Source organism: Streptomyces sp. NPDC044719, from assembly GCF_056433405.1.
Genome location: NZ_JBWKHE010000016.1, coordinates 1 through 56798 on the forward strand (window position 1 = coordinate 1; position 56798 = coordinate 56798).

The window sequence follows — 56798 nt, forward strand, 5'->3', positions numbered from 1 at the left end:
AAGAGCCGGGCCAGTTCCGGCTGCTGATCGCTCAGTCCGCTCAGGTCCACTTCCCGCCAGGGCAGGGCGACCTCCCGCGGAATCACCTGCACCGGCCGCCCTCCGGAGCGCTGCCGGAAGGCCGCCCGCAGGTTCGCGTGCCGGTGGAGCAGGCCATCGGCAGCCGCGCGCAGAGCACGGGTATCAAGTGGACCTTCGAGATCGAAGGTCACCTGAACCGCGTAGGCATCAGGGGTGCGGCCATCGTAGAGCGCGTGGAAGAGCAGTCCCTCCTGGAGCGGCGAGAGCGGAAGGACGTCCTGCAGTGCCGGCTTCCTCATTCCTGATCCCCCCACTCCGCTTCCAGCGCGTCGATCTCTGCTTGGTCCAGCGCGACCAGTGGTAGGTCCGAGGGCGTCCAACCGCCTGCTCCGGGCCGGCCGGCGTGAGTGACGAACGCGTCCAGTGCCTGGGCCCACAGCTCGGTGAGCTCGTACACGTCCTTCTCGGACAGCTCCTGCTCGTTCCACGTCCAGGACGCCACCAGCTCGGGTCCCTCTGCGCCTTCCCGGGCCAGGGCGTTGACTCCGAGTTGATGCGCGGGTGGCAGCGTGGCGTCGGCCGGGTCGAAGAGGGCGTCGGCTTCTTCTGCGATGGCCCATTGTCCGGTGTCTGCTGGGGTGAGTCGTCCCAGGTAGTTGAAGCCGATTTGGGGAGCGGTCAGGTTCGACAGTCGTGTGCGGGTCTGGGGGTTGAGGTAGCGGAGGAGTCCGTATCCGAGTCCGTGGTCCGGGACTGCGCGGAGTTGTTCCTTGACTGTCTTGAGCGCTTGTCCGGTGGCGGTTTCTCCGGTGAGTACGTGGTCGAGGTCGATGTCGTGGAGGTCGAGGCGTACGGGGAACAGGCTGGTGAACCAGCCCACCGTGCGTGACACGTCGACACCGGCGGCGAACTCGTCCCGGCCATGCCCCTCCACATCGACCAGCAACGCCGCCCCGGTCTCGCCACGACGCTGCCGCCGACCCAGCACAGAGACCGCCAGCGCCGTCAGCAGGACGTCGTTGACGTTCGCATGAAACGCGGCCGGTACGTCGGTGAGGAGCGAGGCCGCGCGTTCCGCGGGGATCGTCACCACCAAGGACCGCGTCTTGCGACTCTCCTGGGACGGTCGGTCGGCCAGCATCACGCTCGGGTTGTCGAGAACGTGCTCCCACCATGCTGTTTCGGCGATGCGCTTCGGTCCCTGCGCCTGCTCAACCAGCAGTTCGGCCCACCGGCGGAACGAGGTGTGCACGGGGGCCAGGTCCACTGCACGGTCGGCTGCGACGGCTGCCGCCGCGGAGGCCAGATCCGGCAGCAGGATCCGCCAGGACACCCCGTCCACCACGAGATGGTGCAGCACCAGCAACAACCGGCCCGGCCGGGCGGGCCCGGCATCGAACCACACCGCCTGCACCATGACCCCGTCACCGGGCCGCAGCCGCCCACGTGCCTGGCGGGCCTCACCCGCGAGCAGCGGGCCCGGTATGTGCCCGTCCCCACGGCTGACGTCGATCCGCCGGATCAGGTCGGCCGCGAGCACGCACCCCCGAGGGCTGCTGTGCAGCGACCATTCACCACCGGACGACCGCTCCAAGCGAGTCCGCAGGGCATCATGGTGATCCATGACGGCCTGCAAGGCGTCAGTCAACTGCTGCCCGGTCACCCCTGCGGGCACCTGGAGCAGCACCGTCTGGCTGAACCGATCGAGACTGAGCTCCCCCTCCTGCTCCTGTTCCCTTAGCCAGTGCATGATCGGAGTGGCCGGTATCCGGCCGATGCCCAGGTCCGAGGCATCTCCATGCGCTTCGCTCACGGTGACGACGCCGGCGAGCCCGGCGGGGGTCTGGTGCTGGAAGACGTCCTTGGCGCTCATGGCCAGCCCCGCGGCGCGAGCCTTCGACACGAGCTGGATGGACATGATGCTGTCGCCGCCCAGTTCGAAGAAGGTGTCCTCGGCGCCGACCTCAGGGACGCCCAGTACCTGGGCGAAGAGGCCACAGAGAAGTTCTTCCCGCGGTGTGCGAGGAGCGCGGCTCCTCGACATCCCGGCGAGGTCGGGTGCGGGCAACGCTGCCCGATCCAGTTTTCCGTTCGGGAGCAGCGGCAGTTCGTCCAGGACCACGAACACCGCCGGAACCATGTAGTCCGGCAGTGTGCGCCGAACGAATTCCCGCAAGCCCGCGGCATCCACGGTCGACCCGGCTGTCGCCACAACGTAAGCCACGAGGCGTTTCCCGGAAGGCTCGTGCTCGTGGGCGACAACCACTGCCTGCTGAAGATCGGGATGGCGGGAGAGTGCGGCTTCGATCTCTCCCAGTTCGATCCGGTAACCCCGCACCTTGACCTGATCGTCGGCCCGGCCCACGAAGGCCAGCTCCCCGTCAGACGTCCAGCGGACCAGGTCACCGGTGCGGTACATGCGGGTACCGGCCGGGCCGAAGGGGTCCGCCACGAATCGCTCGGCCGTCAGGCCGGGGCGGTTCACATACCCCCTCGCCAGTCCCGCTCCTGCAAGGTACAGCTCGCCCACCACACCCGGCGGCACCAGCCGCAGACCGGGCTCCAGTACGTACGCCCGCACCTGGGAGATCGGAGCACCGATCAGCGGTACGGCGTCCGGGTCGTCACCCGCGTGCCAGGCCGTTGCGTAGACGGTGGCCTCGGTGGGGCCGTAGATGTTCGCGACACGGCAGCCCGGCAGCGTTGTGCGGACGTCGCGAACGGTGCGGGCCGAGAGGGCTTCGCCCGCCAGGACCACCGTGTCGGCCGTGACCTTGACGTCGTTGGAGAGCAGTTGCGACAGGGCCGACGGCACGGTGCTGATCAGGCTGCCGGTCCACCCGAGGTCCTCGGGCCGCTCGGTCAGGGCGAGCACGTCGCGCACGACCTCGATGGTCCCGCCGGACGCCAGCGGGCCGAACATCTCGAAGACGGAGACGTCGAAGCTCAACGACGTCGATGCCAGCACCCGGGACAGCTGCCCGGAGCCGAACTCGGTGACGGCCCAGCGGACCAGGTTGGCGGCGCTGCGGTGGGAGATCACCGTGCCCTTCGGCTGGCCCGTGGAGCCCGAGGTGTAGATGACGTAGGCCGGATGGTCCGCCACGGCCCGTCGGCCTTCCCCCGCCTCCAGGTCACCTGTGGCCCGGCGGTCGATGTCCTGGCTCGTCCCTGCCCGGTCGAGCACGATCAGCGGTGTGTCCGTTCGGGGCAGGCCGTCGGCGACCGCGCGCGTCGTCAGCCACATCACCGGGCGGGCGTCCGACAGCATGAACGTGATCCGGTCGGCCGGGTACCCCGGGTCAATGGGCAGGTAGGCCGCTCCGGTCTTGAGCACCGCGACCAGGGCCACCATCATCTCGGCCGAGCGGGGCACAGCGAGGCCGATCAGGTGTTCTGGTGCGGCCCCTCGGCCGATCAGATACCGAGCCAGCTGGTTGGCCCTCGCGTTGAGCTCCGCATAGGACAGTTCGATGTTCTGGAACACCACGGCCGTCGCGTGCGGTGTGCGGGACGCCTGCGCTTCGAACAGCTCGGACAGCGTGGCGGCGGGAACTTCCCGGCAGGGATCGTTCCACTCCCGCAGCATCCGGCGTCGCTCTTCGGCGGTCAGCACGTCGACCTGGTCCAAACGCTGCCCCGGATCCGTGGCCATCGCCTCCAGCAGCAGGCGCAGCCGCGCCACCATCGGCTCCACGGAACGCCGGTCGAACAGGTCGGTGCTGTAGTCGATGCTGCATTCCAGGCCGTCCGGACTGTTGTCGTCCGCCCGGGTTTCCCGGACCTCGACGGTCAGGTCCAGCTTGGCGACGCCGACCTCGACCGGTTGGGGCGTGGAGTCGAGGCCGGGGAGTTCCGGCCAGGCCTCCGGAGCGTTCTGGAAGGCCAGCATCACCTGGAACAGCGGGTGCCGGGCGAGCGACCTGTCCGGATTGAGCGATTCCACCAGCCGTTCGAACGGCACGTCCTGGTGGGCGTAGGCCGTCAGGTCGGTCTCGCGAACCCGTCCGAGCAACTCACGGAAGCTGGGGTTGCCGGACGTGTCCATGCGCAGCACCAGCGTGTTGACGAAGAACCCGACCAGTTCGTCCAGCGCTTCGTCGGTGCGGCCGGCGATCGGGCTGCCGATGGGGATGTCCGTTCCCGCGCCCAGGCGCGTCAGCAGGGCGGCAACCGCGGCTTGCAGCACCATGAACAGGCTGACCTGGTGGTCATGGGCGAGCGAGATGAGGGCGCGGTGCAGTTCCGGATCGATCCGGAAGGCGACCGAGTCCCCGCGATGGCTGGCAACGGCGGGCCGGGGCCGATCGGTCGGCAGGTCGAGCTGGTCCGGCAGTCCGTCCAGGGCACTGCGCCAGTAGGCCAGCTGCTGCGAGATGACGCTGTCCGGATCTTTCTCGGTGCCGAGTACGTCGTGCTGCCAGCGTGCGTAGTCGGCGTACTGCACCGGCAGAGGCGGCCACGACGGTGCCTGGTCCCGGCACCGCGCGGCGTAGGCCAGGCCGAGGTCACGCGCCAGCGGAGCCAGCGACCAGCCGTCGGCCGCGATGTGATGTACGACGAGCGCCAGCACGTGGGCCTGAGCCCCCACGGCGAAGAGCCAGGCCCGGACGGGTAGTTCGGCAGCGAGGTCGAAGGGGTGGCGGGCTGCCGCGTTCAGCACCGCCGCGAGGTCGTTCTCGCTGGTTTGCACGACTTCGAGTACGGCCCGCCGCAGGGCGTCGACGGTGTCGACGACGTGCTGGCGCGGCAGGCCCTGCGCCTCCGGGAACACCGTCCGCAGGCTCTCGTGGCGGCTGAGGACGTCACCCAGAGCTGTCTCCAGGGCGACCACGTTCACGTCGCCGGACAGCCGCACGCACAGCGGGAGGTTGTATGTCGGGCTCGGTCCTTCCAACTGGTTGAGGAACCACAGCCGACGCTGTGCGAAGGACAGGGGGACTTCGTCCGGCCGTGCCGTCGCGCGCAACGGCACGCGTGCCCGCGTATACCCGTAGAGCCGCTCGGCGAGGCCCGCGGCGGTAGGGGCGTCGAAAAGCGTGCGGACGGAGAGCTCGACGCCCAGTGCCGATCGGATCCTGCTGGTCAGCCGGGTGGCGAGGAGCGAGTGCCCGCCCAGTTCGAAGAAGTTGTCCTCGGCGCCCACCTCGGGGAGACCGAGTACGTGGGCGAAGAGGTTGCAGAGGAGTTCTTCGTGGGGTGTGCGCGGGGCGCGTGTTGTGGGTGTTGTGCCGGCGGCGGGTGTGGGCAGTCCTGACCGGTTGAGCTTTCCGTTGGCCAGCAGGGGCAGTTCGTCCAGGACCACGAACACCGCCGGAACCATGTAGTCGGGCAGTGTGTTCCGGATGAAGTCGCGTAGTCGTGTGGTGTCGATGGTTGTTCCGGTGGTGGGTACGACGTAGGCCACGAGGCGTTTTCCGGGGTTGTGCTCCTGGGCGACTACGGCGGCCTGGGAGAGTGCGGGGTGGCGGGAGAGGACGGTTTCGATTTCGCTGGGTTCGATGCGGTAGCCGCGGATCTTGACCTGGTCGTCGGCGCGGCCCGCGAAGGTCAGTTGCCCGTCGGGTGTCCAGCGGGCCAGGTCGCCGGTGCGGTACATGCGGGTGCCGGCCGGGCCGAAGGGGTCGGGCACGAATCGCTCGGCTGTCAGGCCGGGGCGGTTGACATAGCCCCTGGCCACTCCTGCCCCTGCCACGTACAGCTCGCCGACCACACCCGGAGGCGCCAACCGCAGCCCATCGTCCAGCACATACACCCTGGTATTGGCGATCGGAGCGCCGATGGGTGCCGCCGATGACCATCCCGAGGCCTGCTCCGGCAGGTGGTGCGCGGTCACGACGTGCGTTTCGGTGGGCCCGTAGTGGTTGTGCAGCCGCCGCGTCTCCTCGTCGAAGAACTGGCGCACCGTGTCCGTGAGGGTCAGTGCCTCACCGGCCTGTGCGATGTGCCGCAGCGCCGGGAGCCGCCGCCCCTGTTCGACGGCCGCCGCGCACACCGCGTCCACGACCAGGTTCGGGGCGAACAGCTCACTGATCTCGTGCCGCTCCAACCAGCGGACGAGCCCGTCGGCATCGCGGCGGACATCGTCGGGGGTGACCACCAGAGAGCGACCGGAGGTCAGCGCACCGAGGACTTCCTGTACGGACACGTCGAAGCTGATCGTCGTGAACTGCGCCGTATGACCGCTCTCGCCCTCGCTGATCGGCATGGCTGTGGCCTGCCACGCCAGTAGGTTCGCCAGCCCACCGCAGGACATGGCGACGCCCTTGGGCTTTCCCGTGGAACCCGAGGTGTGGATCACGTACGCCAGGTGGTGCGGCGAGAGAGGGCAGACACGGTCGGCGTCGGACAGGTCGGTGCCCGGCCGGCTGCTGACGAGGGCCCTGGTGTTCTCGTGGTCGAGCACCACGCGTGGCACAGCGGCGGGAGCCTTGGACTGGACCGTGGATGTGGTCAGCAACAGCCCCGCCCCCGCGTCCTCGAGGAGGAAGGCGATGCGCTCGGCCGGGTGTTCCGGATCCAGCGGCAGGTAGGCCGCCCCCGCCTTGAGCACCGCGAGCAGCGCCACCAGCAGTTCGCCGGGGTCGGGCAGCAGAAGGGCCACGATTCTCTCGGGGCCGACACCTCGCCGGACCAGCTCCCTCGCCAGCCGGTTGGCCCGCGCGTTGAGCTCCGCATAAGACACCACCGTGTCGGGACTGTCCGCCGGGGACGACCGTGCGGTAGGCAAGACCAACGCCGTCTTCCGCGGAGTGCGGGCGGCCTGCTCCTGCAGCAGCTCCGGCAGGCTCACCGACGGCACCGGCCGGGCCGTGTCGTTCCACTCGACCAGGAGCCGGTGTCGCTCCCCGGCGGTCAGCACGTCGCTCTGCCCGAGGAGACGTCCGGGATCGGCAGCCACAGCTTCGAACAACTGGTTGAGCCGTGCCGCGATTTCCTCGGCTGCGTCCGGCGTGAACAAGTCCGGCCGGTAGCCGATCGTGAAGCGCAGCCTGTCGCCCGGGAACGCGATGAGGGTGAGCGGGTAGTGCGTCGCGTCATGGGCGGTCAGGCCGGTCACTGCCACGTCCGCCAGGGCCGCCTGAACCGCCTCGGTGTCGAGGGGATAGTTCTCGAACACCGTGGTGGTGTCGAACAGTTCGCGTATCCCCGCCATGTGCTGGATCTCGGCCAGCCCGAGGTGCTGATGCCGCAGCAGCTCGGACTGTTCGTCCTGCAACCGCGCCAGCATGTCCGACCACGACTCGGATTCGTCCCAGCGCACGCGTACGGGCAAGGTGTTGATGAACAGACCCACCATGGCCTCGACGCCGGAGATCTCCGGAGTACGACCGGAGACGGTGGCTCCGAAGACCACGTCGTGCCGGTTCAGCGTACGCCCGAGCAGGACTCCCCAGACGCCCTGGACCACGGTGTTGAGCGTCAGCCCGTGACCGCGCGCCACCTTCGCAAGCGCCGAGGTCAGCGTCTCTGACAGTTCCCACCCGATCTCTTCGGGCGGTGTCACCGTGCCGCCGGAGCCTGCCGGGGCCAGCAGCGTCCCCTCCTCCACTCCCGCCAGCGCCTCCCGCCAGGCTTCCTCGGCCGCGCCCCGGTCCTGACGCGCCAGCCAGGCCAGGTAGTTCCGGTACGGCACGACACCTGGCAGCCCACTGTCGTCCCCGCGCCGGGAGTACAGAGTGAACAGTTCCTGGACGAGGTTGGGCAGCGACCACCCGTCGATCAGGAGGTGGTGGCTCAGGAACACCAGGCGGTACTGCTCGGAGGCGACCCGGATCAGAGTGAAGCGCAGCAAGGGCGGGCGAGCCGGATCGAACCGCCTGGCCCGGTCCTCGTCCACCAGCCGGGGCAGCTCCTGCTCGGGTGCCTGCTCCTGGCCGTCATCGCCGGTCAGATCCACCTCGTGCCACGGCAACTCCACCTCGCGCGGGATCACCTGCACCAGCTGGTCCGCGCCCTGCTGCCAGAATCCCGCCCGCAGATTCGGGTGCCGGCGCAGCAGCGTCGCCACCGCGGCCCGCAACGCCGCGGAGTCGACACGTCCATTGAGCTCGAAGACCAGCTGGACGGTGTAGACGTCCGGCGTCTGCCGGTCGAAGAGCGTGTGAAAGAGCAGCCCCTCCTGCAGCGGCGAGGCCGGCAGAACCTCCTGCAGATCCGACGGCTCACCCCACACCTCCGACAGCCTTTCGCGCTGGCTCTGCGTCAGTGTGATCAGCGGTAGGTCGGTGGGTGTTTGGCTTCCCTCGGGGACGGTCGCGGCCGCGGCCAGCGCCGCCACTGTCTGGTGCAGGAACACGTCGCGAGGGGTGATCGCCAAACCTGCTTGGCGGGCCCGGGATACCAGCTGAATGGACACGATGCTGTCGCCGCCGAGAGCGAAGAAATTGTCGTCGGCGCCGACCTCCGTCACGCCCAGCAGCTCGGCGAAGAGATCGCCCAGGAGCCTTTCCCGCGGTGTACGCGTCGGACGTCCCCCGGGCGTGCCGGTGACCTCGGGGGCGGGAAGTGCCGCGCGGTCCAGTTTGCCGCTGGGCAGCAGGGGCAGCTCGTTCAGCAGCACGAACGCGGCCGGGACCATGTAGTCCGGCAACAGACCCTGTGCGTACTGGCGTAGCTTCGCGGCATCCAGGATGGAACCGGCTTCCGGTACCGCGTACGCCACGAGCCGCTGCCCGGACGGCCCGTCCTTCCGCAGGGTCACCACGGTCCGGGCCACGCCGGGATGCTGTGCCAGCACTCCCTCGATCTCCGCGGGCTCGATGCGGAAACCCCGGACCTTCACTTGGTCGTCCGTCCGGCCCAGGAACTCCAGCGTTCCGTCCGCACGGCGGCGTGCCAGGTCACCCGTGCGGTACATGCGCGAGCCCGCCGGACCGAAGGGATCGGGAACGAACCGCAGCGCCGTCGTTCCGGGCCGGTTCACGTACCCGCGGGCCAGTCCGCGTCCCGACAGGTACAGCTCGCCCACCACGCCCTGCGGAACCAGCTGCAGGGCATCGTCCAGCACATGGACCCGGATGTTCGAGATCGGCGTGCCGATGGAGACTGTTCCGGCGAAGTCGGGAGGGCAGGCCCAGGCAGTGACGTCGACGGCGGCCTCGGTGGGCCCGTAGAGGTTGTACAGCGGCGCGGCCAGCGTGTGCTGGAACCGTGTGATCAGTTCCGGCGGCAGTGCCTCACCACTGCAGAACACCCTGCGCAGCGTCCGGCACTCCTTCGCGGCCGGCGTTTCCAGAAAGGCCCGCAGCATCGACGGAACGAAGTGGACAGTGGTCACCCGTTCCGTACGGATCACGTCGGCGAGACCGGCGGGGTCCTTGTGGCCCTCGGGCGGCGCCACCACCAGGGTCGCCCCTTCGAACAGAGGCCAGAAGAACTCCCAGACCGAGACGTCGAAAGCGAAGGGGGTCTTCTGCAGGACGCGGTCGGTCGCGTCGAGTCGGTACTCGGTCTGCATCCAGTGGAGCCGGTTCACGATCGCGGTGTGCGGGACCGCGACACCCTTGGGCTTGCCGGTGGAGCCTGAGGTGTAGATGACATACGCCGGGTGGAGAGCCGCGGGCCCGCCGGTTCGGACGGGATCGGTTGTCGGGCAACCGTCCAGGGCGCCTGTCGCGTCGAGCTCGTCCAGTACCGCGCGAAGCGCGTGCGGCGGCAGAACGGGCCCGCCCTCGCCGGCGGTCAGGACGGCCACCGGCCGGGTGTCCTCGAGCATGAACGCGGTCCGCGCGGCAGGCTGGGCCGGGTCGACGGGCAGGTAGGCGGCGCCGGTCTTGAGCACCGCCAGCAGCGCCACGACCAGTTCTGCCGAACGCGGCAGGGCGACGGCCACGACGCGTTCGGGGCCGGCACCTCGTGCGATCAGGAAATGCGCGAGCCTGTTCGCCCGGGCATTGAGTTCCGTGTAGGTCAGCTCGCTGCCCTCGAAGACCAGAGCAAGGGCGTGCGGACTGCGCGCGGCCCGCGTCTCGAACAGGGTCGGCAGGTCGGACTCCGGCACCGGACGTGCGGTGTCGTTCCACTTCACCAGCAGATGCTCGAGCTCCTCCTGGCTGTGGATCTCGATCCGGCTGATCGGCTGGTCGGGGTCGGCGACAACGGCTTCCAGGAGCCGTTGGTACCTGCTGATGAGGGTCTGTACGGAGACAGCGTCGAACAGGTCGGTGCTGTACTCGACGAGGCCGTCGATGCCGGGGGTGGCGCTGCTTCCGGTGCCGTTCCCTGTGGCGTTTCCGGCTCGGCGCTCGGTGAGCTCGATGGTCAGGTCGAACTTGGTCGTGCCGGTTCGTACACCCTCGGCCTCGGCCCGCAGACCCGGGAGCTCCAGATCGGGCTCGGCGGTGTTGTGGAAGGCCAGGGTGACCTGGAACAGCGGGTGGTACGAGAGCGATCGTGCGGGCCGCAGGTCTTCCACCAGGCGTTCGAAGGGCAGGTCCTGGTGGGCGTAGGCGGACAGGTCGGTCTCCCGGACCCGCTCCAGCAGCTTCCGGAAGCTCGGGTCCCCGGAGGTGTCGGTGCGCAGCACCAAGGTGTTGACGAAGAACCCGATGAGATCGTCCAGGCTCTCGTCCGTGCGCCCGGCGATCGGGGAGCCGATCGGGATGTCCGTGCCCGCCCCCAGCCGGGTCAGCAGGGCGGCCAAGGCCGCTTGCGCCACCATGAAGACGCTTGCCTGGTTCTCCTTCGCGAGGTCGACGAGCCCTCTGTGGAGTTCCGCGCTGAGCGTGAAGGTGTGGTCGGCGCCTCGGTGGCTGGCGACCGCCGGGCGCGGGCGGTCGCTGGGCAACTCCAGGTGGTCGGGGAGCCCGGCCAGGGCAGCACGCCAGTACGAGAGCTGCCGCGACGCCAGGCTGACGGCGTCACCTTCCCCCGCTTGCCCCTCGGCGTTCCTGTCGGCTCCTTCGTCACCGAGGAGTTCGCGTTGCCAAAGCGTGTAGTCCGCGTACTGCACCGGCAGCGGCGACCACGCGGGCGCGGTGCCGGTGACCCGGGCGCGGTAGGCGGTGCTCAGATCCCTGGCCAGGGGCGCGAGCGACCACCCGTCGCCTGCGATGTGGTGAAGTACGAGAACCAGCAGGTGTTCCCGCGGCCCGAGCGTGAGCAGCGTGGCACGCAGCAACTGCTCGGAGGCCAGGTCGAACTCGTATCGGACTGCTTCGGCGACCCTCTCCGCCAGCTTCGCCTCGTCGGCGGCTTCCACCTCGGTGACCTGTAGCACCGGAAGCGCCGCGGCCGCGTCGAGGACCAGCTGGTACGGCCGCCCCGAGTTCTCGGGGAACGTGGTGCGCAGACTCTCGTGCCGGGTTACCACGTCCGCCAGTGCCGCGGTGAGGGCAGCTCGGTCCACAGCGCCCGACAGCCGCACGGCCAGGGGAATGTTGTACGTCGCGCCGGGGCCTTCCAGCCGGTGCAGGAACCACAGCCGGCGCTGGGCGAAGGAGAGGGGCAGCTCTTCGGGCCGGGCCACCGGGCGCAGCGCGGGCCGTGCCGGTCGTGCCGTGGGCAGCCGCTCGGCGAGGCCGGCGACGGTCGGTGTCTCGAAGAGCCGGCGGACCGAGAGCTCGATGCCCAGCTCCGACCTGACCCTGCTGGTCAGGCGGGTGGCCAGCAGGGAGTGCCCACCGAGGTCGAAGAAGTTGTCGTCGATGCCCACCGCGGACAGACCGAGGACGTCGGCGAACAGCCCGCACAGGAGCTCTTCCTGAGCGGTGCGCGGGGTCCGCCCGGTCGCCGCCGCTCCGAAGTCCGGAGCGGGCAGGGCCGCCCGGTCGAGCTTGCCGTTGACGGTCAACGGCAGGCGGTCGAGCACGACGACGGCGGCCGGCTGCATGTAGTCCGGCAGCCGGCCGCGTAGGTACGAGCGCAGGCCGGCCACGAGCGCGCCGGTCCGTCGGCCGGCGTCGGGGTCGTTGGTGTAGGCCGAGAGCTCCCTGTGCCCAGCGGCGGGATGCGGATGGGTGTCCACGGGCGTGGTGGACGCGATCTGCGCGGAGTCGGCGAAGACGACATCGAGGCTGCCCGGGTCTCCGGTACTCGACCAGGTCACGGCCACCCAGTAGCCGAGTTCCGAGCCGAGTTCGTGGAACGCTTCGGGGTCGGGGTCTTCGACTCCCTCGGTGCCGCCGAGTTCGCTCGGGAGCTGGTCGGTCTCGAAGCCCTGGTGGATGGCGCTGCCGGCGTCCAGCTCGCGCATCGTGGCGAGCTCGCCGGACAGGCGGGCGTTGGGAACCCCCACGAGCCGCAGGGGCCCCGGGCGCCGGGCGGACAACTGCTCGCGCAGCTCCTGCAACCCGCCGACATCGTTTCCCCAGTGCAGGCGTTGCGTCTCGCTCAGCGCGAGGGGCGCCTCGGGTTGTTTGTGGAGGACCACGTCATAGCGATGCCGGGTGAGCTCATTGTGGTACTGACCGCGTTTGACGCGTAGATCGACATGCAGATCGACATCCTCGGCAGCGATGCTGCGTGGCAGCGCCGTGAAGAACTCCGGGTCGATCAGCAGTTCCTTGTCCCGGGCCATGTTCTGCTCGACGGCGCGACGGATGTGGGCCGCGTCCTTGGAGAGGGTGCGGGAGCGCACCTCCACGGCGGTGTGGAAGCACCGCTGGAGGCGAAGGTTGCGGATGTCTCCGACGAAGACGGCCCCGCCGGGAACCACAGCTTCCACTGCCTTGCGCAGCACTTCGACCAGATAGCGGGCGTTGGGGAAGTACTGCACCACCGAATTGATGATCACGGTGTCGAAGAACCCGGCCGGTATGCCGTCGAAGTCGTGTGCCGGCTGGTGCCGCAGCGTCACTCGGCCGGCCAGCTCGGGGGCGCGGCCGACCTGTTCCCGCAGAGCATCGACGGCCGATGCGGAGAAGTCGGTCGCCCAGTACTCCTCGCACCGCGGGGCGACCGGCCCCAGAAGCAACCCGGTGCCGACGCCGATCTCCAGCACGCGTCGCGGCCGCAGCGAGAGGATCCGCTCGACCGTGGCAGCACGCCACTCCTGCATTTCCGGCAGAGGGATGGGCTGCCCGTCATAGCTGCTGTTCCACCCGGTGAAGTTCGACCCGGCGGGCCGATCGGCGGCGTCTTCGTAGAGCGAGTCGTAGATCGACTGCCATTCCCCGACCTGCTGCGCTTCGGCGAGCGCCGGGGCAAGCGTCCCCGCCTGCGTCTCTTCCTGCGCCTCGATGTCTCCCTCGGCAGGCGTCTGCGTCTGCGCTGGTTCGTTGTCCGCCGCCACGGCCGCTGCCACCGGCACCGCGTAGGCGACGAGACGCTGGTCTCCCGGCCGGTGCTCATGGGCGACGACAGCGGCCTGGGCGAGGCCGGGGTGCTGGGACAGTACGGCCTCGATCTCACCCGGCTCGATCCGGAAGCCCCGAATCTTAGCCTGGTCGTCGGCCCGGCCCACGAAATCAAGGACCCCGTCGGAACGCCTCCGGACCAGATCACCCGTGCGGTACATACGGGAACCCGCCGGGCCGAAGGGGTCGGCGACGAATCGTTCGGCGGTGAGGGCCGGCCGACCGAAGTAGCCGCGTGCCAGACCTGCTCCCGCGATGCAGAGCTCGCCCACCACACCGACCGGAAGCGGCTGTAGGCCGCTGTCGAGCACGTACAGCCGCATGCCGTCCATGGCACGGCCGATGGGCACGCTGTGAGACACGCGGTCCGGCGCCCGTGTGGTGTGGTGCGCGGCGAAGGTGGTGGTCTCGGTAGGGCCGTAGCCGTTGACGACCGCGGTGTCCGGGCAGTGATCCAGCACCCGTTGGACCGCTCCGGCCGGGACGACATCGCCTCCCGTCCACACCGCCCGGACGCCGGCGAAGCTGCCGGGGGACTCTTCTGCCATCACCTGGAAAAGGCCCGCGGTCAGCCACAGGCCCGTGATGCTCCCGCCGGCGACGAGGCGCGAGAGAATCCGGGTGTCCAGCTCACCGGGCGGTGCCACGACGACCTGACCGCCGTTGAGCAGAGGAACCCACATCTCGTACGTCGACGCGTCGAACGCGTGCGGAGAGTGCAGCAGCACCCGCTCGTGGTCACCGCCGCGCCAGCACCGGTCGGAAGCCAGGCTCAGCACGTCCTGGTGGGTAACGGCCACGCCCTTCGGCACACCCAGCGACCCGGACGTGTACATGATGTACGCCAGCTGCTCCGGGTGACCGTCCACGGCGGGAGCGCTGTCGTCCTCGCCGGCGAGGAGCCGATCTTCGTCAACGACGACGACCTGGGCATCATGCGGGAGCGCGCCGCTCTCTCCGGTCCGGGCAACCCGGGTGGCCCGGTCCGTGAGCAAAACCCTGGCCTCGCTCTCGGCCATGATGGCTTGCATGCGCGCGGCAGGGTTGCTGTGGTGCAGCGGCACATAGACGCCGCCCGCCTTGAGGACGGCCAGGATGGACACCACCAGGTCCGCCGAGCGCCGGAGCAGAAAAGCCACCCGGTGTTCGGGGCCAACCCCCATGCCGATCAGCCGGTGTGCGAGGCGGTTGGCCCGGGCGTCCAGTTCCCGGTAGGTGAGCTCCTCGTCGTGCGACCGGACGGCGAGTGCGTCCGGGGTGCGGACTGCTTGCTCGGCGAACCTGTGCTGGACGGTGCCGGCGTCGGCCCCGGCACCGTCGGCCGCGGGCTGACTGTTCGCCGTACCGTTCCATGCCGCGAGCTGGTGGTGCTCCCGCGGTGAAAGCATCTCCATAGCGCCGACCCGCTGGCCGGCGTCGGCCTTCAGTATCCGCAGGAAACGCTGGTGGTGAGCCGCGAGCTCAGCATCTCCGTACAGCGCGGGGTTGGCGTCGAAGTCGATCCGCGGCCCCTGTTCCTTCGCCCGTTGATAAACGGTGATCGACAGGTCTTCCACCTGGCCTGCCGAAAGAGTGTGGGATGTCGCTGGCGAGTCACCGAAACGAAGGTTGTAATCGAAGGGCATGATATTGACGACCGGTCCGAACAGTTTACGGTCGTAGCGGAGGAGATCCAGATCCCGGCGCAGGTCCTCATATCGGTAGCGCTGGTGCCGGAGCACGGAGAAGATTTCCTGCGACGCCTGCTGAATGAGGTCGGAGAAGACCGTGTCCGGCCGCACTGTCAGGCGCAATGGCAGCACATTCGACACCATTCCCGGAATCTTGCGGGAAGGCGCTGTGTCGCGGCCCGTGACGCCGAGTCCGACCGTGACGTCGCGTGCGCCGGTCATGCGGTGCAGATAGGCCGCCGTGGAGGCGACGACGACCGAGGGCCAGGTCGTCCGGGCGCTACGGGCCAGTGCCCGCAACCCGTCCATGCCCGACGAGGGAAGCTGGGCTGTCGCCCGCCGCACGCTGTGGGACGTGGGGGAGAACCTGCCGGCGAGGACCGCCGGTTCCGGCAGATCGGCGAACTGCCCAGTCCAGTACTCATGGTCCTGAGCGAACTGTTCGGACGCCCGGTACCTGCGTTCCTCCTCCAGCAGAAGACGCAAGGGGCCGAAGGCCTCGTCATCGACCGGCCGGCCGCCTGACAGCGAGTCGTAGATGTCACAGAGCCGTCGGATGACGAGCGCTGCGCCGAAGCCGTCCATGACGATGTGGTGGACACGCTGGTACCAGAAGAACCTGTCGGGTGCCGCTGTGAACAGGGCGCAGGTGTAGAGCGGGGCCGACGCCAGATCGAGCGGTCGGGTCAGGTCGGTCTCCATCCAGGCCAGGGCGGCTCGGCGTGGATCCGGCTCCGTACTGACGTCGATGAGCGGCACGGTCAGGTCGGCCGGCGGGGTGACGATCTGCCAGGGCCCGGTGCTGTCGGTGACGAAGCGGACATGGAGGGCTTCCGCTTCCGCGATGGCGCGCCGTGCTGATTCTTCCAGCAACGCGGTGTTCACCGGACCGTGAATTTCCAGGTATTCCCCGAGAATATAGGTCGGGTTGTCCGGGGCCAGCTGCTGGGCGTACCAGATGCCGGTTTGAGCAGCCGATAATGGAAGGCGGGCGTCCCGAGAATTGAACATGCTCTCCCCGTGGGGTCCGGTGACCGATGCAGTGATTCGGTGGGCCTGATGAGCGCGAATCACCAGAGGTGACGAGGCGGGGTGAGAAGCCTGCGGGGTGTCGCGCTGAGGGAATGGTCATTTCCGGCCCAGGCCGATCTGCCGATTGTTGAGTGTGGGACGGGAGGGTGTCAACGGGCCAACATCGGCCAACTCCCTTGGCGTCAAACCCCCTTGAGGTGACCGTCAACGGCCGTGGAAGCGACCGGTTTCGTGCCCGGTGCACAGTCAGTCGGGCCGGCCCGACACATCCGTCTGCGCCGCCCCCGCGGAAGGAAGCCCCGCGCCCAGGGCTCCCGCGGCCACGCATGCAGTCCGGGCCCTCGGCTCACAGACCTCACCGTCGCTGCCTCCCTTCAGTCCTCGTGGCACAGCTGCTCCAGAGGACCACAGCCGCAGGACGGTCCGCTCCTGACATCTATCAGGGGTGCGTCGGTGTCTGGGACGCGGTCAGGTTCGCGGGCTTGGTGAGCACGGGTCAGGTTTTTGAGCAGGTGGCTGCTCTATCGATCTGTTCCGTCACAATCCGTCGCGGGTGATTGTGGTGAGTGGCGAGCCGGGTGATGTGGCGCGTGCTGATCGGGTCCTGGGGTGGCCGGGGAATTCGAGCAGGTGACAGCTGCGGCCATACCTGCCGGAAGGTCAGGGCGATGGGTGATGTGCCCTCGCACCGGATTGTGGACACCCGCTTGAACGACGCGCTGGTGACGCGGGCGACCGTCTCCAACGGCAACCTGATGCTGGCGGGCACCGACAAGCCGTCGCAGCGCTGATGGCAGGCCTGGGAGCGTTACCTGCAGGTGGGGCGACCTGGTCAAGTCGGACGCCGGCCAGTGGCAGGCCAATGACCACACCGGCCGTACCGTCGTCTTCGACCTCGACGGAGCTGGCAACAACCGCATCGCCTCCATGCAGCGCGCCCGCGAGCTGACCGGTAAGAACGGCTCCAACACGAAACTGTCGGCACCGACAACTCCGAGCGCACCAAGCTGGGTTCGACCTGGTTCCACCACACCGCGCTCGGCCTGGCGTCCACAACCACAACGGCAAGGACACGGATTCATCCACGAACCGGTGGCCCGTTGGGCCGTACCAGTACGGCCGCCCACCCGGACCAGGGCTGGGCGGGGGCCACGTCTATGGCTGCCTAGCCCAGGGCGGAGCTGCCCGCCCGGTGTGAAGCTCAGCAACAGGTGGCGCTCGACGTGCGGCCGACGCAGCAGGGAACCCCGTCCGGCAGGCCCAGGCCCAGGCCCAGGCCCAGGCCCAGGCCCAGGCCCACGCCCGGGTCCTGCACCACTGCCGAAGATGCGGCCGCCATGGCGACCACTGCACAGCGCATGGTGAGGTCGACGGTCTAGACCCCGCCCGGCCGGGTCCCGGTCCCGGCGGCCGCCGGGACCGGGACCAGAGTGCTGGCCTCCGCACCGCTGCACGGTGGCGAGTTACACAGCATGCATCGAAGTCAGATCATGAGCAGCAGCCGTGTATGGGGCACGAGCTTCCGATTGACGCTGGTGCTCTGCACGAAGATGGTGAAGTGGTCGTTGTGGTCCGGCTTGACGCGAACTTCCGTGTCGGGCAGGCCGAGTAGAGCCCGGGCTTCGGGTCCCGTGTACACGCGGTCCGTCTTCTTCTCCAAGACCGCGATCTGCTTCCGCGCCTGGATCTTCTCCGATTTGCTCAGCTGGTAGAAGGCCCCACCGGTCCGGTAGGCGTGTCCGCATTCGATGACCCATTCCCTGATGGCCGCGTCGCGAGAGACCGGGATCAATTGATACTTCGACGGATCGACCGGACTGAGGCCGGCTGCCTTGATGGTGTTCTCATTGACCGCGTCCGCGCCGGTGGAGAACACCGCGCGCGATCCCCGAATGCCCTGGGCGCGGCCCATCATGAAGTTCTCCGTGGCCTGCTGGATGACCTGCCCGGCCTCCTCAAGGCCCTGTGTGCTGGTGGCGTCCCATATGGCGATGTTGTCCTTGGGGAAACCGCACTGCATGGCCTCGCGCTTGCCCATCTGGTCGGGCACCAGGACGGCCAGCGTCCAGTTGTCCTGCTGCGTCGCGATCATCTCGGCCACGGCCTGGACCAGTTGGCGTGGATCCTGCGCGGAGAAATCCCGGCACCGGTGGCTCGCGTTCTCCTGGCCGTCGGTGAGCACGAATGTCAAAAAGCTGTGGTCGCCGTACAGTTGCGCGGTCTGCGCCAGCTCCCGCTGCGACTTCAGTGCGGCCGCCAGGAGCGCCGTCATTCCACCGGTACGGTACAGCTGCTTCAGCGACGGCATGCGCAGCACGTCCTTGTCGTAGATGACGCAATCCACCTTGTCGGCGAAGACGTACACCGTGACGCGAGTTTCCTGGTCCAATTCCCTCGAACGGCGGGCGAGATAGGCGATCTGCTGGTCGGCGACCTCGACAACCTTTCGGCTCAGGTGCGACATGGACGAGCTGGCATCCAGTACTAGAGCAACGTGGTTGATGTAATTCTGGGTTCCGGTCATCACAGCTCCCCCTTTGTTCCGACTCGATGCTCCGATCCTCTCACCCACCACTGACAATCGATCTTGGTCCGGCGGCCTCATGACAGCAACATGCGCGTCCAGGCCACGGCCAGCAGCGTGCAGGCGAGGGTGAACAAGCTCTGCACGACGGCGGTGACGGGCATCCGTAGACGGGCGTGCACGACGGCGCTGGTCGCCGCCACGGCCGGAACGCCCCAGACGACGAGCCACGTCAGTACGGGGACGTCCCGGGAGCGCGCGGGCTGCACCGAGTGCGGCGGCTGCGCGCTCCCCATGCCGACGATGAAGAACAGCAGCCCGGCGGCGACGACGATGACCACGTCCGCGACCAGGAAGAGCAGGGCGACGGCGATGTCGATCAGCCGAGAAGGGCGTTCGCTTCTGGGAGGCGCATCGGAGTACGGGTCGTCCGTGGACGGTGAGGCCATGGCCCGACTGCACCACGGAATGACGGGTTCGGCACCACCCGAGGTCGTGAAGGAGCCCTACTGTGACCATCGGTGTCCTCAGCGAGCGGCCGGCGGCGGACGCCGTACCCCTCCCTCACCGAAGGCCGCCGACCGCCGAGGGGATCCCGCGCGCCCCGGCTGTCGTCGGGACGGCGCTCTCACTCCCGTCCATCCGACGCGGCAGCCGGCCACACGCCCGGCGACAAGGCGGTAACGGTCCAGGTCACTGTGCTCAACGGCTTCACGGAACGGCTGAACCTCGAGCCCCAGTGTCGAGGCCCGCGATGCTGAAGGCCGCGCAGCCGACAGCATCTTCGACGTCGAAGTGATGCCGGACTTCGACTACGCCCCGGCGATAGGGGAGCGGCCCTACCTCTTGATCAACGCGGCGCTGCGTTCCTCAGGCTTGCCCTCGGCCGGATCGAATGATCGTCCTGCTGTTGGCACGGGTGGGTCTGCGGTGCGCTTGGCCCGGCGGTCTGCCGCTCACCAGGAACCTCCCCAGCTTCACCTCGTTCCCGTTCTCGATCCGCCCACATGGGCCCTGAGGACCTCTCAGCTCCACTCTGGTGACCAGGCTGCCAGGCGGCTGCGGTGTGGCGCTCTGCGCCATCACGGGCTGAGAGCGAGACCCACATGCTGGGGCGGACCGTGGGCTGGTCGCGTTCGCTGATGTGGTTGGCCTGGACGGGGGCGTCGTTAGGCTGGTCCAGGAGCTTGTTACGGGGCAAGGCTGCCGTCGTGATGCCCGCCCGGCTCAAGGCCCGGCCGTCACCGCAGTGTGACGCGAGCGCGGCAAGGCCTTCGGCCGCCCGGTGCCGCTGCACAACTTATGTCTGTAGTGCTCCAACGTCCCTGACCGGCGCCGCACTTGTCCCGGCTGCCCGCGGCACAGGACCGGGCCCTGACGGTGCTGGACCTGCCCAAGAAGGGGGCCGTCCCTTTCTTGTGTGCCGCTGGTGGTAGGTCTCTACGGCGAGCTCAAGGCTTGGGGGACGTCGGCCGATAGACGGGGGTATGCCAGACTCGTACGCACGACGCCGCACGGTGCTCACCGGCGCGGCCCTGCTGACCGCCGGCGGAGCATCTCTCCTGGGGACAGCACCTGCCAAGGCCACGGGCCGGGTCCTCGCGGAGCGGCGCTTGGCCGAGCGGCTGATCGAGCTGACCATCGACTCCCCGGCTCTGGGCGGTCCCGGCCGTGTGGCCCTGCTCGTCCCCCGTGGCTGGGACCGTCGCGGACCCGGTGACCGCTGGCCCACCCTCTACCTGCTGGCGGGCGGCGACGGCGACCACACCACATGGACGACGATGTTCCGAGTGCATGAGCTCGCCGAACTGCGCGACGTCCTGGTCGTCATGCCGGGCATGCCGCTGTTCGGCTTCTGGACCGACTGGTGGAACCACGGCAAGCAAGGCCCGCCCAGGGTACGCACGTACTTCCTGCGCGAGGTCGTGCCCCTGGTGGAACGAGAGTACGGTGCCGGGACGCGCAGAGCGGTGGCCGGCGAGTCGCAAGGGGGCTTCGGGGCCCTGGGGATGGCTGCCCGGCTCCCCGGCATGTTCAGCGCAGTCGCCGCGTTCGGGTCACCCGTGCACCCGGTCCGGCACCCTGAGATGTGGCTGTCCGGCGCGAAATTCGTGGGAGTGGACGGCTACGCGATCTTCGGGGATCCGTGGGAGCAGTGGCAGGTATGGCTGGACTGGGACCCTTTCCGCCACGCCGAGGGCCTGCGTCACACGCCCGTCTACCTCGCCTCGGGCGACGGAACCCCAGGACCCCTCGACGGGGAAGACCCCGATCCGCACATCCCGGGCACCGAGAAGTGGGTCGCGCTGGCGGACAAGGACGTCGTCTCCATCACCGAAGCCGTCTGTGCGGAAGAGGCCCGAATGCTGAGCAACCGCCTCAAAGCACTGAGAGCGCCGGTGACCACGCATTTCTACTCCGGGACCCACACCGGAACCTACGGGTACCGCGAACTGCGGCACGCACTGCCGATGCTGCTGGACGCCCTGCACGGCCGCCGGCGCCGGTAACCCGGGCCCGGCTGACTGCACGCACCCGCGCACCGCGCTGGGCCCGTACCGGCTGCGGGCGCGTGGACCGGGAGCTGCTGGGCTGGGCCGATTTTGAACCCCTGCCCGTGTTCCTGCAGTTCATCGTTCGTCGTGGGCGGGTGCCGGGCAGGCCAGCAGGCCTGGATGAGGTACCGCTCGGTGGCCTCGTGGGGGGCAAGGCGACGGCGGTGTCCTGTCCGCGAGCGTGGAGGCGCAGCCGATAGTCGCCGAGGCCGTGGAACGGCACAACGGAGAGGCCTTCGTCCAGGTCGTCCATGATGCCGCGAACCAGATGAGTTCCGGTGGGGGAGTGGGCCGAGATTTCGACGATCTCCAGCCAGGCACCGCTGTTGGGTGCGGGCTGGGCGTGGTGAAGGGTGACGGTGACGTCGGCGTCACCGGTGTGGGTGCCGGGCATGCCTGCGAGGGCGCGGTCGGCGAGGCGCGCGAGCCCGTTGCGCCCGTGCGCCAAATCGTCAGCACCGCCATGCTGGACTGCACCCGGCGGAGCCGGAGGCCCGCGCAGACCGCGCTGACGAGTCCGAACGCCGTGATCAGAACGGCGGCCTGCGTCATCAGCCCGGTCACGGGGCGGTTTCCGGGGTCGCCGGACCGGCCTGAGGGGAGAGTCGCTCGAGCTCCCGGCGCTCCTGTTCGATCTCCCGGCCGAGAACGTAGTTCAGGCCGGTCCGGATCGCGGCGATCGCGGCCAGCTGGCCGATCTCGGTGAAGGAAGGGGCGATGGCGGTCCGCAGGATGTCTCCGGCGAGTGGAACTCAAGACCGAAGGCCAGGAACCGGCCGAGGGCCAGCCGGATCCGGCTGTGCTCGCCGCCAAGCTCGTCAACGAACTCGTCGAGCCGCGGACGAACGTCAGCTGACCAAGACCATCGCCCGCTACGGCCGCGTCGACCTCCTCGCGATCGACGAACTGGGCTACATGGAACTCGACCGACGCGGCGCCGAACTGCTGTTCCAGGTGTTAACCGAGAGGGAGGAAAAGGCGTCCGTGGCCATCGCTTCCAACGAATCGTTCGGCGGCTGGACAAAGACCTTCACCGACCCGAGACTCTTCGCTGCCATCGTGGACCGGCTCACCTTCGGCGGCAACATCATCGAGACCAGCACCGACTCCTACCGCCTTGCACACACCAAGACCCATCGAGCAGAAGACCGATCGCCGCCGCAGCGTCCACAACCGTTTCATCCGCCCGCACCTTGCCGCCTGGCCAAGGACGTTGTCCGCCGACCCACACCGTCCGCAATCCAGCCGCCCGGCCGCCCGCGATGTCGTGGTCGGGATTGTCACCGATCATCCATCCGCCGTCGGCCAAGTCCCGACCACACCGTTCAGCGGCCAGTTGGAAGATCCGGACAGCCGGTTTGCGGATACCGACGTCGCCAGAGACACAGCAGGCGTCGACCCGCTCGCTCAGCCCTGTCCGCTCGATCTTCCTGAGCTGGTTGTCGGCCATGCCGTTGCTGACGATGCCCACCCGCCAGCCCGACGACCGCAACTGAGATAGACCTTCAAGCGCCTGCGGGTCGCACCGGACAAGGTCCGGCATCCGGGCGCGGCTCCTCAGCCGCCTGCGTCAGGGCGAAGTGTTCCCGCACGTCGCGAAAGAACTGATCCCGGGGCCCGGCTCCCAGCCCGTCCGCGGCGATCAGCCAATGCGGCGCCTCGTCTCCGAGGTCGTTCTCGTCAGCGAACTCCGAGGCCCACACAGAAAATGCGAGCTGCCGGTCGACCAGGGTGTCATCCAGATCAAACAGTGCCAACCGCTGCACAGACACCCGCCTCCCACAGCCTGCCCGATCCGACCCCGTCCGCTCGCCAAGGTGGGGCCAATTCCCGTTGTCAGATCATGGCACGCAGATCGCCAAGTGGGGCCAAATCACGCTGTCATCCGGGGCTGTCGAAAAGTGTCGATGCCAAGCACCCTCTCGCCCTGTGCACGCAGGCCGACCGAAACCCCGACCGCCCTCCCGCGGGAGTTCCGCCATGGACCGCGACCTGACCGAGCTCACCACCGATCTGCCCGTCTGGGCCGCCCCCCCATGGCGGGCGGCGCCAGCACCCCCGCTCTCGTCACCGCCACCGCCCGCGCCGGTGGCCTCGGCTTCCTCGCCGGTGGTTACAAGCTCTCCAGCCGGAGGCAGGCCGCTACCAACTCACCCTGCCGGCCGACACCGTTACCGAAGACGACGACGCCTGGGAGGACAAACTCGACCTGCTCCTGGAGAACCCGGTCCCGATCGTCTCCTTCACCTTCGCCCTGCCCCACCCGGAGGCCGTCCGGGCGCTGCAGGACGCAGGCAGCCTCATCGCCCAGACCGTCACCACCCCGGCCGAGGCCCTCACCGCGGCCGAGACCGGCGCGGACCTGCTGATCGTCAGGCCCCCGCAGCTGGCGGCCACGCCGCCACCCTCACCCCCACCCGCACGCTCGTCTCGATCCCGCTGCCCGACCTGGTCAGCGACGTACGGCACACCGTCCCGCTGCCCGTGATCGCCGCCGGCGGCATGCCACCCCCGCCGACACCGCCCGCCCGGCGCGCCGGCGCCCACGCCGCCATGGTCGGCACGGTCCTGCTGCGTACCCATGAGAGCGGTGCCTCCGCACCGCACAAGGCCGCCCTGAGCGACCCGGCCTTCACGGACACCATGCTGACCCGGGCCTTCACCGGCCGCCCCGCCCGGGCCCTGCGCAACCGCTTCACCGACACCTACGAACCCCTCGCCCCGCTCGGCTACCCGGCCCTCCATCACCTCGCCGCCCCGCTGCGTAGGGCCCGCCACCACCGCGGGCGACACCGACCTGATCCATCTGTGGGCCGGCACCGGCCACCGCCAGGCCCGCGCCGAACCCGCCACTCAGACCCTCACCCGCCTCGCCGCGGAAGGATGACACGGCCGCTACTCACGCGAACGGTCGTCGTTGGGATGGACAGAGACGCTGAGGATCTGGAGATCCCCCCAGGGGAAGGCCGCACGGGGCACGCGCGTCAGCAGTCGCGTGGGGCTACCAGGCCGGATTCGTAGGCGAGGACCACGAGGTGGGCTCGGTCACGGGCGTGGACCTTGACCATGGCCCGATTGATGTGGGTCTTTGCGGTCAGCGGGCTGATCACCATGCGGTCGGCGACTTGGTCGTTGGACAGGCCATGGGCGACCAGGACCACGGCTTCGCGTTCGCGGTTGGTCAGCTCCTCCAGCCCCGCGTCGGCACCCGGGTGGGGCGGCTGGCTGATGTAACGGTTGATCAGCTTGCGGGTGATCGACGGTGCCAGGAGGGCGTCACCGCGTGCGGCGACGCGGACGGCGTGGAGGAGGTCCTGCGGCAGGATGTCCTTCACCAGGAAACCGGCGGCGCCGACGCGCAGCGCGTTGAACACGTACTCGTCCATGCCGTAGTTGGTCAGGATGACGACGTGCACCCGGTTCAGGGTCGGGTCCGCGGCGATGCGCCGGGTTGCCTCGATGCCGTCGACGACCGGCATCTGGATGTCGAGGAGCACGACGTCGGGCAGGTGCTGCCTGACCAGAGCCAGGCCTTCCTTGCCGTCGGCGGCCTCAGCCACCACCTCGATGTCATCCTCGAGGTCGAGGAGTGCGCGGAACCCGCTGCGAATGAGGGGCTGGTCGTCGACCAGCAGGACACGGATCATGGCGTTCGCGCGACGGGGAGCTCGGCTTGGACGGTGAAGCCGCCCCCGTCGCGAGGCTCGGCGCGCAGGTGGCCGCCGAGGGCGGTGACGCGTTCGTGCATCCCGAGCAAGCCGATGCCGGGCAGCGGGGGGCTGTCCGCCCTGGCCCTGCCGTCGTCGTCGACGCGTATGGCGAGGACGTCCGGGCGGTAGTCGATCCGGACCGAGGCCATGGTGGCGGCCGCATGCCGGGCGACGTTGGTGAGGGACTCCTGAACGATGCGGTAGGCGGTCCGCTCCACCGCAGCCGGCACGTCGCATCGCTGTCCTTCGATCGTCAGCGTCGTCTCCAGTCCGTTGGTGCCCGCCTGTTTCACCAGCTCCGGTACGTGGCCGAGACCGTGCGGCGGGGTGGTGTCGTCGTCGCGGAGCGCCTCCAGGGTCGCGCGTAGCTCCCGGGACGCCTCCCGGCCGGCCTCCTGGATGGCCAACAGGGCTTCTGGTACCTGCTCGCCGTGCTTGCGGGCCACGTGGACGGCGACTTCGGCCTGCAGTTTGACCACCGAGATCTGGTGCGTGAGCGAGTCGTGCAGCTCCCGCGCGATGTGCAGCCGTTCCTCGTCGGCCCGGCGCCGCGCGGTCTCCTCCCGGGTGCGCTCGGCCTCGTCCGCCCGCCGTTCCGCCTGCCGCAGTGCTTCACCCGCGGCACCGGCCGCGATCAGCCAAGCGATCTCGAGGGCGCCCCGGGCCCGGGCGAACGCCTCGCCCATGTTCTGCAGGGAGACCAGGGCCCCGAGCGGGAGAGCGGCCAGCATGATGACACTCGCCACCACCGTGAGGGTGCGGTGTCCCTCCCGTACCGCGGCGTACACCGCGAAGAGGTACGCGACGGCCGGCACGTCGAGTCCGGCCGCCTGGTGGCCAACTGTGCACAGTCCGGTGACGGCCAAGACGGGAATCGGGGCCCGGCGGCGTGCGGCCAGCGCCAGGCCGCCGGCCACCAGCAGTGCGTACCCCAGAAGGTCGAGACTCGTCGCGGAGCGCTGCTCGGACAGCCCGGTCACCAGGGTCGCCGCCGCCACACCGACGGCGATCCCCCAGTCCCTGGTACCGGCCCCGACAGCAAACCGCTGGTTGCTCATGCGTGCACCCTAATCGGGTGCCGCCGCAGGGGAGTCCGGCCTGCGGATGATCAGGCGGCTACCGCACACGCAGTACTTCCGCGCCTCCTGCGGCGTCCGCAGTAGCAGGCTGCGGCATAGGCGGCAGCGCGAAATGTCTGCACCTGCTGGACGACCGGCGGTGGGCCCGGCGGACAAGCTCGCAAGGCACCCATTCGCAGGAGGAGAAGGAGAACCTTCATGTCAGTCCGATCTGCGGTTGTCGTACCGGCAGTCGCGTACGTCTCGGCCCAGGCGGCCGACGTCGATGCCTATACCCTGACCGCCGCGCGATTCTGGGCCACCTTGGCCGCGTTGCTGGGGCTGGCCGGCGTGGTCATCGGCAAGATGGCGCTGACCCGTTCCACTCGCCGTATCGGCAACGGCGGGAGAACGGGGGCCATCGTGGCCCTGGCGTCAGGAGGGATCGCCGCGGTCGGCGGTGCGCTGAATCTTGCCTTCGCCGACGGTGGCCCCGGCACCGGCAATGGGGTAGTCGGCGGCGCTTTGGCCCTGGTGCTGGGGCTCATCGCCACCGTCCTCGGCTGGCTTGCTCTGACCCGCTCCCGCGCCACCGCACCCGCCGACCAGCCGACCGGCTGACCGCCGCACATGCGAGCGCGTGTTCGGGGCCCGCTGCCGGGCACCGCCATGCCGACGGCGACCCCCTGGCATGCAGTGCGCCGCCACCCGAATCGCCCGACAAATCGCCCCCCCTGCCCTGACCGCGTCCGGATCCGCCCGTCAGCAGCCGCCCGCTCTCCACCGAGGATGGCGAGCAGTGAGCCGAACGCGGCGACAGCCGCACCGATCTGTACCACCGGGGCCAGTCCCGGCACCCGGCCTGCCGGACCGCCTCGGCCAGCGGCGCCGCATCGCCCGCCAGTCCCTTCGGCCCACGCACCGCGAGCACGGCCACAGTGACCCCCGCGTACACCACCAAGGTCAATGCCCCGCTCGACTGTAGTTACAGTGATGGATCACCCACGGAGCCAGGGAGCAGCGCTGGGCCGCCCCCGTAGACAGGACATGGAGAACCGGGTCACCACCTGGCGCGCAGCACGCCGTCACTGTCCGGTAGAGCAACGTGGAAAAGTGGGTGGCGTTCGTCGAGGGCCAAAGGCAGGGAGCAGGCCGCCCTGGCGCCCGCCACCAAAGTGGTGAGCTGTTGGTGGTGGGTCTCGTCGACGGTCACGTGGCGAATGGTTCCGTTCGGCGCCTCCCAGACGAAGTCCACGGATTCGTTTTCGGACAGCTCGGCAAGGACTGCATCGACATCGGGGGTGAGGTCGGGCCAGACGGCCAGGAGTGCGCGTGGGCCGAGCGCGGCGCGGACGGTATCGAGGTTGTTCTCGGTGAGGCGGTGCCAGCGGGTGGCGTTGCGGAGGTAGGTCTCCTCCAGGAGGAGCGTCTGCGGGGCGGCCAGTTCCGCGCGTATTTCTTCCCAGAACTCCTCGTCCGCAGCCTGTGTCACCTCTGATTTCTCAAGGTCTGCGGCGTAGGGGGAGGCCGTGATCGGTTCCGCGAACAGGCCGAGCTCGCAGGTCCGGGCGACTGCTGCTTCGCAGGGCTGGTCGTGGCCGACGTATAGATACTGATCCCATCCGACGTGCACGGTGAACGAGCCCTGCTGCTCCAGTCGGCACCAGACGCCCTGCTCGCGGAGCATGGCGCGGACCAGCTCCAAGGCGACCGGCACTGAAACCTTGGCACCGTCGTAGTAGCCCGTGAGGTCGGGAGGGAACAGCCCAGCGAGGCCATGTCCGTCAACCGGCGGCTCCAGGCCGAAGTTGACGAAACCGGTGACCTCCGGTTCACGGATCTCCAGCCGGTCCACGCCCGATCCCTGCGCGAAGGCGGCGATCGCCTCCAAGCAGGCCGCTTCGACCGGCCCATGGTCGCTCACCGTGTCCTCAGGGCCGTTGTAGTGCCCTCGCTCGTCGCGGTCGGCGGGGTTGTATTTGGATATCCGGTGGACGAAGGATGGCGGCACACTGCTCCCTGAACTGCTGGGCTGTTGGAAGGGGGAGGTCAGCGTAGTTCGTGACAACCGCCTGCCGGGTGTCTGCCGTGGCCTCCACCGTCAGCCTCCTCGGCAGGAGCGCGTACACCTTTCCGCCGCTGTCACAACAGTCCGGGATTTCGCGCTGACGTCTGCGAAGCCTGCCTCCGCATGACCGGCACGCTGACGCACCCCTTGCAGACAGCTCCTCCGAGCCGCCGTACAGCGAGTCACCGGCGACTCGCTCGCGCGTTTCTCTTCGATATGTCCACGTGTGGTCCCCGGAAATCGAGCTTCCCTGGAGCAGATATGTACACCACCTGTCGATCATTCGGCAGGTTCGGCGATCAGAGCTGTACCGATCTTGCGGAAGCCGAGTCGCATGTAGACGCGACCGGGCGTCGGCCACCAGCTCCGCGGTGACCGCGAGTGCGAGACCGCGACGGCGAACCGAGGGAAGCGTTCCGACGCCGGCGATCTCGCTGATTCCTGCGAGCGGTTGGTGCTGGCCCGCCGATAGCGCCGATCCGTGCTCGACAGCCGCGGCGACCACCGTCAGACCTGCCCGGATACGGAGCATCGAGCGTTCCACCGATCCGTCAGCGACGCGGGCGTCGACCGCTTCCGCCAATCGCGGCGTCCCCGCGAGGCCGACGTGGGTTCCAGGCTCGGCAAAGGCGAGGTAGGGAACGGACAGGGCGCTGGCCAGTACCGGATCGTCCGCCTCGCTTTGGAACGAGGGCAGGTCGTCGCCGGGACTGTCTCCGCAGTTCGCGACTTCGGGGTGTTCGTCCACGTCGATGGCGAACCGGACGGCCTGTGCACCGGCTTCATCCGGGTGCCGGACCGGACGTGGGGCTGAATCGACCACCCCTCCGAGCCAGTTGAGGCCGGCCAGCGGATCACCGCTGAGGTGATCATTGCCGAGGCGCGCTCCGGCAGGTCACGCTCTCGTTGAAGGCTCTACAGGAAGATCCACTCGTTCAGTTTGCGGATCAGGTCGGCCGATTCCTCACAGGGCCGATCACCAAGATCATTACCTTTGGGGTGTTCGTGCAGCTGGCTCCCGACGTTGTGGGGTTCCTCCACCTCTCAGAGCTGACTGACGAACCGGTCGAGACTCCAGGACAGCTTGTCGATGAAGGCGAGCTGATCACGGTGAAGGTCGCCGAGGTCGATCTCCAGCGTCACCGGGTGCGGCTGTGCGCGGCCGGCGGAGCGGACACATCCCAAGAAGCGTGACCGCGGCGCCGACAAGCACGTCCTGCGCGACCCGCGCGACCCGCGCGACCCGGGCGGACCGGACGAGTCGGCCGAGCAGGGCATGCCGATGGATTAGAGCGGACAGATGCTCGAAAAGTCTCTGCGGATGGGGACGAGTCAGCGCAACGTCAAGCGCTACAACCGCCAGGAGCCGACGGCATACGACAAGTTCGACAGGCGGATCGAGGGCTACACCAAGGTCGTCCTCCACGCCCACGAGTGACACGGCTCCCGGTCGTCCTACCCACGACCGAGCAGCACACGTATCACCGGTCACCGGCGCCGTGAGGTAGGGCCTAAGTCAAAGCGGGGGCCAACACTTCGCCGAGATGGCCAGGGCGGCCGTCGTCGGAGCCGCTGATGTGGGTGGTGTGCGGCCGGAGGCTGAATTGACAGGGTTTGCGCGCGGGGCGAACCTGGAATCAGAGGCCTTGTATGGCCCCTCACCTGCGACCAGACTTGCGTTCGTCGACTCCGGCCGCGCCCGAGAGGAGACTCGCATGCACGGGCATGTGCGAACCATCACCGGGGACGAGCCGATCTCCATGATCAAGGTCAGCGTCTACCGCCCCGACCTCACGCTCATCGACCACGCCTACACCAACGACGACGGTTCGTACAGCGTCGACGTGCCCGCCGGTGAGACGGTCACCGTCCGGTTCGACACCCATTACTCGCTCAACAACGCGGACAGCTGGCAGCCGTCGCTGGTCACCGACGTGGTCGCCGACGACGCCGTCCCGCTCGACCGCCATCTGGTCCCCGTGGGCCAGTTCGCGGATACGGCGCGCGGTATCGACGTACTCGCCGCCAACCTCCTGGCCTCGGCCGTGGAAGGTCCGGAATACGCCGCCCACGCCACGACCCGGCTGTCCCAGATCAAGCAGAACACCCTGTTCCTGCAGCACATCCAGAGAGCCCTCCTGGAGCACTTCACGGAGCAGGCCGACGCCTGACGGGCCGTTGCGCCGTGCGAGCACGGCCGCCTCGCGGGCGCTTTCGTACATGAGAGGGCCAGGTGCCCGTCTCCGCCGCACGCGAGGGCGAACCGCTGCGGAGTCCGCAGCCGAACGGTGCGGTCCACCGGCACACGACTGCTCACGGCCCTGCGCGCCTGTTGTGCGGTTGTGCGAGGGGTTGCGACCAGCGCGAACAGTCCCTCCAGCGCGTCGGCCGCCCGCCGGGCCTGCTCGCGTGCCAGCGCACGCGTCATCGTCATGACGAGCGCTCCGCTGCCACGGACAATCGCGAAGGCTTCCTCGACATCGTCCGCCGTCAGGCGCGCCTGTGACGAATACGTGCTACGACGAATACGTGCTGCGCCCATTGTAATCGAGCCGGAACTCGCTGATTCATCGCCCACGTGGATTCATCGCCCACGTGCCGCAATGGGTGTATCGACCACCGCGGCGGCGAGGCGGCCGACCGCCCGACAACCGACCGACCGACACCGTAGAAATGTCGCGTTCCTCGACGATGTCGACGGACCGGCGCCTTGCGCCTGCCCGTCAGAGCGTGATCGGCAGGTCCTTGCGCGCCTGCTCGAGATCGTCCTCCCAGATCCACAGCCGGTGCTGGGGTGGCACCTGATGGTAGCCGTACAGGCCCACTTCGGTCAGGGTTCGCAGGTCCACGCACACCCGCTGGTAGGCCTGACCGATCGTCTTGGCCGGATCGTTCACCTCTCGGGCACCGAGCTTGATGCAGGCCCGGTATTCGTATCCCAGCAGGAGGTCCTGTCCGAACTGGGCCCAGACACCGAGCTGCTGGGTCCACGCCGAGTCCGCCTCGTCCAGCAGGAGGTTCAGGTCGCCGGTTGGCGGGATGGAGGGGTAGATGAGGAAGGTCGCAGCCCAGCCGAGAGCCACCATGTCAAGGTTGAACGTGCGCCGACGCGGGTCGTCACGTGGCGGCAGCGGATCGGACGAACCGCCACTGAACCAGGGCGCGGTGTAGGCGAGCAGACGTCCGTTGCTCTCGACGAGCTCGCCGGTGGCTATCACGGCCAGCTTGCGCTGGGAGCCGTCGGGGCGGACCAGACGAGTGGCGACCATGTCCGAGTGCGCCTTGGCCGCCGCCTTGCCGGCTGCCTGATGTCGCTGCGCTGCGTCGGGAGTGATCCGGGAGACGAGATAGTCACGCAGGTCTTGCGGCAGTGCGTCATAGGTGCCGTCCAGCAGTCGCTCCTTGGTGCGGTCCAGAGCAGCCTGGGCGGTGGCGGGGGCGCCGCCGAATTCGCTTTCCGGGGTGTCGATGGACACCATGCGAATCGCCATTGCGATGTTTGGAGTGTCACCATCGGTAACGCTCAGGAATTTGTAATCCTTGGCGGGCCGACTAGGGCCCACGAAGCCGAGATCGATCATGGTCTTGTTCCGGTCTCATGTGACTACGTATGTCAATGCACGCAAGCTCCGGCGCCCGGAAATTGCTTCGGCATTCAATCGCGACCGGCTTCGTCGGCTCGGAGGCAAAACTGCCGGTCACGCCTGGGCTGTGCGACCTAAGTCGAGAAGTCCGTCACTCCGGCATCAATGAGTGAGATTGCTATGTCCATTATGTTCCGCCAGGGAGGTCAACGCCACCGCTGTGTAACGGTTGGTAAATCAATTAGCCTGGTCCTGCTGGCGGTTTACCTCACCTGGGCGACCTTGCCGTCCCTGCGCGTGACGCCAGCGCGTTGCAACGCTGCTGCCGGATCACAGCGAGGAGGACCGGGCGCAGAACGCCGAGTACCTCGTCGAGGACGAGTACCTGATGGCCGGCGTCGGAGGGCTGCTCGTGAAGCGCGACGGCCGCGCCCTGCCCCGCGGGCATCGATGCCGTCGCGCTACCGAAGACGCTCGACCACCGCGACAGACAATGCCCCGACTGCGACGCCCCCTAACGACCTCGTGCACCGTTGGCCGTGGCATGTCGAGGGTTGCGGTACTGACGGTGTTCACGCTCTAAAGCTGCGCGTGAAGAGTGTGCCTTGCACTGCTGCTCGTGCCGCTCCTCGAACCTGGCGGGAGCATTCTTCTTGAACTTGCGGTGTGACGGTGTGACCACCCGTAACCAGCATGCCGGCACGTCATGCGCGGTGCCGTGGCGCACACTCACCAGTGTGGCCAGCAGTCGGTCGACGCAGACGAGCTTGTGCTTCGCCTCGCCCCTGCTCCAACAGCCCGCCGCCCGGCCGAGCCGTCAAGCGTGTCTGATGATGCTCGTGCCACAACGGCCCCACCCCAGCTACGAGTTCAAGTGATCCCATCCGGTGACAGCTCAGTGACCGGTACTCCGCCACGATCACTCACGCGCCCCAGCCCCCACCATGCGCAGTTCAACGAGCCACCCGAGCGCCGAGCCACGGCCAACCGTGCACGAGGTCGTCAGGCCGTGTCTTCAAGCGGTTTCCGTAGCGCCGTACCCGGTCGGGCGCGGGCCGAGCAGACCGGTCGCCCCGGCTCTCGGCGCGCCGCTGGACGGCAGCCTGCTGCACCGCCGCAATATGTGTGAACCGGGCGGCCGAAATGTGATTGAGCGCTCCCGACTGTCGCCAATAGGTTCAGCTCGTGAAAGACATCGACGTGCTCGTCCTGCACGGATCGCCGGGCGCCGGGAAGACGACCCTGGCGCGGGCCGTCTCGGAAATCCTGCGGGACGCCGATCTGGCCCACGGGGTGATCGACCTGGACGAGATCTCGCTGGTGCATCCCGACCAGGGCCGTTCCTTCGCGCGCGAGAACCTCAAGGCCATCTGGCCCCGCTACGCTGCGGTCCCCGGTCTCAGACTCCTGCTGCCAAGCGTCATCGCGGACGAGGAGGAACTGGTGCTCCTGCGCGAGGCCCTCCCCGGCGCGAATCTCGCCGTGTGCGAGCTGACCGCACCGGAGACCGCCCTGAAGGAGCGGGTCACGGCGCGTGAGCCGAACGAGTTCTGGCGGGAGGGCCTGCGGGGCTGGGTCGAGGTGTACCACGCGCGGAACGATCTCGACAGGATCCGGGACTTCCTCGTCTCCACGCACGAAAGGTCGGAGGAGGACGCGGCTCGAGAGGTCATCGAAAAGGTCGGTTGGCTCGCTGCATGACACGCCGTCGGGTGCGGATAGCGCGTTCAGCGCCCCGCACTGGCGCCTGGCCGCCACCTATCCCGGTGGGGGAGCAGCCCAGGATTCCGGCGCCTACACGCACCCCAGGGCGATGCCTCTGGCCCGGGGCAGCGAGAGACCCCGGTCCGTACACGGCGCCCCGGGGCCGGCCCGACAGCGTCGGGGCCCCGCCCAGTTGAGTCCGAGGCTGGCAGGCGCGGTGAGCTTGTCGGGGGGCGTCTGCTCTTGCTGTTGCTCAGGAAGGCGGCCAGCTTCACAGCCTGATCTCTTCCATCCGTCGGGTGGGGCCGCTCGTTCGCCTGGGGCATGCAGGGCTGCTGAGCAGGACGGTGGGGCTGGGTCGTGCACGTACTGATGGAGATGTGCAGTCCTGTGTGGCGCGCTTATGCCCGTGCAGGCCGATGTGGAGGGGCCGTGATCCCGTCAGCGCTCTCCTCTGTGCTCTCCGGGGCTGTGCTGCCCTCGACGGTGTCGTCCGTATCCTCTGCCGTTCGCTTTGCCGTGGGGCGGCTGACCGCCGCCGTGCCGGTGGCGCTGCCCGTCGTCGGGCCCCTGCTGCGCCCCCGCACGCCCCGGCTGTGGCAGACCGCCGGGGGCCTGCAGATCGAGGTCCGACACCTGGGGCGGCCCGGGCGGTGGGCGGGCACGACACGCGGGCTGGAGGCCGCGCTACGCCAGGTGCCAGGGGTCACCCGTGCCGAGGTGAACGGCGCGCTGGGCTGCGTGTACGTCGGCTGCGGGCCGGAGACCGACCTGGGTCGCGTCGCCGGCCTCGTCGCCGCCGCGGACGCCGCCGAGGAGCAGGAAGGTGGGGGTGCCCGCCGTTCCGAGGCTGTCCACCGCTCCGAGGCTGGCCGCCGGGCGCGGCGCTCGGTCGGCTTTCCGGGGGCGGCAGGGCCGCGGATCGGCGCGGCCATCCGGCTCGGCGCGGGTCTGGTGGGGGGTGGGGGGCGTCGGCGGGCGGCGCATTGCGGCTTCGGGGCCTGCCGCCGGTGGTGCTCTCGGCGCTTCAGTTCGTGGAGTCCACGCCGCCGCTGAGCTAGGGCATCGCCCGCCGTATCGGTGAGACGGCCACGGAACGTGGCTTCGCCGTGGCGAACTTGGTGGTGACGACGCTGACGTTCCGGCCACTGGGCGCAACGGTGGCCTCCGTCGTGGCCTGGGCCCGGTACGCGGAGGTGCAGGCGCGCCGCAGGGCTTGGGGGGGCTTGGGGGGGGGACTGGTCGCGTCGGCTGGCCGTGCATGAGGGGGCCTACCGTCACGACGCGCTGCCCGGGTACGAGCGGCCCGCTCCGCTGCCGCCGGGGCCGGGCGACCGGTACGCCAATGTGGCGGCTCCGGCGTCCCTCGCGGCGTAGGGGCTGGCGGGGATCGGCACGCTCAGCCATGACCGGGGGCTGCATTGCTGATCGCGGGGACACCGCGCGGTCCTCGGTTCGGCCGGGAGTCGTTCTCGTCGTCGGTTGCCCGGGCCGCCTCCGACCGCGGGGCGCTGGTACTGCGTCCGGCCGCGCTGCGGGGCACTCCGTGATCCTCGCGCTCTCCGAGGGATTCGTGGCGACGGCGGTCGCGCTCGCGCGGCGCGCGGGAATCGAGGTGGAGATGCCCGAATCGCTGTCCGGTCATACGCGTGGTGGTCCAGCGCAACGTGCAGGTTCCCAGCGATCCCGGACCGCGTCAGCCACCATCTCCACCGCGCTGGACACCCGGGCGCGGGAGATGGACCGCTGGATGGCCCGCTGAGCCGGTGCATCCAAGACCGCCCCTCGCCGACCCAACACCCGGGACTGTCTTGCCGTTTCTGCCTATTGCCCCACCAACTGAGACATCCTCTTAGTTCGGGTCGAGGACGGCCTGGATGGCCGGGGCTAGGCCGCCTTCGATCTCGTCCGGCGTCAGGGCGGTCACTGCCGGGAGGCGCAGCAGGTAGCGGGTGAGTCCGAGACCGAGAAGTTGCGCGGAGACCAGGCCGGCGCGGCGCGCGGCGAGTTCCGGGCCGAGGGCGGCGGACAGGGCCGGGGCGACCTGCGCCGCGAAGATCTCGTGCATCCGCGCGGCGGCCTGTTCGTTGGTGACCGCCGAACGCATTAGGACCAGCAGTGCGTCGTCGGCCGGGTCGCCTTCCCAACGTTCGAGGAAGTGCCGAACCAGGGCTTGGGCGAGGTCATCCGCCGGTACGTCCGTGAGGTCCAGCAGTCGCAGGTCGATGGCGAGTGTCGCGTCGAAGAGCTGTGCCTTGTTGCCGAAGTAGCGCATGACCATCGACGGGTCGATGCCGGCGTCGGAGGCCACGGCTCGGATGGTGGTGCGCTCGTAGCCCTGGGCTGCGAACCGCTCACGTGCGGCGCGCAGGATCGCGGCCTTGGTGCGGTCTGAACGCCTGTCAGTGCTGGTGATCTCGGTGCCTTGCGTCATGCCAACGACTGTAGGCCAACATGTGTTGACTTCTCAACGTGAAGCAGAGCATCATGTCAACGAGCGTTGGCCAACATCCGTTGGCAAGCATGTGTCGACCTGGCTCCTAGAGGGGAAACCACGACATGAACACCACCGAACTCCCCGGCCGCACCGATGTCGCCATCGTCGGCGGAGGGCCGACCGGGCTGGCGCTCGCCGTCACGCTCGCTTCCGCCGGTATCGACTTCGTCGTCCTGGACAAGCAGGCCGAAGGCGTGAACACCTCGCGTGCCGCCGTCGTCCACGCTCGCACCTTGGAAGTCCTGGACGAGCTGGGAGCCTCGAAGGAGCTCATCGCGCGAGGCGTTCAGGTCACCCGCTTCGCCGTCCGCGACGGCGCCCGCCGACTGCTGACCGTGCCCTTCGACCAGCTGCCCACGCCCCATCCGTACACGCTGATGGTTCCTCAGTACGAGACCGAGAGCGTGCTGCTGGACCGACTGCGCACGCTCGGCGGTGATGTGCACCGCCCCTACGAGGTCGCTTCCGTCGTACAGGACGAGGAGGGCGTGACGCTCACCATGACCACCGGCGAGAAGCTGCGCGCCGCGTACGCCGTCGGCGCCGACGGCATGCACAGCACCGTGCGCGAAGCCGCGAGCATCGGCTTCACCGGCAACGCCTACGCCGAGTCCTTCGTGCTCGCCGACGTCACGATGGACTGGGCTCCCGGTCCCACGGAGGTCTCGCTCACCTTCGGCACCAGGGGACTCACTGTGGTCGCCCCGCTCCCCGGCGGTCACTACCGGGTGGTTGCCACCGTGGACGATGCGCCCGCGGCACCGGACCTCCCCTTCGTCCAGCATCTGCTTGACGATCGCGCCCGCGGCCAGGCCAAGGTCACCGGCCTGGCATGGTCGTCACGGTTCCGGGTGCATCACCGGGTCGCCGACCGCTACCGCATTGGCCGTCTGCTGCTGGCCGGCGACGCCGCCCATGTGCACAGCCCCGCCGGCGGCCAGGGAATGAACACCGGAATCCAGGACGGCTACGCTCTCGGCCGGGCGATCGTGTCCGGGCGGCTCGACGACTACGAGGCACAACGCCGCCCCGTCGCACAGCGCGTGGTCGCCTTCACGCACCGGATGACCCGCGTGGCCACTACGCGCAACGCGATGGCCCGCGGGGCGCGCAACATCGTGCTTCCCCTGCTCGGTCACACGGCCATGCCCCGGAAGCTTGCCACCGAACTCGCAGAGCTCAACTACCGGTAGCTGCGCCGCCGCCACGGCGGCTTGGCCATGAGGGGGGACGCCGGTGGGGGAGAGATCGGTGCGGGGAGCTGGCAGCGCGTACGTGTTCGTTCCCTGCGATATGCCCGGCGACCGCGAGCTAGGAGGGCTGCGGTCATGACGCCGCTCCGTGCCATCGCGATCCCGTCAGCCCAGCACCGTCGAGTCGTCCGTCGCGGGCTGGATCCACCCGACCAGCCCAGCTATCGGGGCTGGTTACACAGGAAGCAGCCTTCCCAGTACGGAAGGCCGCTGAGGACGCGGTGACGCGTGCACGACGCCATCGCCGCCCCGTCCGGCCCCGGGAAGTGGTGGTAAGGGCCGCTGCCGGTCGGGGTGAAATATGCCACCATGCTCCTGAACTGATCCAGATAGCCATGCAGGCGGGGCGGGTGGTAGCCCAACTCGCTCCAGCGATGTCCGCTGGCTGCGAGAGTCGTGGCGCGCAGTACGAAGTCCTTGGACCGCGCGCGCTCGGACTCGCTGGCGCCCCAGTCGACCTCCTCCAGGTGGAAGCCGACCGTACCGCGGCCCATCACGTTCTGGTCCTGCAAGATCAGTAGCGCCGCGAAGCGAAGGTCCCAGGCCTCGGATGCAAGATCGGACACGGCGAGCATCAGTACCTCAACAAACGCCTCGGTGCCGCCGTTGGACAGATCCAACTCCCGGCCTCCACCAGAAAAGATGTTCGCCACCTGGCCACCGTATCGTCGGGCTACGACCCTTCCTGGCTGGTCTCGAAATGGGGAACATCGTTCGGGCATAGGTCGGCCCGAACACGGTGTAGAGCTACGAGCCCTTCACTAAATGGGTGCTCCTTCGACCTAGTCCTGCGGAGCTGCGGAAAGCACCATGTGGCAGTCCGACCAGGCAGGTTGGCTCAGCAAGGGCTGGAATCGGGCAAACAGGGCGAGGAGTTCGGCTCCCCACTTCTCGCGAAAGACAGGATCAATGCGGGCAAGGTCGAGTTCGTTGGCGGCGGACAACTCAACGAAGTCTCGCCGAAGTTGCGGCTCCAGAGTATGGAGACGTCCGGTGAAGCGATTCCGGAAGGCTCCGTCGGCGTCTGCGAGCGTCGGATAGGTGGCCTTCCGGTCACACGACGCGTAGAGATGCACAATCGCTTCAGCCTCGGCACCGATCACCTCTGCGAGTTCGGTGCGGCTGTACGGAGACAGCAAGGCGGTAGGGAAGCCGTCGGTGCCGTAGAAAGCGTGACACAGGCCCGCGACCTGGAGGGCGGGGCGGGCGCCCCATATGGCGAGTTGTGCCTGGACGCGCTGGAGATGGGCGACGAGAGTGCCGCCCGGATGGACGATGTCCGCAGCACCGAGCTTGCGAAGTAGCGCCATGGCCTGGTCGGCAGCGGTGGGAGAAGCAGGCACAGGGCGGTGTCCTTCCGTCGCTTGAGGTCGGCACCCGTCCGCGCCTTCGCCTGTGGTCCGGACCCTGCGAAAGCACCGGACGGGTTGCCGCCTGGGCCCTGCACTGATCATCCTGGACTCCCGTAACCCCAGTCAATCCTATGGATTTGTAGCTATACCCAAGCTATAGCTAGGGGTTATGACTTTGGATGACCTGCGCATCTTCGTGGCCGTGTGCAGAGCGGGAAGCCTCAGCGCCGTCGCCCGGGAGCTGGACTGCACGCAGTCAGCGGTGAGCCAGCATGTGAAGCGGTTGGAGCGAGAGGCCGGTGTGAGCCTCCTGGAGCGCCAGCCACGAGGCGTCGTGCCCACACACGCGGGGCGCGTCCTGTGCGACGCCGCCTCGGACAGCATCGCCGGCCTGGATCTGGCCCTGCGGCGTCTCGGGGACCTTGTCAACGGCGACAGCGGCTCCGTGCGCGTCACCACGGGCGGAACAACCGTGCGGCACTTCATGTCCGAGGCCATCGTCGCCTTCCGGCAGCGCTACCCGAAGGTCAGTCTGGAGTTCCAGACAGAGACCTCCAGCCGCAACTGCTTCGACGCCCTCAGCGCTGGCAACCTGGACCTCGCCTGGGTCACGATCGACGGCCCAGTGCGCGGTATCGAGCAGCGCCCTGTCGTCGCCCTGCCCTGGGTACTGGCTGTCCGCGCCGACGATCCGCTCGCGGGCCAGCCCTGTGTCAACACAGCTGAATTCAGCGACATCAGCCTCATCCGACTCCCTCAGAACTCCACCTCAGGCGCCCGCCTTGACGCCGCGTTCACCGAACTCGGTGTCCGAAGCAGCTCCGACACCAGCGTCGCCGACTGGGACACCGCCCTCCTGCTGGCGGAGCTCGGGCTGGGCCACGCCGTCGTGCCTGTCGCGCCCGGCTGGGAGGTACCCGGTGACGGTCCCCTCCGCCTCCTCCCCATCCCCGATCTGCCCCCGCTCCCGGTCGGCTGGGCCGTCCGCCGCTGGGACTCCCTCACCCCGCTCGCCCGGGTCTTCGCCGATACCGTCGCCCGCAGCTGTACGGAGAAGTCCGCCAACGCACAGCCATAGGGCTTGTCTGATGAATGATCACCTGTGGGCTCAGAATGCCGGAGGCTTGTTGATGGAGGGTGGCCACTGTCAGTAGGCGTCACGTCTCCCCCGTGGCGGGCTATGACGACGAGGAGTGTCAGCGGTGTTGGAGACCTATATCTTTCCTGGTACCGCGAGGGCCGGATGGCCGAGTCCGAGTTCCGCTCGGTCACCGACCACTTGGTCCAGTCCGGGCTGACCGTCGAGCACCCGGTGCTGGGCTGCGGGATGTTGTTGGACGTCGTGGGGGAACAGGTGAAGCTGCCTGTCGGGTACATCCTGGAGCTTGTCGGCCTGTCGGTCGGGCCGCTCTGCATGCAGTTCTGGGCACACCACCCCGGCCAGCTGGAACGCGGCCCCCTTACGGGGCCGGCTGTAGAGGAGCAGCCCGTTGCCATGGCCGGGGCTCTGGTCTCCGCATACGACGGCCTTGCCAGAAACCGAGCGGACCAACTGCATGAACGCCGGCCACAGTGCGGCGTCCATGCCCGCGTGACCGAAGAAGTCCGCCAGCCACTCCTGCTTCCGCGATGGCCAGCCGGCGGTCTGCGGCGGCCAGTCTGCGCTGCTCGGAGGCCAGTCGGGCTCGCTCGGTGGCAGCGGCCTGCTGCTGTGCGGCCTGTCGGTGTTGCTCGGCGGCAGCCGCCTGCTGGACGGCCGCCGTATCGGCCTCCAGCCGGGCCCGGGCTATGGCCTGGTGGACGTAGGGGTGGGCGGTCCACCACACCGTGCCGTCCGGGACGGTATGGGCGTGGACCCGTCCCTGGAGAATCCACCGGATCGCATCGTCCACGCAACAGCTGATGTGCGTCCACGCCGCCTTCGTCTTAGCGGTGCGTGGCGCGGCCCAGGTGTAGCGCGCCATGCCATGGCGCACTGTCCATGCGTCCCCGCGGTCCCTGGTGGCCGCTAGCCGCAGGGAGGGCACGCCGCGCTCCCACGGCCGTTCCTCCAGCGCCACCCAGCACACCGCCACACCGTTCGCCGCGTAACGGTGCGTCCGCATCCGCGCGTCCTGCGGCGTCATCGGCGACAACTGCGCCAGCAGCGCCATGAACGGCCGACCCTGCCCATCGAAGGCCAGCACGTCGGCACGCCAGGTCCGGGCTTCGCTGCCGACTTCCAACTCAGCTCTGAAACCGCCGCCCGGGCGGCGTTGGCCAGCTCCAGCCTTCAGCAGGTGATGCTCCGGCGACTCGTTCGCCAGCTCACAGCCGTCCGGCCGCACCTGGTGGGGAGAAGTGCCTGGCAGGGTGCGGGGAGGCGCGCGCGAACACCCTTCCCCGGCACTCCGGACACGCCAGCTCCAGCCCTTTCACGCAGTGGACGTCCGCCCAGGACCGGCCACAACCGAGATCGTCCAGCGACGCATCGAGCCGGCCCCAGATGATGCGGCAGCAGCCGCGCGTCCTCCGCTCGCCGGGTGTCAGCGGGCCTGGGCGCGGGCGCTGTAATGCTCCTGCAGCCGGCGGAGCAGCGCCTCCAGAGCCCGGCCCTTCACACCGGCTCGGCTGCCGAACCGTCATCGAGCTAGGCGACCCGCTCGGCTACCGCACAGCCCAAGATCTTTTGAGAGCTCCGCCGGACCGACCGAAAGGAGCTCAGCAGCACCAGGACGAGCGCCCCGGCCCCCAGAGATAGGGAATCGCAGCCACAGCCTTCAAGTTTCCCTCACAGCTCTCGTCCACCCGCTCCCGGGCCTTTGCGGTCTGCTCCCGCAGGACACAGGCTCACGTTTACATGAAGCGCTGCGCCGCTCTCGTCTCCAGGGATCTGGAAGATGCCCGGCGTGACGCTCGTAGGATGCCTACATGCCCGGGCCGATACCGATGAGCCGCCGCACGTGGGTTGCCGCGTGGGCGGTGCTGTGCGTCGCCGGTATCGCTGCCACCGCCGCACTGAACGCCTTTCCGGCGCCTGACCCGCAGCCCGAGAAGCCCGTCAGCGCCGAGTGCGCCGAGTACATCGCAAACATCGAGACGCAGTTGGCCAAGGCCAAGAGGGAAGGCAACGGCGACGGCGTGCTGGCCTTCACGCGAACCCGGGTCGGCGCGGACGACTGCAGCGATGAAATTCGCGACCACTTCAGCGGCGACCGGTGAGCTGCCGTACAGGGCTCGCCGTGATGGCGGCGCTGATCTGCGCCGGTGCCGTGGCGATCATCGCCGTGAGCGCCGCGACGGAACCACAGCCGCAGCCCACTCCGCCGCGGGTGTACTCCTCCTGCCTGGCGGCCGGCACCAAGCCGACGCCTGTGGGCGACGACCCGTGCGGCGGCCGTTGAAGAACCACCGAGTGACTGTCCCCCGCAGGACGGCGACCGAGGCCCCTGCCCGCCCGCTTCCCTCCGGCCAGCGCCCGCAGCCGGGAGGCCACCAGCGCCGCCCCGGGCCCCCGAAGAGGCTCAGCACAAGCAGGAGCCAGCCGAGCACAACGTGGCCCAGGCCCAGCGCGGAGAGAGCCAGGCCCATGGTGGGCCGCACGCACCTTGGCCCGGGAGGGACCTCGTTGCCGTGCGGCAGCGTGGTCAGCCGTCGCGGCTGCGCAGGGCACGGAGCCCGACGTCGTACGCCACCGTGCCGAGCGCGAGGACCACGAGCGGCCACACGAGCGGTGATGCTGCCGGGATGGTGCCGTGGACCAGGGCCGCGCCGACGCTGCCGGTGCCGAGTACCGCGGTGCACGACCGAATCCCCGGCAGGGCGACCCGCAACACCACCTCCCGGCGCAGGGCGGGGCGGGCTGCGGCGGGGTCGGGGGCGCTCATCGGCCGCTCAGCGTGGCCGCCTCGGCCGCAGGAGAGCTGCCGGTGATGCGCCCAGCAAGCCGCTTCACCTTCCGGCGGACCTTCTCGGCCTGTCTCTCTGGCTCCGCAGCACCTGCGGCCATGGCCGCTTCGCCCCAGGTGGTGACCCCACGGGCGCCGAGACGTCTGTACCCGGGCGGCGAAGGCCTCCACCCCGTCGCCCTGACCCGCACAGAGACCGCGCACATCGAGGCCGCGGCGAGGACATCGATGAGGACGACGTGGCCCGAAGAACCTGGATCAGCTGCAAAACAGCGGAGTCCTCGCCAGTGACGGCCCCCTTCTGAGGGCTGGCGCACACGGTGGTTGATCATTCGTGATCGAGCCCCAGGGCTCCTACCTTGCGGCGGACGACATCCTGAATCAGCCTCCCAGAAGACGACGGCTCTCTCGATCCGCACTTCCCCGACAGCGTTTACGGCACGCGGCCTGAGGTGCTCGAGCAGTTGACCGGGCATGTGGCAGCGATCAGCAACGGTGACCGAGCCGACGCGTGCCGCACGGGGTGCGAGTGATTCAGCAGCGGTTGCAGTGCACAGTGCCGCAGGAAGCCGACGGGAGTCGCCTCCTCACCATCAAGATCGAGGATGGCTACTGAGGGGGCAGGCGACTGCCAGGCCATCGGTGCGGAAGGACCCCCGTCCCGCGGGGTTCTTTCGCCGTTCACGACAACGAGCAGCAAGCTGTCCACCCGGCCCCGCCGGCGAGAACAGGTGCCTAACCGCGGCGGCCGCCACCGCCGCGGCCTCGGTCTGCCCCTCGGGTTCGCGCTTCAGATCGCCCTGTCCGTTCCGCGCGGTCAGGTGCGAACGTGCAGCCCGAACCCCGTGCGGCCCGCGGGCTCCAGTCCCTCCTTCAGGTGCAGCGAGGGGATCTCGTAGTCGCCGAAGTTCTGCCGCCGGAACGCGATCGGCTCGGTCGACTCCAGGGTGAGCAGACGCCGCTCCCATGCCTTGGCGACGTCCGGGTAGCCCTCGCTGGTCATCCGGTCGGTGCCGTACAGCACGAACGGCGGCAGCACCTCGATGCCCGGGTAGTAGAGGATGCCGTGCTGGATCGGGAACAGCAGATCGTCGATGGGGCCGTTGATCCCGCGAGCGGCGTAATGCGGCTCCGGGCCGCCGGCGGTCACCGACAACAGAGCCCTCCTGCCTGAGAGGGTGCCTTCGCCGAAGCGCTCGCCGTACTTGGTGTCGCTGTGCTCGCCTACGCCGTATGCGAAGTGCTGCGTGAAGACCCGGTCCACCCAGCCCTTGAGGATCGCGGGCATCGAGTACCACCACAGCGGGAACTGGAAGATGACCGTGTCGGCCCACAGCAGCTTCTCCTGCTCGGCGAGGACGTCCCGGGTGAGCGTCCCGGCATCGAAGGCCCGGCCCGAGTCACGGGCGACCTTCAGCCGGCGTGAGGCGTTGGGGCCGTAGTCCTCGGCGTCCACGACCGCTTTCCAGTTCATCGCGTACAGGTCGCTCACCCGTACCTCGTGTCCGGCGCTCTCCAGCGTGAACACCGCGAGGTCCTTCAGCGAGCCGTTGAGCGACTTCGGCTCCGGGTGCGCGTAGACGATCAGTGTCTTCATCAGAACTCCTTCGGATCAGATGCCTTCGATCCTGGACGCCACGGCGCCCGGCGTTCAGGGGCTCATGCTCCGTCGGACGGGACTTCCTGGTAATGGCAGGACCACCTTCACGAGCACCGCCGAGGCCATACTGAGGACATGGACGATCTTGCGGGCTTCCTGCGGACCCGGCGTTCCCGGGTCGACCCGGCCGCCGTCGGCATTCCCACCGACCGACGCCGCCGGGTCGAAGGTCTGCGCCGCGAAGAGGTCGCGCACTTGTCCGGAGTCAGTGTCGACTACTACGTCCGCCTGGAGCAGGGCCGTGCGACCCAGCCCTCCGAGCAGGTCCTTGACGCCCTCGCCCGCGTTCTCGAGCTCGACGAGACCGAACGGGGGCACCTGTACCGGCTCGCCCGGCAGCGCCGCCGCCGCGGGAAGGCACCGGGCGGGCGGGTCCGTCCCGAACTGCTGCGCGTCCTGGACCTGGTCGCCGACGGACCCGCGCTGGTCATGAACCACCGCCTGGACGTGCTCGCCGGCAACCGCCTCGCCGGGCTGCTCTACGGCCGGCCGATGCCGGGTCTGAACACCGCACGGCACCTCTTCCTCGAGGAGGCCGAGCGCGGGCTTTACGCGGACTGGGAGAACTGCACCCTTGACGTGGTCGGGCACCTGCGCCTGGCCGTCGGCAAATATCCCGAGGACCCGCGCCTGGCCTCACTCATCGGCGAGCTGGCGATGGGCAGCGAGCGCTTCCGCCGCCTCTGGGCACGCGCGGACGTGCGCGCCCGCACACATGGACGCAAGGCGTACCGGCATCCGCTGATCGGGCTGCTGGAACTGCACCAGGAGAACTTCCTCCTGCCGAACGAGGCAGGCATGGAGCTGGTGGTGCTGTCCGCGGCCCCCGGTAGTCCTGCCGAGGACGGGCTGCGCCTGCTCGCAGACCTGGGCGCGACCAGCGGTGACGGACATCCCACAGTGAACGCTCAGGTCCGCGAGCAGACGCGGGGGGCCGCACGGACTTCAGAGGCTCCTTGATCGAATTGCGGAACACCGGCATGGCGAAGGGAATGATCGGTAACCGCATCTTCGCCTTGAGCTGGGATGCCGTTCGCGCTTGACGTCGATGCGGGTGCCGTAGTCCGTTCAGTGTCGCCGCTCCTGCCCAGGCGCGGCTCCAGCTGGCAGACGACTCGGCGCCCCGTTCCATCAGCCGCACGCTCCCAGGCCCTTCTCCAGCACGTTGATCCGGCGGGTGACGGCGGGGCCGTCAACTTGGACGAAACCACTCGGTGAACGGCTCTGACAAGACGGCATCGGCGGTGATCGCGTCGGCTACCTGTTCGACCGTACGGCCGTCAGTGTCGATGCGCAGAACACCGATCCCGGCATCTTCCAGGCTGGCGGCCGATGCCACCGCCTGGTCGGCGACGTGGAGCAGGCGTGTGACGGACTGCCCCCGCAACGGGTCGCCTGGTTGGGCCCAACTGCCGCCTTGTCCACGGGACATGATGCGTTCCGTCAGGTGCTGCCGTCCGGCGTGCAGTCGGCACAGCGTGAGCTCGGCTGCAGGCAGCGCCTCAGCGTACGTCTTGACCGTGGCCTCGTCCTCGACCGGGCCGGACATGATCAAGCACTGGGCCCCGGCCGCACGGTAAGTCCGCCACACAGCGGCCAGGTTGCGGGCCTTGACCCGGTGGTTGGCGGGATCATCCGGAATCGGGCGGCAGAAGCCGAGCTGGTCGAGATCGAGATACGCGGCGGTGGCACCAGCGCCCAGGACTCTTTGGTAGACCTCGAAGCCGACCGTCGACTTGCCGACGCCGGTCGCGCCGCACAGCCACAGAACCGGAAGATCAGCGGAAGACTCCGCCTGCGCCGAGGCCGAGCTCCGGCCCGCAGCGGTGACCGCCGACGGCTCGGGCCCGTCAGCTGACCGGCCAAGAGCCGAGGCCGGCCATCCGCCGGTTCGCTCCCCGACACGCTGCGCCACCTCGTTCACCAGCAATCCGCTGGTGTCGACGCAGGCGTCCGCGAAGGTGCTCGCGTCCAGTGCGTCGGCTTCCCGCAGCACCTCGTCGACCAACGCGGCAGGACCTCCGCGACCGGTGAACCGCTGCCGAAGCACCACCCGGTCGGCACGCAGGCGGCAGACTGTCACCGCTGCCTGCGGAATCTGCTCGACGTGCACTCCGCCGGCGGGATCGACGACACCCGAAACGATGAGACACCGGGCGCCGGCCGCCCGGAATCCGGCCACCACCGCATCAACGTTGTGTGCCTTCATACGGTGCCGCCCTGGATCCCCCGCGGGCTCGGGGTAGCAGATCCCCAACTGGTCAATGTCGACGAAAGCGCTCTCGATCCCGGCCCGTATGAGCTGGGAGTACATCTCCCAGGCGACCGTGGTCTTACCGACTCCTGGCGGACCGCAGAGCCACAGCACGGGGAACGCAGCGCCCCTCACCGGCTTGCCGTCAGATCCGGGTGACGCGCCGTGAGCTCCGGAAGCGCGGGTTCGATGACAGAGACCATAGCCCCGGATTCTCTCCATCGTGCATGTGCTCGTCGACAGATTTTGGCGCGCTCGCGGAACGCCCCACGAGGATCAGGAACAGGCACTGAGCTTGTTCTTTATGGTCCGAGTCGCTTTGAGAGTGCGTGACGCCATCCGATCAGGCGCTGAATAGGGTTGTGGCCATGGTCAAGGGGACGGGGCGGCGGCCCGAAGCGGATCTCGACAGTGGCGTCGAGGACGTGACGCTGTCCATCCTGGAGTGGCTAGGCGAGCAGGGGGTCGGTGCCATGATCCGGGTCGATGCGGAGCGCATGCGTGACGGTCAGCCGGCGTGGACATTCGCTGCTTCTGGTGGGCCGCTGGACGGTGGGTTGAGGGCCGACGGGGCCTCGGTCGCCGAGTGCATGGGCGTGGCGCTGCTCCGATTGCGTGAGTCTGGGCTGGCTGTTCCATTCTGACGTGGTGTTCCGCCTCTGAGTTGATCGCGTTCGGTGATGCTTTCGGGTCGTTTCACGGTCTTGCCTACGCCGTAGCGGGTGGCGGGCCGCCGGTTCTTCGAGCCAGGTGGCCTTCCCGGTCCGGGAGTTGCGAGATTTTTTGGTGCCTGAGCGGGGCAGTGCAGGTGAGGGCGGAGGTTCCGATACCTGCTGCGGCCTCGGGCCGGGGTGAGCCGGCCGGGCTTGTCGAACCTCCTCAGGAACGCCTGCCAGCGCACGTCGACGTCCTTGGCTGTTCAGGCCGGTGGCGGACGACCAGAGCCAGAGCGGGAGCGGGTCGCCTCCGGCAGGCAGGCGGTCGACCTTGAGGCGGATCAGCGTGCCTTCGATGATGGGGAGTTCGCCGGTGTGGTCGATCCAGGCGGAGTGGGTGGTCAGTCGGGGATGGATGCGGTCCCAGGCCTTGGTGTGGGCGGTGCTGTACCGGTCGGTGACCTGCGTCGTGGCCGCGTCCGGCTCGCCCCAGGTGTCGGGCCTGGCGAAGCGGAACTCCTTGCCGTGCTTCGGCGGTCGCCCACCCTGGGGATAGGCCCGGGCGTACTCCGTGGGCGTGGGCGTCGGCCGTCGCATGACGCGGTCGGAACGCATCCGCCAGAGCACTTCGACCGGGAGGCCGGCCAGGAGGTGGGCCATGCGCGGGGCGTCGTAGCCAGCGGTATCGGGAGATTTCGCGTCTGCCTTTGTATGAGGACGGCGCGAGACGATTACTCAGTCGGTGATCGCGACAGTGACGCGCTCGCCTTCGAGCTGCTCCAGCTGCTCGAGCGTGGCGTCGTAGGTGCCCAGGTGGATGGTCTGGTCGGAAGGAGGGGTGCCCTCGCCCGAGTACCAGAAGCCGATGTTCCCCCAGGGCACGAAGTAGAGCAGGTCTCCTTGCCCCAGGGCCGACCCCGGGGAACCCGCATATTCGAGCTTGCGGGGCAGGTAGCTGATTTTCTCCTCGCCGGCATACTCCTCGAACGTGAGGGTGAGGGGCAGCATCGACATGAAGTCGCGGACGGCAGGGTTGTCCTCGTCGACCGTCACGTCCACCGAGGTCGCATCGGAGGAGAACCGGATCACGGCGCCGACGATCTCATCGCCTGTCTTCTCACTGGCGTCGGCAGTGTTGTCCGGCGTTGTGGGCCTCGATGACGGCGCCGTGGCGGATCCAGAGCTCGGGGAGTCCTCGGGTTCTACGGGCGTCGACGTGCAGGCAGTCAGCGCCAGCAGGAGGGAGGCAACACCAGCCGCGGACATGGTCTTCAACTTCATGAGGAAAACTTCTCTCTCTGAGCATCTCGATTCCTCTGTGCTCACGTAGTCGGTGCCAGACGCAGGAGCGGGCCGAGACGTAGGCACGGCCGGTACGAGGTGAGGCGTCGGCCGTGGTGATGCAGGTTCTGCCGCCGCTGGGGTCCGGACGTGCTCGTCGGAGGCGAAGACATCCATCTCAGGCGGGCTGACGTGGGGTGATCTCGACGGTCGCGGCCTGGGGGCCGGCAGCGAGTATCGGTGGCAGGTACGGGCTGCTGGCGTACTTGTTGCGGTAGGCCGCGTCGATCTGATCCTTGAGCGACGGATCCGCGGCGGCGAACGCGACCAGACTTGGCTCACCGACGTACGGAGGAGACGTCTGCAGGGTGCTTCGGTGCGCCCATAGTGGCCCCGGACTCCACGACAGGCCGGCGGGGGTACCGGCCTGTCATGGAGCGCTTTCGGTCAGGCGAGGTTCTTGGTGAAGAACTCGTCGAGCTTGCCGAAGGGGATGATGTCCTTGCGGTCGTACAGGTCGACGTGGTCCGCGCCGGGGACGACCAGGAGGTCGACGGTGTCGGGCGCCATCTTCTGGACGTCCTCGGAGTAGTAGCGGGAGTGCGCCTGGGATCCGGTCACCAGAAGGGCCTTGCGGGGCGCGAGCATGTCGATGTTCGTCATCTGCTGGAAGGCGAAGAACGACATCGGCGTGGTCCCGGTCCACGCGGTGGTGGAGTTGATCGAGCGCGGGTGGTAGCCGCGCTTGGTGCGGTAGTAGTTGAAGAACATCGTCGTGATCGGGTCGGCGTCCGCCGGGAGGGTCTCGGGCAGACCGCGGTCGGAGGGGGCGACGTTGCCGTTCTCGTCGAAGGGGACTTCGGCGGAGAGCCGCGCGTAGGTGCCCCTCTCGGCGTCGATCCAGCGCTGCCGACTCAGGTGATCCACGACCTTCTGGCGCTGCTCACGCGTGTAGTAGTCCTGGTAACCGCGGGACATGGCGCGCGACATGTCGTACATCGCGGACGTGGCGACCGCCTTGATACGGCTGTCCGCGGCCGCCGCGGTGAGAGCCATGCCGCTCAGGCCACAGATGCCCTGCGCGCCGATCCGCTCGCGGTCGACGATTTTCTGCAGGCCGAGGAAGTCGACGGCGGCGCTCCAGTCTTCGGTGTTGATGTCGGGCGAGCCCACGTCGCGCACCCTGCCGCCGCTTTCCCCGGTGAAGGAGGGGTCGAAGGCGAGGGAGATGTAGCCGCGGCGGGCGAACTCGTTGGCGTAGAGCCCCGAGACCTGTTCCTTGACCGCGCCGAACGGGCCGCTGACCGCCAGGGCGGGCAGCTTGCCCCTGGCGTTCTTCGGCACGTAGAGGTCCGCGGCGAGTTCGATGCCGTAGCGGTTCTTGAACCGCACCGAGGTCCGCTTGACGTTCTTGTCCAGCGCGAACGTGTAGCCGCCCTTGGCCGCGGACTTGCCCTGTCCTGTGGCGCCTGCCGCGCGTCCGGAATCCTCACCGAAGGCGGGCAGAGCCGTGAAGGAGGCGGCGGTGGCGGCGCCGGTGGCGGCGATCAGCCCGAGCGCTTTGCGACGTTCCATGGAGTGAACCTCATCTATTCGATCAGTGGTGGAAAGGGGTGTGGCGGTCGGTACTGTCGTGACCGGGCGCGATTCCAGGCAGCGCTTCTGCGCCAGGCGTGACAGGTCGGGTTTAAGGGGGGTACAAGGGCTCGGACCGGTGCTGCTCCCCGCTCTTCGCCCCGTGGGTCGTGATGTCGATGGTCCGGTCCAAGGCGGGAGCGTAGGGTGCGATATCGAGCGCTGCGCGGACGTGGTCGTCCATCTCGTGGCCGTCCCTCCTATTGCGCGGTCCTATTGCGCGGTGTGGCCGGCGTCGACGGGAAGGGCCGCGCCGGTGACGTAGCCGGCGGCGTCGGAGCACAGCCACAGCACGGCGGCGGCGATCTCCTCGGGGCGGCCGAGCCGGCCCAGTGGCACTCCCGCCGCGGCCGCCTCGGTGTCGAACTCGCCGCCGGCGGCCATCCGGGCGACCATCGGGGTCTCGATGGTGCCGGGGCAGACGGCGTTGCAGCGCACGCCGTGCTTGCCGTACTGCAGGGCGACGGACTTGGTCGCGCCGATCACGCCGTGCTTGGTGGCGTGGTAGGTGGTACGGCCCGCGCCGCCCACAAGGCCTCCCAGCGACGAGCAGTTCACGATCGCGCCGGAGCCCTGCTCGCGCATCTGCTTCAGCTCGTGCTTCATAGACGCCCAGACGCCCTTGAGGTTGACCGCCACGAGCGCGTCGAACGCCTCGGCGGTCTCGTCGGCGGAGTCCACCGGCGGGAGCATGATCCCGGCGTTGTTGAACGCCATGTCCAGGCTGCCGAAGGCCTCGACGGTCGCGCGGACGGCCGATGCGACCTGGTCCTCCTCGGCGACATCGCAGGCCACCGCGATGGCCCTCTGCCCCTTGACGGCGAGCTCGTCGGCGAGCCGCCGGCCCGAGCCGGCGTCGCGGTCGACGATCGCGACTGCGGCCCCTGCCTCGGCGAAGGCGCGGACCGCGGCCTCGCCCATCCCGGCGCTGCCGCCGGTGACGAACGCGGTCTTGCCGGTGAAGTCGTAGGTGACGGTCATGGGCGGTGCTCCTTCTGATTCGGTGCTGAGGGTCGAGGCAAGTCGCGGGGCAGCTCGATCCCGGTGCTCGGCCGATGCTGCGAGCAGCTCGTCCTGGAACCGCTCGTCGCGCACGGCCGGGTGCGGTTCCTCGGTCCTCTGGCGCAACCAGTACCGGCCGGAGACGAGCGCCTCGGGATCCTCGGTCGTGGCCAGCCAGGCCTGGGTGACGTGGGCGAGGGCGAGGTCGCCGCTGGCCGACGGGCCGCCCATCCTGGTCGGCACCCAGCCGGGGCCAACCTGGCGGGAGGGCACACTGGGCCGCAGCCGCGCGATCGCTGTCACGAGCGCGATGACCAGGAGCTTGCTGTCGGAGTACGACAAGGTCTCGCGCGTCCCGGCCCAGTCGGCGCGGGAGAGGTCTGGGGTGCCGCCGCGGTGCGTGCTGCTGGACAGGTAGACCAGTCGTGGGGCCGGGACCAGCGTGGTGACCGCGGAGGGGCGACGACGTTGGCCGGCAGCAGCGGCGGCCCGTCGATGACCCCGGCGCTGTGGACCATCGAGAGGAGCGCGATAGCGATCAGGGACGGACGAGGACCTTGAGGCTCTTCCGCTCGTCCATGTCGCGATACCCGGCTGGCACGCCCTCGAGATCCGTGACGGCGTCGAAGACCTTGCCCGGCTCTATGGTGCCGTCGAGGATGGCGGGCATCAGCTCCTCGATGTAGGCACGCACCGGGGCCGGGCCCCCTGCGAGGCGGATGTTGTGGCGGAACAGGCTGGCGAAGCCGATCGGCGCGTCCTCGTACTGCGGGACGCCGACGCGGCTGATGACGCCGCCGGGGCGGACGACGCCGATGGCCTGCTCGTAGGCGGGAAGGTGCCCGACGGCCTCCAGCACGGCGTGGGAGCCGTGTCCGGCGGTGAGCTCGCGGACCTTCGCGATGCCCTCCTCGCCGCGCTCGGCGACGACGTCGGTGGCCCCGAACTCGCGTCCGAGGTCGGTGCGGGCCTTGTGGCGGCCCATGAGGACGATCTGCTCGGCCCCGAGCCGCTTGGCCGAGAGCACGGCCAGCAGGCCGACCGCGCCGTCGCCGATCACGGTCACGCTGTCGCCGGGCTTGACCCCGGCCGTCTTCGCGGCGTGGTGGCCGGTGCCGTACACGTCGGCGAGGGTGAGCAGCGACGGGATCAGCGCCGAGTCGGCGCCCACCGGCAGCTTCACCAGGGTGCCGTCGGCCAGCGGCACGCGGACCGCCTCGGCCTGGCCGCCCTCGTCGGCGATGCCGTCCCAGAAGTTCGCCTCGTGATGGCTGCAGGAGGTCTGCAGGTTCTCTCGGCAGAACTGGCAGACGCCGTCGGAGACGGCGAACGGGGAGACGACGAGGTCGCCCTTTTTCAGGGTGGCGACGTCCGCGCCCACCTCCTCGACGACGCCGAGGAGCTCGTGGCCCATCCGGGCCGGTCCGGCCTCGGCGGTCATCGAGTGGTAGGGGTGCAGGTCGGAGCCGCAGATGCAGGACGCGGTGATCCGCACCAGGGCGTCGGTGGGGTGCTTGATGCGGGAATCGGGGACGTCCTCGATCCGGACGTCGCCGGCGGAGTGCATGAGCGCTGCGCGCATGAGGGGGTCTCTCCTGTCGATGAGTGGTGGGTCCGATGCGTGCGGGCGGGCGGGTCAGCCGAGGACGGCGTCGACCGGGGCGTGGTCGACGTAGAGGCGCATGTCGGCGAGCTTGCCGTCCGTGATGGCGAAGATCGAGCAGGCGGTGATCTCGATGACGCCGCCGTCGTTCAGGTGGTAGACGCACCGCACCTCGAGGATCACGACTCCGTCGTCCTCCTGCCACACCCGCAGCAGGCCGTGCTCGATGCGCTCGAGCTTGCCCACGAGGTCGGCCATGAGGGCGAGCACGTCGTCCGCGCCGGTGATGGTCGGGTGGTTGGCGAAGGTCAGGGTCACGTCGTCGGCGTAGAAGGCGCGGAGGCGGTCGAAGTCCTTCGCCTCCAGCGCGCCGAAGTAGTCGTTCAGCAGGTCGACGGTCTCCTGCGGCGCTGGTGCCACGCAGATGCTCCTCGGGTTCGGTGGATGGTGGGGGGCACGAGGGGACGCGCTCGTATGTCACGCGTCGGACCGGCGCAGCTCAGGCCGCGCCGCGCGGGGCGATCTCCACCGTCGCGGCCCGCGGGCCCGTGGCGATCATGGGCGGCAGATACGGGCTGCCCGCGTACTTCTCCTGGTAGGCCTGATCGATCCTGTCGTTCAGCTCCGGACCGTCGACCAGGGCGAAGGCGACCGGGTGCTCGCTGCCGGCGGCGGTGATCTTCCCGGCGCGCTGCGCGATCGCGGAGCGGTACCAGCGTCCGCGGGTGCCGTTGTAGGCGCGCACGAACAGCCGCCCGTCGACCACGACCGACCAGATCCAGGTCAAGGTGCCGGTGGTCTTCCCATCGGCGCGGTAGGGGGCTGTGTGCAGGTCGTCGGTGGCGGCGATCTTCTCGATCGTCTCCGCAGGCCATACGGTCATGGGCGTCTCCTGTCCGGTCGTCACGTGTCGGTCTTCTCCACAGGGAACTCCAGGACGATCCGTCCGCGGGTTCCGCCGCTCTCCATCAGGCGGTGCGCCTCGGCCGCCTCGGCGGCGGGCAGGACGCGGCCCACGCGCATGCTCAGCACGCCCTTCTCCACGAGCTCGCGCAGCCGCGAGATCGCCGCGTGGTCAGTGGCCCGCTCCCGGACGTTGAGCACGTGGGAGCGGATGCCCCGTCCGGGGTGTCCGTCGTAGGCGCGGAAGCTTGCGATCTGGCCACCGTCGCGGATCGCGCCGACGATCCCATCGCCGAGGACCGCGGCGTCGGCCACCGCGTCGACCCCGTCCGGGAACAGGTCGCGGACCCGCTGCGCCGCGTCCTCGCCGCGGGCGACGAAGTCGGTGGCCCCGAAGGAGCGGACCAGGTCCTCGTCGGACTCGGCGGCGACCGCGACGACCCGCAGGCCCTCGTCCGTGCCGAGCTGGGCGAGGTATCCGCCGACCGATCCGGCGGCACCGGTGACCAGCAGGGTTTCCCCCGGCTCCAGGGCCAGCGCGTCCAGGGCGTTGCGGGCGGTCAGGGAGTTGTTCACGAACGACGCCGCCTCGATGAAGCCCGCGCCTTCCGGGGCGCGGGTCACCGACGCCACGGGCAGGGCGACGACGTCGCTGTAGCCGCCGTGCGCGCCGGCGAAGTCGACGAACGCGACGACCGGATCGCCCACGGCCAGGCCGGGCTCCAACTCGGCGCCGGGGCCGACCTCGTCGAGGACGCCGGAGATCTCCATTCCGGGCACGAACGGGGGCTCGAGCTCTTCGTGCGCTGCGGCGAACGCCCCGGTGCGCATGAGCGCGTCGACCGGTGCGATCGCGGCCGCGCGCACCCGCACCCGGACCTCGCCGGTGCCGGGACGCGGCTCGGGCAGGTCCACCACCTGGAGTACCTCGGGGCCGCCGTAGGTGTTCAGGCCGATGGCCTTCATATGCTCTTCCTTCCAGCACGATCCGTAAGTGCCCATCCAGCGTCATCCGCGTCCCCGGGGCGCTGCCAGGCACTCTCAGGGACCCCCACTGAGGGAATGGCCGCCCTAGCCTTGAGACATGGAGTTTCAGAAGGAGATCAGGGACTTCCTGATGAGCCGCCGTGCCGCGGTCACGCCCCATCAGGCCGGTCTGCCGTACGTCGGCGGGGACCGCCGCGTCCCGGGCCTGCGCCGCGAGGAGGTCGCGATGCTCGCCGGCGTCAGCGTCGAGTACTACACGCGCCTGGAGCGCGGACGCCTCGGCGGCGCGTCCGAGAGCGTCCTCGACGCGATCGCCCGCGTGCTGCAGCTCGACGACGACGAGCGCGCCCACCTCTACGACCTGGCACGAAACGTCGCGCCCGGCTCCCGCCGCAAGCGGCCCAAGACCGCCGCGCCGATCACGGCGGCGGTACAGCAGGTCCTCGACTCCATGAGCGTGCCCGCCATCGTCCAGAACGGCCGGCTGGACCTCCTGGCCGCGAACGACCTCGGCCGCGCCCTCTACTCCCCGCTCGACGACATGGCCGAGCAGCCGCCGAACTTCGCCCGCTTCGTGTTCCTCGACCCGCGCGCCGAGGGCTTCTACGCCGACATCGACGCCAGCAAGGACCTCCTCGTCGCCGTGCTCCGCGCCACCGCCGGCCGCGACCCGCTGGACAGGAGGACGACCGACCTGATCGGCGAGCTCTCCGCCCGCAGCGCCGACTTCGCCGCCCGGTGGGCCAAGCACGCCGTGCGCCGCCACTCCCGCGGCCGCAAGGCCATCCACCACCCGGCGGTCGGCACCCTCGACCTCGAGTACACCGACTTCGACCTGCCCGGCGACCCCGACGTCTCGGTCGTCACCTACACCGCCGTGCCGGGCAGCCCGAGCGCCGACGGCCTCGTCCTGCTCGCCTCCTGGGCCCAGACGCGGAAGGCGAACGCCGAGGCGGTCCCGCAGAAGGCGGACGATCCCGCAGACCAGCGCCGCGGCTGACCCTCGCCACGGTCCGCGAGGAAGAACCTTCTCCGCTACACGCCTCCAGCACATCGCCGGAAGGCGACCCCGATGCTGCCCAGGGCAGGGCACCGAATGATGGGGAACGCAATGACGAACCCCCCACTACGACTTCGCCGGCCAGGTCGCCCTCGCGACCGGGGCCGCCTCCGCATGAGCCTCGCCGCCGCCCGCGGCTTCGCCGAGAACGGGGCGGCCGTCGCACTCCTGGACCGCAGCGCCGACGCCGTCGATCAGGCGTTACGGTCGCTCGTCGACGCGGGGCACCGCGATCGGCACCGCCTGCGACGTCACCGACGAAGCACAGGTCGCCGCCGCGGCCGACCAGGTCGTCGAAACCTTCCGCCGGCTCGACATGGCCTTCAACAACGCCGGCATCCGGCCCCGCCCCCGTCCGTCAGTACCTGCCGCAGCTGATCGACCTCCCGCTGGAGCGGGCCGCCGACGCCTACAAGGCGATGGACGAACGCCGCGCGATCATGGTTCTCCTCATCCCTTGACGTCTCCAGTGGGCCTTCACGTCCACGACCGAGGCGAAGGGGAACTTCGACCCTTGTCACGCCCTTCGCGTGGTCGGTATCGACGCGCCGTGCAACGAAAGTGGGGGAGCGGAGGCAGGCGGCTCACGCCGCGCTTCGACCCGGCCGAAAAACTGCTCTGGCGGGCAGACCCGCCCGGCCACCAGGGGCCGCAGCCGACCACGGGCCACTGGAGGCCTGGTTCATCAGCGGCCCCGGGTTGATGGAGCCAACGCGATCGTGAACAGCAGGGTTCCGGTACCAGTCTTGAGTTGAGGACTGGCTCCCTCCAGAGGCTTCCGTTCCTTGTCCGTGCCCTCCGCCGGCCGCCCGGCGGGGGCAGGCTTCTCAAGGGGCGGGCGGCTTGGGGGAGACTGAGGCTGCCCGGGTTGTGTTCAGAGTATCTGCGGCGATCAGCCGGCTGTTCTCAACCATCAGCCGCTGGTTGACGTTACGGATCGCCTGCATGGCGGTCTCTCCTTGGCGGCCAGCTGCGAGTGCTGCGTCTCGTTGCTCGCGCAGTTCCTCCCTCTCCGTGTTGCGCAGCGAGTGGGCGTCCAGGTCGTCGTCGCGGAGGCGAGCGCCCAGTTTGTGGGCGCGTAGCGTGCACAGCTTGTTCCGGACTTCGCGAAGGATCCGTTGCAGGGCGGCGTTCTGCTCCAGGAGCATGCGGTTCTCGACTTCGGGGGCCGCCTCCTTGCGGGCGGTCGCTGCTGCCGCCGCCCGCAGCCCGTCCCCGGCGAGCTGGGCGCGGACGGCTTCGGCTCCCGCTTTGAGGCCGCGGTGGCGTTGAAGGCACTGCGGGTTGACGGCGGCCCGCCGGGTGATCTTCGCGTCGGAGAGGGCCTGGCGGCTCTTGCGCATCGCGGCCGGGATGGTATGGACTCGCTGTCAGCACTGTTCGCTGTCGGCACGGCGCCGCTGAACGGCGGCCGCCCTGTCGGCGTCGAGGATCTCGACCCGTCCGGCGAGGATCGTTGCCAGGCCTGTCTGCTTGCGCGGGGTGGCCGAGAGCGTCATCCTCTGGTGGATCGCCGACCGGCCCCTTGCCCGTCGAACCCAACT

45 protein-coding genes and 5 pseudogenes are annotated in these 56798 nt (G+C 69.1%); 19 read left to right on the forward strand and 31 right to left on the reverse strand.

The annotated features are described in order from the left end of the window. On the reverse strand, window positions 1-320 hold a 320-nt coding region (locus AC07DF_RS40095; RefSeq protein ID WP_478982327.1), incomplete at its 3' end, for a condensation domain-containing protein. Then, the gene (locus AC07DF_RS40100; RefSeq protein ID WP_478982329.1) at window positions 317-16000 is read right to left on the reverse strand and encodes an amino acid adenylation domain-containing protein; all 15684 of its coding nucleotides are present in this window, start codon (window positions 15998-16000) and stop codon (window positions 317-319) included. The genes AC07DF_RS40100 and AC07DF_RS40095, both read right to left, overlap by 4 nt. A 689-nt stretch (window positions 16001-16689) precedes the next feature. Between AC07DF_RS40100 and AC07DF_RS40105 the strand changes: the two genes are divergently transcribed. Further along, window positions 16690-16812 carry a hypothetical protein gene (locus tag AC07DF_RS40105; RefSeq protein ID WP_478982331.1) on the forward strand — a complete coding sequence of 41 codons (123 nt, stop codon included), beginning with the start codon at window positions 16690-16692 and terminating at the stop codon, window positions 16810-16812. A gap of 410 nt (window positions 16813-17222) precedes the next feature. Here AC07DF_RS40105 and AC07DF_RS40110 read toward each other — a convergent pair whose 3' ends face one another. The 3 genes from AC07DF_RS40110 to AC07DF_RS40120 all read right to left on the reverse strand — a co-directional run bounded on the left by AC07DF_RS40110 (window position 17223) and on the right by AC07DF_RS40120 (window position 18994). After that, window positions 17223-17381: a hypothetical protein gene (locus AC07DF_RS40110; protein WP_478982333.1), complete on the reverse strand. Its 159-nt coding sequence runs from the start codon at window positions 17379-17381 to the stop codon at window positions 17223-17225. Between the two features lie 123 nt (window positions 17382-17504). Beyond that, a complete protein-coding gene (locus tag AC07DF_RS40115; protein WP_478982335.1) occupies window positions 17505-18545 on the reverse strand; it encodes a vWA domain-containing protein in 1041 nt (346 codons plus the stop codon). Window positions 18546-18622: 77 nt separating this feature from the next. Next, window positions 18623-18994, reverse strand: a complete 372-nt coding sequence (locus tag AC07DF_RS40120) for a hypothetical protein (RefSeq protein WP_478982337.1) — start codon at window positions 18992-18994, stop codon at window positions 18623-18625. A gap of 1038 nt (window positions 18995-20032) precedes the next feature. Between AC07DF_RS40120 and AC07DF_RS40125 the strand changes: the two genes are divergently transcribed. Next, window positions 20033-21055: an alpha/beta hydrolase gene (locus AC07DF_RS40125; protein ID WP_478982339.1), complete on the forward strand. Its 1023-nt coding sequence runs from the start codon at window positions 20033-20035 to the stop codon at window positions 21053-21055. Window positions 21056-21660: 605 nt separating this feature from the next. Here the strand turns inward: AC07DF_RS40125 and AC07DF_RS40130 are convergent. After that, window positions 21661-21899: pseudogene (locus AC07DF_RS40130) on the reverse strand (DUF1622 domain-containing protein); the annotation flags it as partial. A gap of 3 nt (window positions 21900-21902) precedes the next feature. Here AC07DF_RS40130 and AC07DF_RS40135 point away from each other — a divergent pair. Next, window positions 21903-22231 (forward strand): annotated as a pseudogene (locus AC07DF_RS40135) (ATP-binding protein); the annotation flags it as partial. Here the strand turns inward: AC07DF_RS40135 and AC07DF_RS40140 are convergent. Together AC07DF_RS40140 and AC07DF_RS40145 are read right to left on the reverse strand one after the other, a co-directional pair. Next, the gene (locus AC07DF_RS40140) at window positions 22188-22643 is read right to left on the reverse strand and encodes an HAD family hydrolase (protein WP_478982471.1); all 456 of its coding nucleotides are present in this window, start codon (window positions 22641-22643) and stop codon (window positions 22188-22190) included. The pseudogene AC07DF_RS40135 and the gene AC07DF_RS40140 sit on opposite strands and share 44 nt — an antisense overlap. After that, window positions 22606-22872 carry a hypothetical protein gene (locus AC07DF_RS40145; protein WP_478982341.1) on the reverse strand — a complete coding sequence of 89 codons (267 nt, stop codon included), beginning with the start codon at window positions 22870-22872 and terminating at the stop codon, window positions 22606-22608. The genes AC07DF_RS40140 and AC07DF_RS40145 overlap by 38 nt, the downstream gene beginning before the upstream one ends. A gap of 208 nt (window positions 22873-23080) precedes the next feature. Here AC07DF_RS40145 and AC07DF_RS40150 point away from each other — a divergent pair. Further along, a pseudogene (locus tag AC07DF_RS40150) lies at window positions 23081-23987 on the forward strand (NAD(P)H-dependent flavin oxidoreductase). 97 nt (window positions 23988-24084) lie between these two features. Here AC07DF_RS40150 and AC07DF_RS40155 read toward each other — a convergent pair. Together AC07DF_RS40155 and AC07DF_RS40160 are read right to left on the reverse strand one after the other, a co-directional pair. Further along, window positions 24085-24747: a response regulator gene (locus tag AC07DF_RS40155; protein WP_478982343.1), complete on the reverse strand. Its 663-nt coding sequence runs from the start codon at window positions 24745-24747 to the stop codon at window positions 24085-24087. Further along, a complete protein-coding gene (locus AC07DF_RS40160; protein WP_478982345.1) occupies window positions 24744-25868 on the reverse strand; it encodes a sensor histidine kinase in 1125 nt (374 codons plus the stop codon). Before AC07DF_RS40160 ends, AC07DF_RS40155 begins: the two co-directional genes overlap by 4 nt. 219 nt (window positions 25869-26087) lie before the next feature. Between AC07DF_RS40160 and AC07DF_RS40165 the strand changes: the two genes are divergently transcribed. Then, window positions 26088-26489 (forward strand): DUF6223 family protein, encoded by a 402-nt coding sequence (locus tag AC07DF_RS40165; protein ID WP_478982347.1) that lies wholly within the window; start codon window positions 26088-26090, stop codon window positions 26487-26489. A gap of 439 nt (window positions 26490-26928) precedes the next feature. Here the strand turns inward: AC07DF_RS40165 and AC07DF_RS40170 are convergent, their stop codons facing one another. Continuing rightward, window positions 26929-27879 carry an RNA-binding protein gene (locus AC07DF_RS40170; RefSeq protein WP_478982349.1) on the reverse strand — a complete coding sequence of 317 codons (951 nt, stop codon included), beginning with the start codon at window positions 27877-27879 and terminating at the stop codon, window positions 26929-26931. Window positions 27880-28417: 538 nt separating this feature from the next. Between AC07DF_RS40170 and AC07DF_RS40175 the strand changes: the two genes are divergently transcribed. From AC07DF_RS40175 to AC07DF_RS40190, 4 genes and pseudogenes are all read left to right on the forward strand, one after another. Continuing rightward, the gene (locus AC07DF_RS40175) at window positions 28418-28750 is read left to right on the forward strand and encodes a hypothetical protein (protein WP_478982351.1); all 333 of its coding nucleotides are present in this window, start codon (window positions 28418-28420) and stop codon (window positions 28748-28750) included. Window positions 28751-28842: 92 nt separating this feature from the next. Then, entirely contained in the window at window positions 28843-29130 is a 288-nt protein-coding gene (locus AC07DF_RS40180) for a S1 RNA-binding domain-containing protein (protein ID WP_478982353.1), read from the forward strand. 40 nt (window positions 29131-29170) lie between these two features. Continuing rightward, window positions 29171-29374 (forward strand): annotated as a pseudogene (locus AC07DF_RS40185) (aldehyde dehydrogenase); the annotation flags it as partial. 277 nt (window positions 29375-29651) lie between these two features. Next, window positions 29652-30107, forward strand: coding sequence for a carboxypeptidase regulatory-like domain-containing protein (locus tag AC07DF_RS40190; RefSeq protein WP_478982355.1), 456 nt, complete (start codon window positions 29652-29654; stop codon window positions 30105-30107). A 552-nt stretch (window positions 30108-30659) separates the two neighbouring features. Here AC07DF_RS40190 and AC07DF_RS40195 read toward each other — a convergent pair. After that, on the reverse strand, window positions 30660-31517 hold the full coding sequence (locus AC07DF_RS40195; RefSeq protein ID WP_478982357.1) for a hypothetical protein: 858 nt from the start codon (window positions 31515-31517) through the stop codon (window positions 30660-30662). Between the two features lie 1188 nt (window positions 31518-32705). Between AC07DF_RS40195 and AC07DF_RS40200 the strand changes: the two genes are divergently transcribed. Beyond that, the gene (locus AC07DF_RS40200) at window positions 32706-33221 is read left to right on the forward strand and encodes a hypothetical protein (protein ID WP_478982359.1); all 516 of its coding nucleotides are present in this window, start codon (window positions 32706-32708) and stop codon (window positions 33219-33221) included. A gap of 690 nt (window positions 33222-33911) precedes the next feature. Here AC07DF_RS40200 and AC07DF_RS40205 read toward each other — a convergent pair. After that, a complete protein-coding gene (locus tag AC07DF_RS40205; protein WP_478982361.1) occupies window positions 33912-34082 on the reverse strand; it encodes a hypothetical protein in 171 nt (56 codons plus the stop codon). A 688-nt stretch (window positions 34083-34770) separates the two neighbouring features. Between AC07DF_RS40205 and AC07DF_RS40210 the strand changes: the two genes are divergently transcribed. Beyond that, on the forward strand, window positions 34771-34986 hold the full coding sequence (locus AC07DF_RS40210) for a DUF6086 family protein (RefSeq protein WP_478982364.1): 216 nt from the start codon (window positions 34771-34773) through the stop codon (window positions 34984-34986). Between the two features lie 90 nt (window positions 34987-35076). Here the strand turns inward: AC07DF_RS40210 and AC07DF_RS40215 are convergent, their stop codons facing one another. Then, the gene (locus tag AC07DF_RS40215; protein ID WP_478982366.1) at window positions 35077-35658 is read right to left on the reverse strand and encodes a TetR/AcrR family transcriptional regulator; all 582 of its coding nucleotides are present in this window, start codon (window positions 35656-35658) and stop codon (window positions 35077-35079) included. Window positions 35659-35783: 125 nt separating this feature from the next. On the opposite strand from AC07DF_RS40215, the gene AC07DF_RS40220 reads away from it, so the two are divergent. After that, the gene (locus AC07DF_RS40220) at window positions 35784-36914 is read left to right on the forward strand and encodes an FAD-dependent oxidoreductase (RefSeq protein WP_478982368.1); all 1131 of its coding nucleotides are present in this window, start codon (window positions 35784-35786) and stop codon (window positions 36912-36914) included. Window positions 36915-37135: 221 nt separating this feature from the next. Here the strand turns inward: AC07DF_RS40220 and AC07DF_RS40225 are convergent, their stop codons facing one another. Together AC07DF_RS40225 and AC07DF_RS40230 are read right to left on the reverse strand one after the other, a co-directional pair. Further along, window positions 37136-37627: a hypothetical protein gene (locus AC07DF_RS40225; RefSeq protein ID WP_478982370.1), complete on the reverse strand. Its 492-nt coding sequence runs from the start codon at window positions 37625-37627 to the stop codon at window positions 37136-37138. A gap of 129 nt (window positions 37628-37756) precedes the next feature. Beyond that, window positions 37757-38284 (reverse strand): DUF6817 domain-containing protein, encoded by a 528-nt coding sequence (locus AC07DF_RS40230; protein ID WP_478982473.1) that lies wholly within the window; start codon window positions 38282-38284, stop codon window positions 37757-37759. A 211-nt stretch (window positions 38285-38495) separates the two neighbouring features. Between AC07DF_RS40230 and AC07DF_RS40235 the strand changes: the two genes are divergently transcribed. Further along, entirely contained in the window at window positions 38496-39404 is a 909-nt protein-coding gene (locus tag AC07DF_RS40235) for a LysR family transcriptional regulator (RefSeq protein ID WP_478982372.1), read from the forward strand. 135 nt (window positions 39405-39539) lie between these two features. On the opposite strand, the gene AC07DF_RS40240 is transcribed toward AC07DF_RS40235, so the two are convergent. After that, window positions 39540-39911, reverse strand: a complete 372-nt coding sequence (locus AC07DF_RS40240) for a hypothetical protein (protein ID WP_478982374.1) — start codon at window positions 39909-39911, stop codon at window positions 39540-39542. 1325 nt (window positions 39912-41236) lie between these two features. Here AC07DF_RS40240 and AC07DF_RS40245 point away from each other — a divergent pair. Both AC07DF_RS40245 and AC07DF_RS40250 read left to right on the forward strand, forming a co-directional pair. Further along, window positions 41237-41527 carry a hypothetical protein gene (locus AC07DF_RS40245; RefSeq protein ID WP_478982376.1) on the forward strand — a complete coding sequence of 97 codons (291 nt, stop codon included), beginning with the start codon at window positions 41237-41239 and terminating at the stop codon, window positions 41525-41527. After that, on the forward strand, window positions 41524-41709 hold the full coding sequence (locus tag AC07DF_RS40250) for a hypothetical protein (protein WP_478982378.1): 186 nt from the start codon (window positions 41524-41526) through the stop codon (window positions 41707-41709). The genes AC07DF_RS40245 and AC07DF_RS40250 overlap by 4 nt, the downstream gene beginning before the upstream one ends. Before the next feature lie 243 nt (window positions 41710-41952). Here AC07DF_RS40250 and AC07DF_RS40255 read toward each other — a convergent pair whose 3' ends face one another. Together AC07DF_RS40255 and AC07DF_RS40260 are read right to left on the reverse strand one after the other, a co-directional pair. Beyond that, the gene (locus tag AC07DF_RS40255) at window positions 41953-42192 is read right to left on the reverse strand and encodes a hypothetical protein (RefSeq protein WP_478982379.1); all 240 of its coding nucleotides are present in this window, start codon (window positions 42190-42192) and stop codon (window positions 41953-41955) included. Between the two features lie 838 nt (window positions 42193-43030). Next, a complete protein-coding gene (locus tag AC07DF_RS40260; RefSeq protein WP_478982381.1) occupies window positions 43031-43810 on the reverse strand; it encodes an NAD(P)H-dependent oxidoreductase in 780 nt (259 codons plus the stop codon). A 138-nt stretch (window positions 43811-43948) separates the two neighbouring features. Between AC07DF_RS40260 and AC07DF_RS40265 the strand changes: the two genes are divergently transcribed. Continuing rightward, entirely contained in the window at window positions 43949-44833 is an 885-nt protein-coding gene (locus tag AC07DF_RS40265) for a helix-turn-helix transcriptional regulator (RefSeq protein ID WP_478982383.1), read from the forward strand. Between the two features lie 232 nt (window positions 44834-45065). Here the strand turns inward: AC07DF_RS40265 and AC07DF_RS40270 are convergent, their stop codons facing one another. Then, entirely contained in the window at window positions 45066-46187 is a 1122-nt protein-coding gene (locus tag AC07DF_RS40270; protein WP_478982385.1) for a hypothetical protein, read from the reverse strand. 308 nt (window positions 46188-46495) lie between these two features. On the opposite strand from AC07DF_RS40270, the gene AC07DF_RS40275 reads away from it, so the two are divergent. After that, window positions 46496-46771 (forward strand): hypothetical protein, encoded by a 276-nt coding sequence (locus AC07DF_RS40275; protein ID WP_478982387.1) that lies wholly within the window; start codon window positions 46496-46498, stop codon window positions 46769-46771. Between the two features lie 14 nt (window positions 46772-46785). Here the strand turns inward: AC07DF_RS40275 and AC07DF_RS40280 are convergent. The 9 genes and pseudogenes from AC07DF_RS40280 to AC07DF_RS40320 all read right to left on the reverse strand — a co-directional run. After that, window positions 46786-47464 (reverse strand): annotated as a pseudogene (locus AC07DF_RS40280) (transposase); the annotation flags it as partial. Window positions 47465-47518: 54 nt separating this feature from the next. Then, window positions 47519-48064 (reverse strand): cyclophilin-like fold protein, encoded by a 546-nt coding sequence (locus tag AC07DF_RS40285; protein WP_478982389.1) that lies wholly within the window; start codon window positions 48062-48064, stop codon window positions 47519-47521. A gap of 178 nt (window positions 48065-48242) precedes the next feature. Then, window positions 48243-48473: a DUF2255 family protein gene (locus AC07DF_RS40290; protein ID WP_478982475.1), complete on the reverse strand. Its 231-nt coding sequence runs from the start codon at window positions 48471-48473 to the stop codon at window positions 48243-48245. Window positions 48474-48511: 38 nt separating this feature from the next. Beyond that, a complete protein-coding gene (locus AC07DF_RS40295; protein ID WP_478982391.1) occupies window positions 48512-49639 on the reverse strand; it encodes an alpha/beta hydrolase in 1128 nt (375 codons plus the stop codon). 273 nt (window positions 49640-49912) lie between these two features. After that, complete coding sequence (locus tag AC07DF_RS40300; RefSeq protein ID WP_478982477.1) at window positions 49913-50680, reverse strand: SDR family NAD(P)-dependent oxidoreductase; 768 nt, start codon at window positions 50678-50680, stop codon at window positions 49913-49915. A 559-nt stretch (window positions 50681-51239) separates the two neighbouring features. Further along, complete coding sequence (locus AC07DF_RS40305; protein ID WP_478982393.1) at window positions 51240-52283, reverse strand: alcohol dehydrogenase catalytic domain-containing protein; 1044 nt, start codon at window positions 52281-52283, stop codon at window positions 51240-51242. 54 nt (window positions 52284-52337) lie between these two features. Next, entirely contained in the window at window positions 52338-52724 is a 387-nt protein-coding gene (locus AC07DF_RS40310) for a nuclear transport factor 2 family protein (RefSeq protein WP_478982395.1), read from the reverse strand. Between the two features lie 79 nt (window positions 52725-52803). Beyond that, entirely contained in the window at window positions 52804-53187 is a 384-nt protein-coding gene (locus AC07DF_RS40315; protein WP_478982398.1) for a DUF2255 family protein, read from the reverse strand. 20 nt (window positions 53188-53207) lie between these two features. After that, window positions 53208-54173, reverse strand: a complete 966-nt coding sequence (locus tag AC07DF_RS40320; protein ID WP_478982400.1) for a quinone oxidoreductase family protein — start codon at window positions 54171-54173, stop codon at window positions 53208-53210. A gap of 118 nt (window positions 54174-54291) precedes the next feature. Between AC07DF_RS40320 and AC07DF_RS40325 the strand changes: the two genes are divergently transcribed. Together AC07DF_RS40325 and AC07DF_RS40330 are read left to right on the forward strand one after the other, a co-directional pair. Next, on the forward strand, window positions 54292-55194 hold the full coding sequence (locus AC07DF_RS40325) for a helix-turn-helix transcriptional regulator (protein ID WP_478982402.1): 903 nt from the start codon (window positions 54292-54294) through the stop codon (window positions 55192-55194). 292 nt (window positions 55195-55486) lie between these two features. After that, entirely contained in the window at window positions 55487-55957 is a 471-nt protein-coding gene (locus tag AC07DF_RS40330) for an SDR family oxidoreductase (RefSeq protein WP_478982479.1), read from the forward strand. A 124-nt stretch (window positions 55958-56081) separates the two neighbouring features. Here the strand turns inward: AC07DF_RS40330 and AC07DF_RS40335 are convergent, their stop codons facing one another. Together AC07DF_RS40335 and AC07DF_RS40340 are read right to left on the reverse strand one after the other, a co-directional pair. Further along, window positions 56082-56597, reverse strand: a complete 516-nt coding sequence (locus AC07DF_RS40335) for a hypothetical protein (protein WP_478982404.1) — start codon at window positions 56595-56597, stop codon at window positions 56082-56084. A gap of 27 nt (window positions 56598-56624) precedes the next feature. Next, a complete protein-coding gene (locus AC07DF_RS40340; RefSeq protein ID WP_478982406.1) occupies window positions 56625-56753 on the reverse strand; it encodes a hypothetical protein in 129 nt (42 codons plus the stop codon). Window positions 56754-56798 lie beyond the last annotated feature (45 nt).

Excerpts from the sequence above, each read along its gene's own strand:
- AC07DF_RS40100 (WP_478982329.1), bottom strand. The coding sequence starts at position 16,000 with ATGTTCAATTCTCGGGACGCCCGCCTTCCATTATCGGCTGCTCAAACC.
- AC07DF_RS40105 (WP_478982331.1), top strand. The coding sequence starts at position 16,690 with ATGGGTGATGTGCCCTCGCACCGGATTGTGGACACCCGCTTGAACGAC.
- AC07DF_RS40110 (WP_478982333.1), bottom strand. The coding sequence starts at position 17,381 with ATGCGCTGTGCAGTGGTCGCCATGGCGGCCGCATCTTCGGCAGTGGTG.
- AC07DF_RS40115 (WP_478982335.1), bottom strand. The coding sequence starts at position 18,545 with ATGACCGGAACCCAGAATTACATCAACCACGTTGCTCTAGTACTGGAT.
- AC07DF_RS40120 (WP_478982337.1), bottom strand. The coding sequence starts at position 18,994 with ATGGCCTCACCGTCCACGGACGACCCGTACTCCGATGCGCCTCCCAGA.
- AC07DF_RS40125 (WP_478982339.1), top strand. The coding sequence starts at position 20,033 with ATGCCAGACTCGTACGCACGACGCCGCACGGTGCTCACCGGCGCGGCC.
- AC07DF_RS40140 (WP_478982471.1), bottom strand. The coding sequence starts at position 22,643 with ATGCCGGACCTTGTCCGGTGCGACCCGCAGGCGCTTGAAGGTCTATCT.
- AC07DF_RS40155 (WP_478982343.1), bottom strand. The coding sequence starts at position 24,747 with ATGATCCGTGTCCTGCTGGTCGACGACCAGCCCCTCATTCGCAGCGGG.
- AC07DF_RS40160 (WP_478982345.1), bottom strand. The coding sequence starts at position 25,868 with ATGAGCAACCAGCGGTTTGCTGTCGGGGCCGGTACCAGGGACTGGGGG.
- AC07DF_RS40165 (WP_478982347.1), top strand. The coding sequence starts at position 26,088 with ATGTCAGTCCGATCTGCGGTTGTCGTACCGGCAGTCGCGTACGTCTCG.
- AC07DF_RS40190 (WP_478982355.1), top strand. The coding sequence starts at position 29,652 with ATGCACGGGCATGTGCGAACCATCACCGGGGACGAGCCGATCTCCATG.
- AC07DF_RS40195 (WP_478982357.1), bottom strand. The coding sequence starts at position 31,517 with ATGATCGATCTCGGCTTCGTGGGCCCTAGTCGGCCCGCCAAGGATTAC.
- AC07DF_RS40215 (WP_478982366.1), bottom strand. The coding sequence starts at position 35,658 with ATGACGCAAGGCACCGAGATCACCAGCACTGACAGGCGTTCAGACCGC.
- AC07DF_RS40220 (WP_478982368.1), top strand. The coding sequence starts at position 35,784 with ATGAACACCACCGAACTCCCCGGCCGCACCGATGTCGCCATCGTCGGC.
- AC07DF_RS40230 (WP_478982473.1), bottom strand. The coding sequence starts at position 38,284 with ATGGCGCTACTTCGCAAGCTCGGTGCTGCGGACATCGTCCATCCGGGC.
- AC07DF_RS40235 (WP_478982372.1), top strand. The coding sequence starts at position 38,496 with ATGACTTTGGATGACCTGCGCATCTTCGTGGCCGTGTGCAGAGCGGGA.
- AC07DF_RS40240 (WP_478982374.1), bottom strand. The coding sequence starts at position 39,911 with ATGGACGCCGCACTGTGGCCGGCGTTCATGCAGTTGGTCCGCTCGGTT.
- AC07DF_RS40245 (WP_478982376.1), top strand. The coding sequence starts at position 41,237 with ATGCCCGGGCCGATACCGATGAGCCGCCGCACGTGGGTTGCCGCGTGG.
- AC07DF_RS40255 (WP_478982379.1), bottom strand. The coding sequence starts at position 42,192 with ATGAGCGCCCCCGACCCCGCCGCAGCCCGCCCCGCCCTGCGCCGGGAG.
- AC07DF_RS40260 (WP_478982381.1), bottom strand. The coding sequence starts at position 43,810 with ATGAAGACACTGATCGTCTACGCGCACCCGGAGCCGAAGTCGCTCAAC.
- AC07DF_RS40265 (WP_478982383.1), top strand. The coding sequence starts at position 43,949 with ATGGACGATCTTGCGGGCTTCCTGCGGACCCGGCGTTCCCGGGTCGAC.
- AC07DF_RS40270 (WP_478982385.1), bottom strand. The coding sequence starts at position 46,187 with ATGTACTCCCAGCTCATACGGGCCGGGATCGAGAGCGCTTTCGTCGAC.
- AC07DF_RS40275 (WP_478982387.1), top strand. The coding sequence starts at position 46,496 with ATGGTCAAGGGGACGGGGCGGCGGCCCGAAGCGGATCTCGACAGTGGC.
- AC07DF_RS40285 (WP_478982389.1), bottom strand. The coding sequence starts at position 48,064 with ATGAAGTTGAAGACCATGTCCGCGGCTGGTGTTGCCTCCCTCCTGCTG.
- AC07DF_RS40295 (WP_478982391.1), bottom strand. The coding sequence starts at position 49,639 with ATGGAACGTCGCAAAGCGCTCGGGCTGATCGCCGCCACCGGCGCCGCC.
- AC07DF_RS40300 (WP_478982477.1), bottom strand. The coding sequence starts at position 50,680 with ATGACCGTCACCTACGACTTCACCGGCAAGACCGCGTTCGTCACCGGC.
- AC07DF_RS40305 (WP_478982393.1), bottom strand. The coding sequence starts at position 52,283 with ATGCGCGCAGCGCTCATGCACTCCGCCGGCGACGTCCGGATCGAGGAC.
- AC07DF_RS40315 (WP_478982398.1), bottom strand. The coding sequence starts at position 53,187 with ATGACCGTATGGCCTGCGGAGACGATCGAGAAGATCGCCGCCACCGAC.
- AC07DF_RS40320 (WP_478982400.1), bottom strand. The coding sequence starts at position 54,173 with ATGAAGGCCATCGGCCTGAACACCTACGGCGGCCCCGAGGTACTCCAG.
- AC07DF_RS40325 (WP_478982402.1), top strand. The coding sequence starts at position 54,292 with ATGGAGTTTCAGAAGGAGATCAGGGACTTCCTGATGAGCCGCCGTGCC.
- AC07DF_RS40335 (WP_478982404.1), bottom strand. The coding sequence starts at position 56,597 with ATGCGCAAGAGCCGCCAGGCCCTCTCCGACGCGAAGATCACCCGGCGG.
- AC07DF_RS40340 (WP_478982406.1), bottom strand. The coding sequence starts at position 56,753 with ATGACGCTCTCGGCCACCCCGCGCAAGCAGACAGGCCTGGCAACGATC.